Source organism: Kitasatospora sp. NPDC127067 (assembly GCF_042724755.1).
In the GTDB taxonomy this organism is placed as follows: Bacteria; Actinomycetota; Actinomycetes; order Streptomycetales; family Streptomycetaceae; genus Kitasatospora; species Kitasatospora lactacystinica.
The window spans coordinates 1-47908 of sequence record NZ_JBHXEM010000064.1 but is presented as its reverse complement, the minus strand read 5'-3'; the positions used below and the strand labels follow the sequence as shown (position 1 = coordinate 47908).

At 72.8% G+C, this 47908-nt stretch carries 47 protein-coding genes and 1 rRNA gene; 32 read left to right on the top strand and 16 right to left on the bottom strand.

Translation table 11 applies throughout. The features are described 5' to 3' along the window. The 9 genes from rrf to pstB all read left to right on the top strand — a co-directional run. Window positions 1-76, top strand: a 5S ribosomal RNA gene (gene rrf, locus ACFWJ4_RS24450); the annotation flags it as partial. Between the two features lie 72 nt (window positions 77-148). Continuing rightward, window positions 149-1153, top strand: coding sequence for a mycothiol synthase (mshD, locus tag ACFWJ4_RS24445; protein WP_380546957.1), 1005 nt, complete (start codon window positions 149-151; stop codon window positions 1151-1153). 337 nt (window positions 1154-1490) lie between these two features. Next, the gene (locus ACFWJ4_RS24440) at window positions 1491-3692 is read left to right on the top strand and encodes an RNA degradosome polyphosphate kinase (protein WP_380546963.1); all 2202 of its coding nucleotides are present in this window, start codon (window positions 1491-1493) and stop codon (window positions 3690-3692) included. Between the two features lie 104 nt (window positions 3693-3796). Further along, window positions 3797-4885, top strand: a complete 1089-nt coding sequence (locus tag ACFWJ4_RS24435) for a CHAD domain-containing protein (protein ID WP_359914154.1) — start codon at window positions 3797-3799, stop codon at window positions 4883-4885. A gap of 43 nt (window positions 4886-4928) precedes the next feature. After that, window positions 4929-5414 carry an NUDIX hydrolase gene (locus tag ACFWJ4_RS24430; protein ID WP_380546961.1) on the top strand — a complete coding sequence of 162 codons (486 nt, stop codon included), beginning with the start codon at window positions 4929-4931 and terminating at the stop codon, window positions 5412-5414. 229 nt (window positions 5415-5643) lie between these two features. After that, a complete protein-coding gene (gene pstS, locus ACFWJ4_RS24425; protein ID WP_359914160.1) occupies window positions 5644-6780 on the top strand; it encodes a phosphate ABC transporter substrate-binding protein PstS in 1137 nt (378 codons plus the stop codon). A 150-nt stretch (window positions 6781-6930) separates the two neighbouring features. Beyond that, window positions 6931-7908, top strand: coding sequence for a phosphate ABC transporter permease subunit PstC (pstC, locus tag ACFWJ4_RS24420; protein ID WP_360355288.1), 978 nt, complete (start codon window positions 6931-6933; stop codon window positions 7906-7908). Next, window positions 7905-8975: a phosphate ABC transporter permease PstA gene (gene pstA / locus ACFWJ4_RS24415; protein ID WP_380546955.1), complete on the top strand. Its 1071-nt coding sequence runs from the start codon at window positions 7905-7907 to the stop codon at window positions 8973-8975. Before pstC ends, pstA begins: the two co-directional genes overlap by 4 nt. Window positions 8976-9017: 42 nt before the next feature. Further along, on the top strand, window positions 9018-9794 hold the full coding sequence (gene pstB, locus ACFWJ4_RS24410; RefSeq protein ID WP_359914169.1) for a phosphate ABC transporter ATP-binding protein PstB: 777 nt from the start codon (window positions 9018-9020) through the stop codon (window positions 9792-9794). A gap of 159 nt (window positions 9795-9953) precedes the next feature. Here pstB and ACFWJ4_RS24405 read toward each other — a convergent pair whose 3' ends face one another. Both ACFWJ4_RS24405 and ACFWJ4_RS24400 read right to left on the bottom strand, forming a co-directional pair. Next, window positions 9954-10949, bottom strand: coding sequence for an inorganic phosphate transporter (locus ACFWJ4_RS24405; protein ID WP_359914171.1), 996 nt, complete (start codon window positions 10947-10949; stop codon window positions 9954-9956). A gap of 5 nt (window positions 10950-10954) precedes the next feature. Next, window positions 10955-11575, bottom strand: coding sequence for a DUF47 family protein (locus tag ACFWJ4_RS24400; RefSeq protein WP_359914173.1), 621 nt, complete (start codon window positions 11573-11575; stop codon window positions 10955-10957). 359 nt (window positions 11576-11934) lie between these two features. Between ACFWJ4_RS24400 and ACFWJ4_RS24395 the strand changes: the two genes are divergently transcribed. Next, window positions 11935-12303, top strand: a complete 369-nt coding sequence (locus ACFWJ4_RS24395; protein ID WP_380546953.1) for a metal-sensitive transcriptional regulator — start codon at window positions 11935-11937, stop codon at window positions 12301-12303. A 145-nt stretch (window positions 12304-12448) separates the two neighbouring features. On the opposite strand, the gene ACFWJ4_RS24390 is transcribed toward ACFWJ4_RS24395, so the two are convergent. Next, on the bottom strand, window positions 12449-12637 hold the full coding sequence (locus ACFWJ4_RS24390) for a hypothetical protein (RefSeq protein ID WP_380546951.1): 189 nt from the start codon (window positions 12635-12637) through the stop codon (window positions 12449-12451). 217 nt (window positions 12638-12854) lie between these two features. Further along, a complete protein-coding gene (locus ACFWJ4_RS24385; RefSeq protein WP_380546949.1) occupies window positions 12855-13754 on the bottom strand; it encodes a hypothetical protein in 900 nt (299 codons plus the stop codon). Window positions 13755-13887: 133 nt separating this feature from the next. Between ACFWJ4_RS24385 and ACFWJ4_RS24380 the strand changes: the two genes are divergently transcribed. Further along, window positions 13888-14079, top strand: coding sequence for a hypothetical protein (locus tag ACFWJ4_RS24380; RefSeq protein WP_380546947.1), 192 nt, complete (start codon window positions 13888-13890; stop codon window positions 14077-14079). Window positions 14080-14153: 74 nt separating this feature from the next. Here ACFWJ4_RS24380 and ACFWJ4_RS24375 read toward each other — a convergent pair whose 3' ends face one another. Together ACFWJ4_RS24375 and ACFWJ4_RS24370 are read right to left on the bottom strand one after the other, a co-directional pair. Continuing rightward, the gene (locus ACFWJ4_RS24375) at window positions 14154-14876 is read right to left on the bottom strand and encodes a phosphatase PAP2 family protein (protein WP_359914186.1); all 723 of its coding nucleotides are present in this window, start codon (window positions 14874-14876) and stop codon (window positions 14154-14156) included. 193 nt (window positions 14877-15069) lie between these two features. Further along, a complete protein-coding gene (locus ACFWJ4_RS24370; RefSeq protein ID WP_380546946.1) occupies window positions 15070-16281 on the bottom strand; it encodes an NlpC/P60 family protein in 1212 nt (403 codons plus the stop codon). A 248-nt stretch (window positions 16282-16529) separates the two neighbouring features. Here ACFWJ4_RS24370 and ACFWJ4_RS24365 point away from each other — a divergent pair, with 248 nt between their 5' ends. From ACFWJ4_RS24365 to ACFWJ4_RS24340, 6 genes are all read left to right on the top strand, one after another. Continuing rightward, complete coding sequence (locus tag ACFWJ4_RS24365; RefSeq protein ID WP_380546944.1) at window positions 16530-16880, top strand: hypothetical protein; 351 nt, start codon at window positions 16530-16532, stop codon at window positions 16878-16880. A 177-nt stretch (window positions 16881-17057) separates the two neighbouring features. Further along, entirely contained in the window at window positions 17058-17873 is an 816-nt protein-coding gene (locus tag ACFWJ4_RS24360) for a hypothetical protein (RefSeq protein WP_380546942.1), read from the top strand. 52 nt (window positions 17874-17925) lie between these two features. Then, window positions 17926-19158, top strand: coding sequence for a hypothetical protein (locus ACFWJ4_RS24355; RefSeq protein ID WP_380546940.1), 1233 nt, complete (start codon window positions 17926-17928; stop codon window positions 19156-19158). A gap of 7 nt (window positions 19159-19165) precedes the next feature. Then, on the top strand, window positions 19166-20740 hold the full coding sequence (locus ACFWJ4_RS24350) for an SCO6880 family protein (protein ID WP_380546938.1): 1575 nt from the start codon (window positions 19166-19168) through the stop codon (window positions 20738-20740). A 70-nt stretch (window positions 20741-20810) separates the two neighbouring features. Then, complete coding sequence (locus tag ACFWJ4_RS24345) at window positions 20811-22160, top strand: ATP-binding protein (RefSeq protein WP_359915075.1); 1350 nt, start codon at window positions 20811-20813, stop codon at window positions 22158-22160. Window positions 22161-22356: 196 nt separating this feature from the next. Continuing rightward, window positions 22357-24156 (top strand): bifunctional metallophosphatase/5'-nucleotidase, encoded by a 1800-nt coding sequence (locus tag ACFWJ4_RS24340; protein WP_380546936.1) that lies wholly within the window; start codon window positions 22357-22359, stop codon window positions 24154-24156. 62 nt (window positions 24157-24218) lie between these two features. Here the strand turns inward: ACFWJ4_RS24340 and ACFWJ4_RS24335 are convergent, their stop codons facing one another. The 5 genes from ACFWJ4_RS24335 to ACFWJ4_RS24315 form a co-directional block, all read right to left on the bottom strand. Beyond that, window positions 24219-25706, bottom strand: a complete 1488-nt coding sequence (locus tag ACFWJ4_RS24335; RefSeq protein ID WP_380546934.1) for an ATP-binding protein — start codon at window positions 25704-25706, stop codon at window positions 24219-24221. Next, a complete protein-coding gene (locus ACFWJ4_RS24330; RefSeq protein WP_380546932.1) occupies window positions 25703-26473 on the bottom strand; it encodes a response regulator transcription factor in 771 nt (256 codons plus the stop codon). The genes ACFWJ4_RS24335 and ACFWJ4_RS24330 overlap by 4 nt, the downstream gene beginning before the upstream one ends. Window positions 26474-26541: 68 nt before the next feature. Continuing rightward, window positions 26542-27810 carry a S1C family serine protease gene (locus ACFWJ4_RS24325; protein ID WP_380546930.1) on the bottom strand — a complete coding sequence of 423 codons (1269 nt, stop codon included), beginning with the start codon at window positions 27808-27810 and terminating at the stop codon, window positions 26542-26544. Between the two features lie 115 nt (window positions 27811-27925). Beyond that, the gene (locus ACFWJ4_RS24320) at window positions 27926-28984 is read right to left on the bottom strand and encodes a LacI family DNA-binding transcriptional regulator (protein ID WP_380546928.1); all 1059 of its coding nucleotides are present in this window, start codon (window positions 28982-28984) and stop codon (window positions 27926-27928) included. Between the two features lie 148 nt (window positions 28985-29132). Continuing rightward, window positions 29133-29864 carry a response regulator transcription factor gene (locus tag ACFWJ4_RS24315; protein WP_380546926.1) on the bottom strand — a complete coding sequence of 244 codons (732 nt, stop codon included), beginning with the start codon at window positions 29862-29864 and terminating at the stop codon, window positions 29133-29135. A 718-nt stretch (window positions 29865-30582) separates the two neighbouring features. On the opposite strand from ACFWJ4_RS24315, the gene ACFWJ4_RS24310 reads away from it, so the two are divergent. The 7 genes from ACFWJ4_RS24310 to ACFWJ4_RS24280 all read left to right on the top strand — a co-directional run bounded on the left by ACFWJ4_RS24310 (window position 30583) and on the right by ACFWJ4_RS24280 (window position 35413). Next, window positions 30583-30876: a MoaD/ThiS family protein gene (locus tag ACFWJ4_RS24310; RefSeq protein ID WP_380546924.1), complete on the top strand. Its 294-nt coding sequence runs from the start codon at window positions 30583-30585 to the stop codon at window positions 30874-30876. A gap of 5 nt (window positions 30877-30881) precedes the next feature. Further along, entirely contained in the window at window positions 30882-32390 is a 1509-nt protein-coding gene (locus ACFWJ4_RS24305) for a hypothetical protein (RefSeq protein ID WP_380546922.1), read from the top strand. Window positions 32391-32583: 193 nt separating this feature from the next. After that, a complete protein-coding gene (locus ACFWJ4_RS24300; RefSeq protein ID WP_359909419.1) occupies window positions 32584-33315 on the top strand; it encodes a DUF2993 domain-containing protein in 732 nt (243 codons plus the stop codon). A gap of 260 nt (window positions 33316-33575) precedes the next feature. Beyond that, window positions 33576-33656 (top strand): Ms5788A family Cys-rich leader peptide, encoded by an 81-nt coding sequence (locus tag ACFWJ4_RS24295; protein WP_353652343.1) that lies wholly within the window; start codon window positions 33576-33578, stop codon window positions 33654-33656. 233 nt (window positions 33657-33889) lie between these two features. Next, a complete protein-coding gene (locus ACFWJ4_RS24290; RefSeq protein WP_380354414.1) occupies window positions 33890-34723 on the top strand; it encodes a sulfurtransferase in 834 nt (277 codons plus the stop codon). A gap of 53 nt (window positions 34724-34776) precedes the next feature. Beyond that, window positions 34777-35067: a DUF1416 domain-containing protein gene (locus ACFWJ4_RS24285; protein ID WP_030059605.1), complete on the top strand. Its 291-nt coding sequence runs from the start codon at window positions 34777-34779 to the stop codon at window positions 35065-35067. Window positions 35068-35140: 73 nt separating this feature from the next. Beyond that, on the top strand, window positions 35141-35413 hold the full coding sequence (locus tag ACFWJ4_RS24280; RefSeq protein ID WP_359909413.1) for a DUF3099 domain-containing protein: 273 nt from the start codon (window positions 35141-35143) through the stop codon (window positions 35411-35413). 15 nt (window positions 35414-35428) lie between these two features. Here the strand turns inward: ACFWJ4_RS24280 and ACFWJ4_RS24275 are convergent, their stop codons facing one another. Next, a complete protein-coding gene (locus ACFWJ4_RS24275) occupies window positions 35429-35791 on the bottom strand; it encodes a DsrE family protein (protein WP_359909410.1) in 363 nt (120 codons plus the stop codon). Window positions 35792-36139: 348 nt separating this feature from the next. On the opposite strand from ACFWJ4_RS24275, the gene ACFWJ4_RS24270 reads away from it, so the two are divergent. From ACFWJ4_RS24270 to ACFWJ4_RS24260, 3 genes are all read left to right on the top strand, one after another. After that, a complete protein-coding gene (locus ACFWJ4_RS24270) occupies window positions 36140-36742 on the top strand; it encodes an FABP family protein (protein ID WP_359909407.1) in 603 nt (200 codons plus the stop codon). Between the two features lie 116 nt (window positions 36743-36858). Next, complete coding sequence (locus ACFWJ4_RS24265) at window positions 36859-37323, top strand: Fur family transcriptional regulator (protein ID WP_359909404.1); 465 nt, start codon at window positions 36859-36861, stop codon at window positions 37321-37323. Between the two features lie 19 nt (window positions 37324-37342). Then, window positions 37343-38305, top strand: coding sequence for a folate-binding protein (locus tag ACFWJ4_RS24260; RefSeq protein ID WP_359909431.1), 963 nt, complete (start codon window positions 37343-37345; stop codon window positions 38303-38305). A gap of 7 nt (window positions 38306-38312) precedes the next feature. Here ACFWJ4_RS24260 and dtd read toward each other — a convergent pair whose 3' ends face one another. Next, window positions 38313-38753, bottom strand: a complete 441-nt coding sequence (gene dtd, locus ACFWJ4_RS24255) for a D-aminoacyl-tRNA deacylase (RefSeq protein ID WP_224283110.1) — start codon at window positions 38751-38753, stop codon at window positions 38313-38315. A 624-nt stretch (window positions 38754-39377) separates the two neighbouring features. Between dtd and ACFWJ4_RS24250 the strand changes: the two genes are divergently transcribed. The 3 genes from ACFWJ4_RS24250 (at window position 39378) to ACFWJ4_RS24240 (ending at window position 41387) form a co-directional block, all read left to right on the top strand. Beyond that, window positions 39378-39998 carry an ABC transporter substrate-binding protein gene (locus ACFWJ4_RS24250; RefSeq protein ID WP_380546920.1) on the top strand — a complete coding sequence of 207 codons (621 nt, stop codon included), beginning with the start codon at window positions 39378-39380 and terminating at the stop codon, window positions 39996-39998. Between the two features lie 72 nt (window positions 39999-40070). After that, entirely contained in the window at window positions 40071-41030 is a 960-nt protein-coding gene (locus tag ACFWJ4_RS24245) for an asparaginase (protein WP_380546918.1), read from the top strand. Between the two features lie 147 nt (window positions 41031-41177). Continuing rightward, the gene (locus ACFWJ4_RS24240; RefSeq protein ID WP_359909395.1) at window positions 41178-41387 is read left to right on the top strand and encodes a dodecin; all 210 of its coding nucleotides are present in this window, start codon (window positions 41178-41180) and stop codon (window positions 41385-41387) included. Between the two features lie 43 nt (window positions 41388-41430). On the opposite strand, the gene ACFWJ4_RS24235 is transcribed toward ACFWJ4_RS24240, so the two are convergent. Genes ACFWJ4_RS24235 through ACFWJ4_RS24225 form a run of 3 tightly spaced genes read right to left on the bottom strand, consistent with a single transcriptional unit; the run spans window position 41431 to window position 44320 of the window. Further along, the gene (locus tag ACFWJ4_RS24235; RefSeq protein WP_380546959.1) at window positions 41431-42255 is read right to left on the bottom strand and encodes a heme ABC transporter ATP-binding protein; all 825 of its coding nucleotides are present in this window, start codon (window positions 42253-42255) and stop codon (window positions 41431-41433) included. Continuing rightward, window positions 42246-43307 (bottom strand): FecCD family ABC transporter permease, encoded by a 1062-nt coding sequence (locus ACFWJ4_RS24230; RefSeq protein WP_380546916.1) that lies wholly within the window; start codon window positions 43305-43307, stop codon window positions 42246-42248. The genes ACFWJ4_RS24235 and ACFWJ4_RS24230 overlap by 10 nt, the downstream gene beginning before the upstream one ends. Beyond that, window positions 43304-44320, bottom strand: coding sequence for a hemin ABC transporter substrate-binding protein (locus ACFWJ4_RS24225; protein WP_380546915.1), 1017 nt, complete (start codon window positions 44318-44320; stop codon window positions 43304-43306). Before ACFWJ4_RS24225 ends, ACFWJ4_RS24230 begins: the two co-directional genes overlap by 4 nt. A 197-nt stretch (window positions 44321-44517) precedes the next feature. Here ACFWJ4_RS24225 and ACFWJ4_RS24220 point away from each other — a divergent pair, with 197 nt between their 5' ends. Both ACFWJ4_RS24220 and ACFWJ4_RS24215 read left to right on the top strand, forming a co-directional pair. Beyond that, complete coding sequence (locus ACFWJ4_RS24220; protein ID WP_380546913.1) at window positions 44518-46071, top strand: HtaA domain-containing protein; 1554 nt, start codon at window positions 44518-44520, stop codon at window positions 46069-46071. Window positions 46072-46126: 55 nt separating this feature from the next. Then, window positions 46127-47776, top strand: coding sequence for an HtaA domain-containing protein (locus ACFWJ4_RS24215; RefSeq protein WP_380546911.1), 1650 nt, complete (start codon window positions 46127-46129; stop codon window positions 47774-47776). Window positions 47777-47908 lie beyond the last annotated feature (132 nt).

Below are 47908 nucleotides of genomic sequence, written 5' to 3'. Positions count from 1 at the left end.
GAACCCGGAAGCTAAGCCTTACAGCGCCGATGGTACTGCAGGGGGGACCCTGTGGGAGAGTAGGACGCCGCCGAACAATTATTCAGAAGAACCCCTGATCCACTCGGATCAGGGGTTTTTCGCGTTTCCGGTGACGTATCGTCTGGGCATGGACGATCAGACAGCGGTCATTGCGGACGATGTGCTCCGGCCCGAGCAGCGCGACGGTTCCCTGCGTGTTCTGGCGGCGGCCCAGGCGGTGGACGGCCGTGCTGCCGTGTCCGAGCAGGGCCGGCTTCGGTTGCGGAACGCGGAGATCCCGCGGCCGGGTGTGATCCACCTCGTCGAGACCGGGACCGACACGGACACGGACACCAAGATCGAATCCGGGACCGGGCGCGACGCCGTCCTCGGCTACGGCCAGCTCGAGGTGCCGGAGAACCCGACGGCCAACCCCGCCGCCGAGCTGGTGGTCGACCCGGCCGCCCGCGGTCGCGGCCTGGCCCGCCCGCTGGTGGACGCGGTCCTGGAGCAGGCCCACCGGGCGGGGCGCGACGCGGTGGACTTCTGGGTGCACGGCGGCCACCCGGCGGCCCGCCACCTGGCCGGGGCGTACGGCGCCGAGCTGGTCCGCGAGCTGCGGCAGATGCGCCGCACCGGCCGGCAGACCGAGGAGGTGGCCGTTCCCGAGGGCATCGAGCTCCGGACCTTCCGCCCGGGGGAGGACGACGCCGAGTGGCTGCGGCTGAACGCCCTGGCCTTCGCCCACCACCCCGAGCAGGGCGCCTGGACCGGGCAGGACCTGGCCGAGCGGATCGCCGAGCCGTGGTTCGACCCGGCCGGTTTCTTCCTCGCGACCCGCGACGGCAGGGTGGTCGGCTTCCACTGGACCAAGGTGCACCCGGCCACCGCCACCGAGCCCGAGCTCGGCGAGGTGTACGTGGTCGGGGTGGACCCGGCCGAGCAGGGCAGCGGTCTCGGCCGTGCGCTGACCGCGGCGGGCCTGCGCCACCTGACCGGCACCGGCACCGGGGAGCGCGGACTGGACACCGTGCTTCTCTACGTCGACGCCGACAATCCGGCCGCCGTGCGGGTATATGAACGATTGGGATTCGCCGTTCACGAGGTGGACCTCATGTACCGAGCCCAGTACCGGACGAACCGGTCGGCCTAGCCGGTCCCGGGCATCCGCGCACCGGACTCCCCGGTCCCCCGGCGGCGTCGAACGCGGCCGGGACGGCCCCGCGAGCGGTCGCGGGCGAGGGACGGGACGGCGACGCCCCTTGCTCCGACCGACTCAGCTTTCCTCCTGGCCATGCGGTGTTTACCGTGGATTCAATTGCTGCCGCGAAGATCACAGGATGAAGTCCGTAGTGTCTCGCTCGTGCAGAGTCGACCGCCACGCACCGGCCGGTCCTGTACGGACCGCACCGGGAGGGTGGGTGCTGTCCCCGGGTCCGGCCCGGGGCGAGGGCGACGGCCCGCAGAGCCATTCGCGTCCGGACGCCGTCCTGCTGCTGGAGGAGCTGGAGCCCATGAGCATCCCCCGCCCCGTCTCTGCCCCGCTGTCACCTACGGCCCGGATGTCCGGCGCGCTGGGTATTCCGCCGGAGCTGCCGGCCACGGACGAGGAGGAGTTCGAAGCACTGCCGCAGGGCCGCTTCCTGGACCGCGAGCGCAGTTGGCTGGCGTTCAACGAACGGGTCCTGGAACTGGCCGAGGACCCGGGCATCCCGTTGCTGGAGCGGGCGAAGTTCCTGGCGATCTTCGCGAGCAACCTGGACGAGTTCTTCATGGTCCGGGTGGCCGGCCTCAAGCGCCGGATCGCCACCGGAGTCGCCCAGCGCAGTGCGTCCGGCCTCCAGCCGCGCGAGGTGCTGGACCTGATCTGGACCCGCTCGCGCGAGCTGATGGCGCGCCACGCCGCCGCCTTCCAGCAGGAGGTGCTGCCGGACCTCGCCGGCGAGGGCATCGAGGTGGTCCGCTGGTCGGAGCTGGCGGAGAAGGAACAGGCCCGGCTGCACACGCTGTTCCGGCAGAAGATCTTTCCCGTCCTGACCCCGCTGGCCGTCGACCCGGCGCACCCCTTCCCGTACATATCGGGACTCTCGCTCAACCTGGCCGTCGTGGTGCGCAACCCGGTGTCCGGCCACAAGCACTTCGCGCGCGTCAAGGTGCCGCAGTCGCTGGCGCGCTTCCTGGAGGCCTCGCCCCAGCGGTACGTCCCGCTGGAGGACGTCATGGGCGCCCACCTGGAGGAGCTCTTCCCGGGGATGGAGGTGCTGGCCCACCACGCCTTCCGCGTCACCCGCAACGAGGACCTGGAGGTGGAGGAGGACGACACCGAGAACATCCTCAAGGCCCTGGAGAAGGAGCTGATGCGGCGGCGCTTCGGCCCGCCGGTCCGGCTGGAGGTCGAGGAGTCGATCGACCCGTACATCCTGGACCTGCTGGTGCGGGAGCTGAACATCACCGAGGCGGAGGTCTTCCCGCTGCCCGGACCGCTGGACCTGACCGGGCTGTTCGGGATCGCCGAACTGGACCGCCCGGAGCTCAAGTACCCGAAGTTCGTGGCCGGCACGGCCCGGGGGCTGACCGACGTCGAGTCGGCCTCCCAGCCGGACATCTTCGCCGCGATGCGCGAGCGCGACGTCCTGCTGCACCACCCCTACGACAGCTTCTCCACCTCGGTGCAGGCCTTCCTGGAGCAGGCCGCCGGGGACCCGGACGTGCTGGCGATCAAGCAGACCCTGTACCGCACCTCCGGCGACTCGCCGATCGTCGACGCGCTGATCGACGCGGCCGAGTCCGGCAAGCAGGTGCTGGTGCTGGTGGAGATCAAGGCGCGCTTCGACGAGCAGGCCAACATCAAGTGGGCCCGCAAGCTGGAGGAGGCCGGCTGTCACGTGGTGTACGGCCTGGTCGGGCTGAAGACGCACTGCAAGCTCTCGCTGGTGGTCCGGCAGGAGGGCGACACCCTGCGCCGCTACTCGCACGTCGGCACCGGCAACTACCACCCGAAGACGGCCCGGCTGTACGAGGACCTCGGCCTGCTCACCTCCGACCCGCAGGTCGGCGCGGACCTCTCGGACCTGTTCAACCGGCTCTCCGGCTACTCGCGCCGCGAGTCCTACCGCCGCCTGCTGACCGCCCCGCGCGGCCTGCGCGACGGGCTGGTCTCACGGATCCACAACGAGATCGCCCACCACCGGGCGGGCCGCCCGGCCTACGTGAAGCTCAAGGTCAACTCGATCGTCGACGAGGCCCTGATCGACGCGCTGTACCGGGCCTCCCAGGCCGGTGTGCCGGTGGACGTCTGGGTGCGCGGGATCTGCGCGATCCGCCCGGGCGTGCCGGGGCTGAGCGAGAACATCCGGGTCCGCAGCATCCTGGGCCGCTTCCTGGAGCACTCCCGGATCTTCGTGTTCGGCAACAACGGCGATCCGGAGGTCTGGATCGGCAGCGCCGACATGATGCACCGCAACCTGGACCGCCGGATCGAGGCGCTGATGCGGATCACCGATCCGGCACACCGCGCCGAGCTGTCCGGGCTGATCGACCTCGGGGTGTCGGACGAGACCGAGTCCTGGCACCTGGGGCCGGACGGCGCGTGGACCCGCCACTCGCAGGACGTCGAGGGCCGTCCGCTGCGACACGTCCAGGACCTGCTGATCGACTCGCGCCAGCGCCGCCGGGCCGCGACCTCGCGCTGACGCGTCCACTGATGCGAAGCCGCCGGGACGGCAAGGGGACCTGTCCCGGCGGTCGGCCACCAGCTCCGGGGGAGCACCTCGGAGGAACGGGGATCTACCACGCCATGACCGAAGCGCCGATGACGGCCCAGGCGGCCTCCACAGCGACCGCCGGGGACATCCTTTCCCACCACCTCACCGCCCAGGCCGGCGCCTTCCTGCGCGCGCTGCCGCTGGCGGTGGGCGAGGTCGGCGCCAGACCCGGGACGGCCTCGGTCGTCCCGTCGGCCGGCACCTCGGACCTGCTGCGGGCCGTCCGGCGGGTCGGCGGGCTGCTGCACACCTTCGGCTCGGTCTTCGAGCAGACCTGGGCGCAGGAGTCGCGCACCGAGCTGCGCTGGCTGCTCAACCTGCTGGCGCTGGAGCCCGGCTACGTCCGCCGCTCGGCCCGGCTGCTGGGCGCGCTGGACTCGCTGAGCGGCACCGACCCGGACGGGACGGGCATGCTGGCCGGCCACGTGGGCGCCCCCAAGGCGCGGGCGCTGCTGGACCGGCAGCTGACCCTGGCCCGGACCAGGGCGCACTCCACGGTGCTCCAGGAGCTCCGCTCCGCCCGGCTGCACGCGCTGGCGGACCGGATGACCCTGCTGGTCGGCGACGCCCCGCTGCTGGAGTCGGCGGGCGGCCGGGCCCCCGCGGTGCTGCTGCCGCAGGCCGCCGCCGCCTTCGCCGCGCTCACCGCGGGCGCCCAGCAACTGCCGCTGCGGCGGGCCGCGACGCCGTACGGCGGGGACGGGCTGCGCCGGCTGGGCACGGTGCCGGCGTCCCGCGGGGCGACCGACGCGGACACCGCGCTGGCGGCCGACGACGCGCCCTGGGCCCGGATGCGGATCCTGGTGAAGCGGGCCCGGTACGCGCTGGAGGTGTGCGGCCGCGCCTCCTCCGAGCTGGACGGGCTGGACCTGGTGCTGGCCCGGCAGCAGGAGGCGGCGGACGCCGCCGTCACCGCCGCCACCGCGGCACGCACCCCGCGGATCACCCCGGCGACCGCGTACGTGCTGGGGGTGGTGCACGCCGACCAGCGGCTGGAGGTGGAGTCCGCGCGGTACGCCGTCGGCCTCCGCTGGCCCGACCTGCCACCCGGCCCGGACGGCTGGCTGGAGCTCGTCCCGACCGACGCCTGGGGGCACTCCGCCGCGGCCGGGACGGTCTGAGGTGGGCGAGCGCCCGCCCGCCGGCCGGGCGGTGGCGGGGGCCGTGACCGGGGCGGGACACTCCCCGGTGGTGCTGGCGGCGGGCGCGGTGCTGTGGCTGCCGGGCCGGCCGAAGAAGAGCGGCCGGCTGGGACGGCCGCGGATCGCGGTGATCCACCGGCCCAAGTACGACGACTGGAGCCTGCCGAAGGGCAAGCTCGAAGCCGGTGAGGGCGTGGTCGACGCGGCGCTGCGCGAGGTCCGGGAGGAGACCGGGTTCCGCTGCCTGCTGGGCCCGGAGCTGCCCACCCAGCACTACCGGGTGCAGGGCCGTCCCAAGGAGGTCCGCTACTGGGCGGCGGTGCCCTCCAGCGGTTCCTTCCGGCCCAACCGGGAGGTGGACCGGCTGGAGTGGCTGCCGGCCGGGAAGGCGCGGGCCCGGCTCACCCACGATCACGACCGGTCGCTGATCGACGCGCTGCTGGCACTCCTGGGGGCGAAGCCGGTGCGGGCGGCCGGGGCGGCACCGGTGAAGGAACGGTGGAAGTGATCTTCCCGCGCCCTTGCCGTGACGCAACCGTTACTACCTGACGTAGTTTCCTGTCATCCGTTCGAGGTTCACTCCCCGTTCACTTGCGACCGGCTGTCGTGTCACTTACCCGGCCTAACTTCGGGACCACCGGAGGGCCGAACGGGCCCCGGACCACAGCAAAACCCGTGCTGGGCCGCCGTAGCCGTACGGCCCGCGCAAGGGCAATGCCACAGAAAGGGACACCCCTGTGAAGCTCCAGCGGAACGGCCGCTCCAAGGCCCTCGCGATCGGTGCCATGGCGCTCGTCAGCTCGCTGTCGCTCGCCGCCTGCGGGTCGGACAACAACAACAACACGACCGCGTCCGGCGGCTCCGGCGGTTCCGCCGCGCCCGCCGCCGCGATCAACTGTGGCAAGGCCGGTTCGCTGATCGCCGCCGGTTCGACCGCGCAGGGCGCGGCGATGGACGTCTGGAAGACCAGCTTCGCCGCCGCCTGCTCCGGCAGCACCATCAACTACCAGGGTGGCGGCTCCGGTGCCGGCATCCAGCAGTTCAACCAGGGCAAGATCCAGTTCGCCGGCTCCGACTCGGCCCTGAAGCCGGCCGAGGTCGACGCCTCCAAGGCGGTCTGCACCGGCGGCCAGGGCATCGACCTGCCGATGGTCGGCGGTCTGATCTCGCTGGTCTACAACGTCGACGGTGTCGACAACCTGGTCCTGGACGGCCCGACCTCCGCCAAGATCTTCGACTCGCAGATCACCAAGTGGAACGACCCGGCGATCGCGGCCCTGAACCCGGGCGCCAAGCTGCCGGACACCGAGATCCAGACCTTCCACCGCTCGGACGACGCCGGCACCACCGAGAACCTGACCAAGTACTTCGCCGCCGCCGGCGGCGGCGCCTGGTCCTACCCGGCCGGCAAGGCCTGGGCGGGCAAGGGCGGCCAGTCGGCCAACGGCAGCGCCGGTGTCTCGGCCCAGGTGAAGCAGGTCAAGAACTCGATCAGCTACGTCGAGCTGGCCTACGCCCAGACCAACAGCCTGAAGAGCGCCGCGATCAACACGGGCGCCGCCAAGCCGGTCGAGGCCACCGCCGAGAACGCCGCCTCCACGATCGCCAAGGCGCAGGCCGCCGGCACCGGCAGCGACCTCGCGCTGAAGCTCGACTACGCGACCAAGGAAGAGGGTTCCTACCCGCTGGTCCTGGTCACCTACGAGATCGTCTGCGACAAGGGCAACAAGGCCGAGACCCTCGACACCCTGAAGTCCTTCCTGACCTACACCGCCAGCGACGCGGGTCAGAAGGCCATCGGCGAGAAGGGCTACGTCCCGCTGCCGAAGGCCGTGACCGACAAGGTCAACGGCGTCATCGCCACCCTGGCCTGACCCGACAGGACCCCCGGTGGAGCGGCCCCGTGAGCGAGGGGGGCCGGGGCCGCCCCACCGGAACGGACCACACCCAGCACCACGTCCGGGGCACCGCCGCCATGGTGCCGTCCCCCTTCCGGGGCGGCACCACCAGACCGGAGTAGACCAATGACTTCATCCTCCCCTGCCGCCCCGCGAGGCAGGGAACGCCGGCCGCGCGACAGCCGGGTCGGCGACAAGATCTTCATGAACCTCGCCCGGGGCTCGGGCATCCTCCTGCTGGTCGTCATGGCCGCCATCGCCGCGTTCCTGACCTGGCGGTCGGTCCTGGCCCTGACCACCAACGAGGGCAACTTCCTCACCAGCTTCGAGTGGACGCCGGACGCCCCGAAGCCCGTCTTCGGCATCGCCGTCCTGGCCTTCGGCACCATCGTCAGTGCCGTCATCGCGATGGCGATCGCCGTCCCGGTGGCCATCGGGATCGCGCTGTTCATCTCGCACTACGCGCCGCGCAGGATCGCCCAGCCGTTCGCCTACCTGGTCGACCTGCTCGCCGCCGTCCCCAGCATCGTCTACGGCCTCTGGGGCGCGCTCTTCCTGGTCCCGCACATGGACGGCCTGACCAGCTGGCTCAACGAGTACCTGGGTTGGACGTACATCTTCGACCAGACCAGGACCGGCACCCCGCGCAACCTGTTCACCGTCGGCATCCTGCTGGCGATCATGGTCCTGCCGATCATCACCGCGGTCTCCCGCGAGGTGTTCCGCCAGGTGCCGCGGATGCACGAGGAGGCGGCGCTCGCGCTCGGCGCGACCCGCTGGGAGATGATCCGCACCGCGGTGCTGCCGTTCGGCCGCCCCGGCATCATCTCGGCCTCGATGCTCGGCCTCGGCCGCGCGCTCGGCGAGACCATCGCGGTCGCGGTGGTGCTCTCCGCCAGCAACGTCCTGTCGCTGCACATCCTCGACGCGGGCGGCGGCACCTTCGCGCAGAACATCGCGCTGAAGTTCGCCGAGGCCGGTGACAACGGCCGCAACGCGCTGATGGCCTCCGGCCTCGTCCTGTTCGTCATCACCCTGCTGGTGAACGGTGCCGCGCGACTGATCATCGCCCGCCGCAAGGAGTACTCGGGGGCCAACGCATGACCGTCACCGCCGTCATCGAGGACGCCCGGCCGGTCGGCCGTCCGCTGACCGCCAACCGACTGCCCAAGTGGGCCCCGGCCGCCGTGGCCGTCGGCTCGATCGCCCTCGGCTGCGGGATCGGCGCGGCCGGCGGGCTGGCCAGCCACCTCCAGTGGGGCCTGATCTCGGCCCTGCTCTTCGTCCTGATCAGCTACGTCCTCTCGGCCCGGGTCGAGGGCCGCCGGCAGGCCAAGGACCGCTTCGCCACCTCGGTGGTCTGGGTCGCCTTCATCCTGGCCGTCGTCCCCCTGGTCGCCCTGACCTTCTACACCGTCCAGCAGGGCATCGGGGTGGTCGACGGGAACTTCCTGAGCCACTCCATGAAGGGCGTGATCCAGTCCGGGCCCGGCGGTGGCATCTACCACGCGCTGATCGGCACCCTGGAGCAGGTCGCCCTGGCCACCGCGATCGCGGCCCCGATCGGGCTGCTGACCGCCGTCTACCTGGTCGAGTACGGCCGCGGCACGCTCGCCAAGGCGGTCACCTTCTTCGTCGACGTCATGACGGGCATCCCGTCGATCGTCGCCGGTCTGTTCATCCTCTCGCTCTGGAACCTCGCCCTGGGCTTCAGCTACTCCGGCTTCTCGGGCAGCCTCGCGCTGGCGATCCTGATGATGCCGGTCGTGGTCCGGTCCACCGAGGAGATGCTGAAGCTCGTCCCGAACGAGCTGCGCGAAGCCTCGTACGCGCTCGGCGTGCCGAAGTGGAAGACCATCCTGCGGATCGTCCTCCCTACCGCGATCGGCGGCATCACCACCGGTGTGATGCTCGCGGTCGCCCGCATCACGGGCGAGACCGCCCCGGTGATGATGCTGGTGTTCGGCGCCGACTACATCAACAACAACCCGTTCGACGGACCGCAGCAGTCCCTGCCGATGTACATCTGGACCCAGTACTCGCAGGTCAACAACGACTTCGGCTACGCCCGTGCCTGGGGCGCGGCGCTGGTGCTGATCGCCTTCGTGATGGGGCTCAACCTCGTCGCCCGGGGCATCGCACGCTGGCGCTCGCCCAAGGGCGGGCACTGAGCGACCGACTGACGTACGAGACAGACGAGAGAAGCAACGATCATGGCCAAGCGCATCGACGTCAGCGGACTGTCGGCCTACTACGGCACCACCAAGGCCATCGAGGACATCTCGATGAGCATCGAGCCCCGCTCGGTGACCGCCTTCATCGGCCCGTCCGGCTGCGGCAAGTCCACCTTCCTCCGGACCCTGAACCGGATGCACGAGGTGATCCCGGGCGCCCGGGTCGAGGGCAAGGTCCTCCTGGACGACGAGAACCTCTACGCCTCCAACGTCGACCCGGTCGCCGTGCGCCGCTCGGTCGGCATGGTCTTCCAGCGCCCGAACCCCTTCCCGACCATGTCGATCTACGACAACGTGATCGCGGGTCTGCGGCTCTCCGGCGTGAAGAAGAAGTCCGTCCTGGACGAGGTGGTGGAGCGTTCGCTGAAGGGCGCCAACCTCTGGAAGGAGGTCCACAACCGGCTGAACAAGCCGGGGGCCGGCCTCTCCGGCGGTCAGCAGCAGCGCCTGTGCATCGCCCGCGCCATCGCGGTCGAGCCCCAGGTCCTGCTGATGGACGAGCCCTGCTCCGCGCTCGACCCGATCTCCACCCTCGCCATCGAGGACCTGATCGGCGAGCTCAAGGAGCAGTTCACCATCGTCATCGTGACCCACAACATGCAGCAGGCGGCCCGCGTCAGCGACCGCACCGCCTTCTTCAACCTGGCCGGCGTCGGCCAGCCGGGCAAGCTGGTCGAGCTGGACGACACCCAGCGGATCTTCTCCAACCCGCAGGTCCAGGCCACCGAGGACTACATCTCCGGCCGCTTCGGCTAGACCGGAGCCCGTCACGGGCGGCGCCGAGGCGCCGGGACGCGTGACGGATCGCGAGCTGTCCCGCGGTGCTGCATGGCGGTGCCGCCGCGGGACATGGAAAAGGGCCCGCCCCCGAGATGTGGGGGCGGGCCCTGTCCGTTCGTGCGTCCTGCGGGGCCGTCAGCCCCAGAACAGGTGGACGAACCAGTACATCAGCGCTGCGACGACGGCGGCCGCCGGCATCGTGATGAACCAGCCGAGCACGATGTTCTTCGCGACGCCCCAGCGCACCGCGCGGATCCGCTTGGTGGCCCCCGCGCCCATGATCGCCGCGGTGATCACGTGGGTGGTGGAGATCGGCGCCTTGAAGACGAACGACGAGATGTACATGACCGTCGCGGAGGTGGCCTCGGCGGCGAAGCCCTGCGGCGGGTCCAGCTCGATGATCTTTCGGCCGAGCGTCCGCATGATCCGCCAGCCGCCCGCGTAGGTGCCCAGCGAGAGCATCGTCGCGCAGGAGATCTTCACCCAGACCGGAATGCCGTTGCCGGACTGGTGGCCGGAGATGGTCAGTGCCATGACCACGATGCCCATGGTCTTCTGGGCGTCCTGGAGGCCGTGCGCCAGGGCCATCGCGGCGGCCGAGGCGGTCTGGGCGACCCGGAAGTTGCGCTTGGCCCGGTGCGGGTTGGCCCGGCGGAAGATCCACAGGATCGCCAGCATCACCAGGAAGCCGCCGACCAGGCCGACCACCGGCGAGACGAACATCGGGATGACGATCTTGTCGAGGACCCCGCTCCAGATCACCTCGGTGCCGCCGGCCAGCGCCGCGCCCACCATGCCGCCGAACAGCGCGTGCGAGGAGGAGGACGGGAGGCCGAAGTACCAGGTGACCAGGTTCCAGGCGATCGCCCCGACCAGGGCCGCGAACAGGATCGCCATCCCCTGGTTGCCGGTGGGGGTCTCGATGATCCCCTGGGAGACGGTGTGCGCCACGCCGCTGCCGAGGAACGCGCCCGCCAGGTTCATCACCGCGGCCATCGCCAGCGCCGCCCGGGGGGTGAGCGCCCGGGTGGAGACCGACGTGGCGATCGCGTTCGCCGAGTCGTGGAAGCCGTTGGTGTACGTGAAGAAGAACGCAACGCCGATGACGGCGATGAGTGCTGCCATGTCCACGGGGGTCAGGACTCCTTGACGGCGATGGTCTCCACCGTGTTGGCGACGTGCTCGAACGCGTCCGCCGCCTCCTCAAGGACGTCCACGACCTGCTTGAGCTTGAGGACCTCGATGGCGTCGTACTGACCGGAGAACAGGTGGGCGAGCAGCTTGCGGTGGATCTGGTCGGCCTGGTTCTCCAGACGGTTGACCTCGATCCAGTACTCGGTGAGGTTGGACATGCTGCGCAGGTTCGGCATCGCCTCGGCGGTGAGCTCCGCGGCGCGCGCCAGTACCTCGATCTGCTGCTCGACGCCCTTCGGCAGGGTCTGGATGTCGTAGAGGACGACCAGGTCGACGGCTTCCTCCATGAAGTCCATGATGTCGTCCAGCGACGAGGCGAGGCTGTAGATGTCCTCGCGGTCGAAGGGCGTGATGAAGGACGAGTTCAGTTGGTGGAAGACGGCATGGGTGGTGTCGTCCCCGGCGTGCTCGGCGGCGCGCATGCGCTCGACGATCTCCGCACGGGCCGACACGTCTGATCCCAGCAGCTCCAAAAGGAGCTTCGATCCGACGACAAGGTTCTCCGCCGCGGCGGCGAACATGTCGTAGAAGCTCGTCTCCTTCGGGGTCAGGCTAAAACGCACGGAAATCTCCGATGTGCGGGGTAGGGACTGAACGATGCTAGGTGCAACCGAACGCAATCACGCAAACGGGGTGTCGGGGAAGGAGCCGGAACCTCCCCTTCCGTTCGGCCGCCGCACCGGCTGATCCGGGCGCACCACCACACGTGGACGCGAGCCCCAGTCTGACGGAACCTCGCCCGGATTGTCCCCGTCGTGCGCACCGGAGAACGGGGCGCCGCTCAGACGGGTGAACCGCCGGGAGCGCCCTCCAGCGCCCCCGTGGCACATGCCGGGACGGCCGTCGGAACACCACGGAGGGCCCCGGTGTTGGACACTTGTGGCCGACGCAGCCACCAGGCACTGAGACGAAGGCGGGGCCGATGACCACGACGCAAGCGCGCAGCGAGCCGGAGCACGCGCAGGGGACCGAGCCGCCCGCCGGCCGGGCCCCGGCCGGGCATCACGGCCCGCACGGCTACAGCGCGCAGAAGGACGCCCACCTCAAGCGGCTGCGCCGGATCGAGGGCCAGATCCGCGGCCTCCAGCGCATGGTCGACGAGGACGTCTACTGCATCGACGTGCTCACCCAGGTCTCGGCCGGCACCAAGGCGCTGCAGTCCTTCGCGCTCTCCCTGCTGGAGGAGCACCTGCGGCACTGCGTCGCCGCGGCCGCCGAGGAGGGCGGCGCCGAACTGGACGCCAAGGTGGCGGAGGCCACCGCCGCGATCAGCCGTCTGCTGCGCAGCTGAGCCGCCGGGCCGACCGCTTCGCTCCGGGGGCGCGTCGCTCCCGGAGCGGGCCCGCCCGCGTCGCGTCCGGGCCCGCGTCGCGTCCGGGCCCGCGTCGCGTCCGGGCCCGCGTCGCACCCGGAGTTCGCGTCGCACCCGGAGCCCGCTAGTCGTCGGCCTCCCGGTCGCACTGCCCGGGTTCGGACCGGTCCAGCAGCACCTCGTCGATCCGCTCGGTCGGCAGCCGGTCGCCGGAGCTGGCCGTCGCGGCGATCATCAGCTCGCCGGCCAGATCGATCTCGTCGAGGGCCGCGTCGTCGTGGCCGCCGCTGCGGCCGCCCGTGGACGACACCACCTGCACCACCCCTTCAGTGCCTCGCCAGCCCGGGCGGCAGCCACCCGGAGTCCAGCCTAGGCACTTCGGGGCCCGTCCACATGGCACGGACGGGCCATCTCGGCGCCGCCGAAACGGGTGGCAGTCGCTCCCCGGACGGCCACCCGCCCCGGCAGCACCCCGTCTCGCCCCGGCGCTGGAGCGCTGCCCCGGCGGCCCGGGGCGTGTCGGACCAGCCCTACTTCGGGCTCTCCGTGGGCTTCATCCGGTAGATGTCCGAGGCCGAGGGCTCGGCCGCCTCCACCGGCTTGCCGAAGTCCGACAGCGAGGTCGTCGACGTCACCTTCACCTGGTCCTTGGGCTCCTTCGACCCGGCCACCCCGGCGAAGGCGAACACCTCGACCACCTTGCGCAGCCGGCCCTGGTCGTCCAGCCAGGCGTCGTACGGGACCTCCTTGACGGTGAAGGTCTGCGCGCCCGTCCGCAGGCCGTCCCCGCCCCTGCCGCCCGTCGCGTCGGCCGCCTTCACCAGGTCCAGGGTGCCCCGGAAGTGGTGCAGCGTCACCCCGTCGACGGTCTCGGTGCCCACCGCCTCCGCCTTCTGCGCCCCGCGCAGCGCCCCCGCCGCCGAGGCCGGGTCGGTGGCCCCGCTGCTGACCAGGTTGCCGTCCGGCAGCTGGCGCACGTCCAGCTTGACCCACTTGCCCGCGGGGACCTTGGCTCCGCTGTTCTGGAGGTAGACGGTGCCCGGCAGGACCACCTCGACGATCTTCCCGGTGGTCGCCGCACCCGGCGGCACCTGGACTTCCAGCCGGCCGATCCGCTTGACGTAGTCGTAGCCGCCGGTGCCGCTGAACGAGGCCTTCTTCTCGGTCGACTCGGTGACCAGCTCGGTCGCGGCGTGCGCGGAGCCGGTACGCCCGGTGATGTCGGGGGCGTTGCGCACCGCCGTCAGCGCGTCCGCGGCGAGCTGGTCGGAGGCACCCGACTGCTGGTCGGAGGAGCCGTCGACGGGGCCGCCGGAGCAGCCGGCGGCCCCCGCCGCCAGGACGGCGGCGAGCAGGGCGGCCCCGGCCGCCGAGCGCAGGTGCGGACCCGGACGGCGTGCCGACCGTCCGGTGCGCTGCTGGTCGGTCATCTTCATCCTCGCGACAACCCCCTCGGGCCCGACTGCCCTGCCGGCCACCACCGGGCGGGCAGAGCTCTTTCCGGGCAAACGAGTTGGGAGGCCAAGGGTTACGGGGGCCGGTGCGGGCGCTACCGTGAACCACGTGCACAGTGAGCTGCCGACGGCACCCGGCACCGCCCGGATGCCCGAACACCGCCTCGCGGTCGGCGAGCGCGGATCCTTCGCCTTCGCGACCTGCAGCTGCGGCTGGTACTCCCCGGCCCGCCGCTCGCGCGAACTGGCCCGCCGCGAGGGGGCCGACCACCTCGCCGAGAACGGCGCCGGACCGGACTGATCCCACCGGGCCCAGGACACCTCCGCGGCGCCGGGCCCTGGACACCTCCGCGGCGCCGGGCCCGGGAGACGGCGTCAGGCCGCGAGGTCGGACTCCGGCGGCTGCTCCCCGGCCCGCACCGCCCCGCGCCCGCGGCGACGGCCGCGCGGACCGGCCCCGACGCGGGCCGCACCGCCGCGCTCGGGCGCCCGGATCAGCGGGGCGACCGCCGTGCGGCTCAGCGCGTGGCAGAACGGCACCAGCACCGCCATCGCGATCGGCGCCAGCAGCAGCACCACGGCGACGGCGAGCGCGAAGCCGCCGATCACGTCGGTCGGGTAGTGGACGCCCATGAACATCCGGCAGAAGCCCTGGAGGAGCGCCAGCCCGCCGGCGATCCAGCCCAGCCTGCGGTTCACCAGGAACAGCGCCACCGCGACACCCATGGTCATGGTCGAGTGGTCGCTGACGAAGGAGTGGGTGCCGGCCTTGCCGTCCACCAGCACCAGCAGCCCGGGATGGTCGACGAAGGGACGCGGGCGGTTCACGATCGCGGCGATCGGCAGGTTGGCCAGCTCGGCGACGGCCACCGAGAGCGGCACCCAGAGCAGCCCGGCCACCGCCACCGGCGCGTCCGGCCGCCGTCTGGCCTGGAGCCAGGCCACCAGGCCGAGCATCGCCAGGCCGATCAGGATGCCGTACTCGCCGATCCACGAGACCAGGTGGTCCAGCCACTGCGGGGAGCGCTTGGCCAGACCGTTGACGGCGTAGAGCAGGTCGAGGTCGGGGTTGGTCGTGTCGGCAAGCGGCGTCGACACGCCGCACCTCCTTCTGGTCCGCTGCACCTGTACGTTCCCGCCGGGGCCCGCCCGGCGCCGAAAGCTGACGAGGGACCACCGGACCCAACGTCATCACCGGGACACAGCGTTCCACGGAAACGCGCGGTTATGGAAACTTGACTCAGCGTCCACAGCGCGCACACAGCTCCCCGCCGTCCCGGCCCCACCGCGCCTACCGACCCGCCCCGGCGGGAGCCGGCCCGGCCGGTGCGGGCGGGGCGGCGACGGCCGACCGGGCGGGGGTCGCCGGGGCGCTTCCCGGCGCGCCGCCCTGGGGGAGGCCCTGGGTGCCGCCCTGGGTGCCGCCCTGGTTCCCCGCGGGGGCGGTGGGCTCCGTCCCGCCCGGGCGGGACGGAGCGTTGACCGCGCCGTCGTTGTTGCGGGTCGGCAGCGCCTGGGCCCCGTCCGAGGTGACCCGGGTCGCGCCGATGTACTCCCGGGTGTCGATCTTGTCGTAGCGGATCACCGCGCCGGTGTGCGGGGCGTTGATCATGTACCCGCCGCCCACGTAGATCCCGACGTGGTGGATGCTCCGCGGATCGCTCAGGTCCGTCGCCCAGAACACCAGGTCGCCCGGCCGCAGCTGATCGCGCGACGGGTGCGGCCCGGCGTACCACTGGTCGTTGGCCACCCGGGGCAGGGTGATGCCCACACTGGCGAACGCGGCCTGGGTCAGGCCCGAACAGTCGAACCGCCCGCTCTGCGAGGGCAGGCCCTCACCGCCCCACAGGTACGGGGTGCCGAGCTTGGTCTGCGCGAAGTAGATCGCGGCCGACGACTGCGGGGACACCTCCAGCGGCGCGGTCGGCGAGGCAGGCGCCGTGAAGCTGCGGGCCATCGCCTGGATGTTCCGCACGTAGCCCTGGGTCTCCCTGTACGGCGGCACCCCGTTGTACTTCTCCACCGCGCCCTCGCCGGCGTTGTACGCCGCCAGCAGGTTGGCCTGGGGGTCGCCCGGGACCTTCGCGACCCGCTTGGCGATCGCGCAGTCGTAGGTCGCCGCCGAGGCGATCGCGTCCAGCGGGTCCCAGACGTCCGCCCTGCCGTCCCCGCTGCCGTCGGTGGCGTACTCGGACCAGGTGCCCGGCATGAACTGCGCCATGCCCTGCGCCCCGACCCCGGAGCGCGCCCTGGGGTCGAAACCGCTCTCCTGGTACAGCTGCGCCGCGAGCATCGGCGGGGAGATCTCCGCGCAGAGCGCGCCCCACTTCTGGATCGGGTCCTGGTAGGCCGCGGGGACCGTTCCGGGGGAGAGGGCGGAACGATTCGCCGCCTGCTGCGGCGTCCCACTTGCCGCATAAGTCCCCATCGTCACCAGCCCGATGAACCCGAACGCAACAACTCCCGCAGCGGCGGCGGCCGTACCGGCCTTCCGGAGTACCATCAGCACCATCCCGACGAATCGTCAGTCGAAGTGTCCCGGAAGGCGTTGCTCACCGCAATCATCAGAGATACGAACAGTGAGCGCTATCCTTCGTACGGTGTACATCCTCGCGTACGTGTCCGATGCCTCACGACCGATTCGCGAGAAGTAGCCAAGTCGACATCAGATCTGGCCAAGAATAGGTACCGACCCTTCGCGCGGGCCGGGTCCGGGCCCTTGAATTTGCCTGATCGGGCGGTGAGATGGAAATGAACCTGAGCAGCGTGCACACCAATGCGGTCGGCCACCTGGCCGAGGACCCCCCCAAGAAGCCGAACATCGACACCATCATCGGCGGAATCGCCCCGGACTGGGGGCCGTTCGCGACCCTCGGGTCGGAGGCACGGGTGATGGTCGAGGTCATCATGGCCATCGCCATCCTCCTCTGCCTCGGCATCGCGGTCTGGGGCGCGGCCAAGCAGCGGATCGGTGCGACCGCGATGCGCGACAGCTTCGGCGCCGAACAGGGCAAGGGACTGATCGTCGCCGGACTGACCGGCGTGTTCATCATCGGATCACTGGGCACCCTGTTCACCATTGTCTACGGCATGGCGATCTGACGATCGGACAGCAGTAGTCCGGCCTGCCTGAGACCGGGCCCCCGCCCGGACCCCTCCGACAGCCGACCCGCCAGGAATCCACCCCGTTCCCACCCCCGTTCCCACCCCCCGTCCGCGCCCGCCCCCGGACGGAGGGCCCCCGGAGCCGCCCCGGCTCCCCGCACCAGGAGGGCCGCCGTGCCGTTGTCCGACGACCAGCCGCGCACCCGTACGCGCCTGCCGGTCGGCGAACAGTCCTCCCCCCCGTCGAACCACCGTCAGACCCGCCCGCTGCGCGCCCTGCTGGCCGTCCTGGCCGTCGTCACCCTGCTCGTGGTGGCCATCGCCGTCGCCAACCGCGTCGCACCCGGCACCGGTACCGGCAGCGACGGCTCCTCCGCCGACCGCGCCGGCTCCGGCACCGGCGCCGGCCCCGCCCCCAGCGGCGACCAGCCTGCCGGCACCACCGTCAACGGGATCCCGACCGGCTACCCGCACACCGAACCGGGCGCCCAGTCGGCCGCCACCAACTACGCGGTGGCGATCGGCTCCGCGGACATGTTCCGCACCGACAGCCGGCACGGCATCGTCGCCACCATCACCGATCCGGACGCCCTGGCCGGGCTCCAGAGCCGGCTGGACCAGGGCTTCGGCGGCGACACCGCCACCCGCTACGGCCTCGACGCCCAGGGCCACGCGCCCAAGGGCCTCACCTTCGTCAGCCGCACCGTCCCGGTCGGCACCAAATCGACGGGCTACAGCGAGGGCGACGCCAAGGTCGAGGTGTGGTGCACCGGCCTCACCGGCCTCGCCGGCGAACGCTCCGTCCAGCCGGTGACCACCAACTGGTTCACCCTCACGCTCTCGCTGCACTGGACGGGCAGCGACTGGAAGCTCACCGACTACACCAGCAGGCAGGGCCCCGCGCCGGTGCCCGCAGACCAGCAGGCCGCCACCGCCGATGAGATCACCGGCGCCGTCCAGCAGTTCGGGGGGTTCCGTTTTGCGCGTTGACCAGACCTCACGCCGTTCCGGCACACGGCGCCGTGTGGGCACCCTCGCCGGTGTGCTGGCCACCTTGCAGGTGGCGGCGCTGTCGGCGGCCCAGCGGGTGTTCGCAGAGCCTTCGCCGACAGCCACTCCGACGCCCAGCGCCAACGCCAATTGCCCTGACCTGCCGATCTCAGGGAACGGCATTCTCTGCGTGGACAAGCCCGGGGGGAGCTCCCTCCCCGGGAGCGGCACCGTCGGGGCCGTGACCGACCCCCTCGGGTCGTTGGCCAAGAGCTGTGCGCAGGCCGCGGCGTGGGTGGTGCGGAAGTTGTCGGGGGCGATCGACGGGACGACGCAGGTGGACTTCACCAATGTGTCGTTCCTGCAGCAGTACGCCGTGGTGTTCGCCGTGTCGACGGTGATCACGCTGGTGCTGTGGCTGCTGGCGGTGGCGAAGCGGGCGGTGCGGGGGGCGCCGTTGACGACGGCGTTCTCGGAGGCGATCGGCTTCCTGTGGCTGACGGTGGTGGCGTCCGCGTTCACGCCGTTGATCCTGTTCACCGTGGTGAGCGTGACGGACGGGCTGACCAAGGCGATAGCGGTCGGGACGAAGACGGACACCGGGTCGTACCTGGGCGGGTTCGCCGACACGCTGGAGAAGGGTGACGTGGGCGGCGGTCCGCTGATCCTGGTGATCGTGTCGCTGGTCGCGGTGCTGGCGGCGGCGGTGCTCTGGATCGAGCTGCTGATCCGGGCGGCGATGCTGTACGTCGGCGCGCTGCTGGGGACGGCGGTGTACGCGGGGCTGGTGGACCGGCAGCTGTGGAAGCATGTGCGGCGCTGGGCGGGCGTGATGCTGGCGGTGGATCTGGCGAAGCCGATCATCGTGGTCATCCTGGGCCTGGCAGGGGCGGTGGCGACCGGGTCCGGGGCCGACGACGATTTCGCCCGGGTGCTGTCCGGGTTGGCGATCCTGTTCCTGTCGATCTTCGCGAGTGCCGCGGTGTACCGCTTCGTGCCGGGTTTCGGCGACGAGCTGCTGAACATGCGCGGGGCCCGGGCCAATGCCGTGCAGGCCGGTTCGGCGATGATCAACGGCACCGCGAACCTGATGAAGCAGGGCATCACCACCCACGGCGACCGCGGTCCGCAGGGGGCCGGCACGGGTGGCGGGGGTGCGGGCGGCGGTTCGGTCGCGCCGGGCATCGCCGCCCACGCGGGCCGGACGCCGGCCCCGCCGCCGCAGGGCGGGCCGCCGCAGGCCCCGGTTCCGATCCGCGACAGCAATCCAGCGAAGGGAGGGTGACGGGTAAGTGAGCAGTGAACCGCTCGGCCAGTACGGTGCCCAGTACGCCCAGCCGTACGTGCACCAGCGCCGCACCTACCTGATCGGCAAGGCCCGCCCGAACGCGCCGATCGGCCGGAACCGGGAGTCCGGCGAGATCGTGCTGATCATCTTCGGGGCCTTCCTCGGCATGCTCTGGGGCCTGCTGATGCCGGTCCTGCCGCTGCGGATCGGTGGTCTGGTCGGTCTGCCGGCGCTCGCCATCGCGGCGGTGTACGTGCCGTACCGCAGGCGGACGTTCTACAAGTGGGTGGAGATCAACCGCACCTACCGTCGGACGGTCCGCAGCGGGCGGGCGGTGTGGCGTTCGGACGTGATGGACGCCGGCACCCGGCTGGACGGCCGGGAGGTGGAGGTGGGCCCGCCGCCCGGGGTGGGGCGGCTGCGCTGGCTGGCGGCGCCGTTCGGGCCGGACGAGGTCGGGGTGCTGATGCACCTGGAGCGGCGTACGGTGACGGCCGCGATCGAGATCGAGGGCCCGGGCGTCGGTCTGCGCGACTCGGAGGACCAGGAGGCCCTGGTCGACCGGTTCGGGACGCTGCTGAAGCACGTCGCCAACGGGGACGGTTTCGTGACCCGGCTGCAGATCCTGGCCCGGACCCTGCCGGCGGACCCGGACGCGCACGCCAAGGACGTCGAGCGGCGCGGTGACCCGTCCTCGCCGCGCTGGCTGCAGGACTCGTACGACCAGCTCCAGTCGATGGTGTCGACCTCCTCGGAGCAGCACCGGGCGTACCTGGTGGCCTGCATGCACTACACCCGTGACCTGGCGGCCGAGGCGCACGCGATGGGCCGGACGGCCACCGGGCGGCGGGCGCGGGACGACGAGGGGCTGGCGGCCGTGATGGCGCGCGAGCTGACGGACATCTGCGCCCGGCTGGCCGAGGCGGACATCCGGGTGCGCCAGCCGCTGGGCCAGGCCCGGCTGTCCTCGCTGCTGCACTCGATGTACGACCCGGACCACCCGATCGACCACATCCAGGCGATGTCCCGGCGCAACGCCTGGCCGGCCGAGCTGGACGCGACCCAGCCGCAGTACCTGCAGGCGAAGACCCGCGAATCGGCGACCCGGGAGCCGTGGTGCCACGCCACCGCGTGGATCAAGGAGTGGCCGCTCACCCCGGTGGGGGTCAACTTCCTGGCGCCGCTGCTGGTGCACACCCCGGACGTGATCCGGACGGTGGCGGTGACGATGGACCTGGAGCCCACCGACGTCGCGATCGAGCGGATGCTGACCGAGAAGACCAACGACGAGGCCGAGGCCAGCCGTGCGGCCAAGATGAACCGCACGGTGGACCCGCGCGACCTGGCCCACACCGGCCGGGTGGACCAGCGCGGCGACGACCTGGCCTCCGGCGCGGCCGGGGTGAACCTGGTCGGCTACATCACGGTCTCCTCGCGCAACCCCGACGCGCTGGCCCGCGACAAGCGGACCATCCGGGCCTCGGCCGGCAAGAGCTACCTCAAGCTGGAGTGGTGCGACCGCGAGCACCACCGGGCCTTCGTCAACACCCTTCCGTTCGCCACCGGCATCCGCCGCTGAGCGCACCGGCCGACCCGCGCACCCGCACACACGCACGTCCGTCCACCGCTGACCCGTCAGGAGACCGCCCATGGCGCTCGGCAACCTCACCGATGCGTTCACCAGCCTGATGTTCGGCAAGGTGGAGACCACCCGCCTGCCGGTGCGCACCTCCACCGGCCAGGCGCAGGCCGTCTACCTGCCCACCGCCGCCCCGGGGCTGGGGGACTCGGGTGTGATCATCGGCCGCGAGGTGTACAGCGGCAAGGGGTACGTGTACGACCCCTTCCAGCTGTACGGGCAGCAGCTGCCCGCCCCGCACTGGCTGGTGCTCGGGGAGTCCGGCAACGGCAAGTCGGCGCTGGAGAAGACGTACGTGCTGCGGCAGCTGAGGTTCCGTGACCGCCAGGTCGTGGTGCTGGACGCGCAGGGCGAGGACGGCGTGGGCGAGTGGAACCTGATCGCCAACGCGCTGGGCATAAAGCCGGTCCGGCTGGACCCGATGGCGGCCCGGGACGGCGGGGTGAAGCTCAACCCGCTGGACCCGGCGATCACCCAGACCGGCCAGCTGTCGCTGCTGCGCACCATCGTCGAGGTGGCGATGGGGCGCGGGCTGGAGGAGCGGGCCGGCTTCGCGCTGAAGGCCGCGCACGCCCATGTGGTGGCCTCGGTGCAGGACCGCCAGCCGGTGCTGAACGACATCATCGACACCCTGCGCAGCCCCGAGCTGTCCTCGGTGGAGTCGCTGGGCGTGGCGGTGGACGAGGTGCAGTCCTGGGGCCTGGACGTGGCGCTGGTGCTGGACCGGCTGGTCGACGGTGACCTGCGCGGCATGTTCGACGGGTCGACCACCGACGGCATCGACCTGGACGCGCCGCTGATCGTCTTCGACCTCTCGCACATCGACCGCAACTCGATCGCGATGCCGATCCTGATGGCGATCGTCGGGGTGTGGCTGGAGCACACCTGGATCCGGCCGGACCGGAAGAAGCGCATCTTCCTGGTCGAGGAGGCCTGGCACATCATCAACAGCCCGTTCGTGGCCCAGCTGTTCCAGCGGCTGCTGAAGTTCGGCCGCCGGCTCGGCCTGTCCTTCGTGGCGGTGGTGCACCATCTGTCCGACGTGGTGGACGGCGCGGCCGCGAAGGAGGCCTCGGCGATCCTGAAGATGGCCTCCACCCGGACGATCTACATGCAGAAGGCCGAGGAGGCGCGGGCCACCGGCCGGGTGCTGGGCCTGCCGCGCTGGGCGGTGGAGATCATTCCCACCCTGTCGCCGGGCATCGCGGTCTGGGACGTCAACGGCAACGTCCAGGTGGTCAAGCACATCATCACCGAGGCCGAGCGTCCGCTGGTCTACACCGACCGCGCGATGACCGAGGACGCGGTGGCCGAACGGGTGCGTGCGGAACGGCAGTTGGCTTCCGAGCCGGGCGTCTGAGCGGGGTCGTCGGGGCTCTTCCGCACGGTCTCCGCATCCGGCGGACGGCGATGGTTCGTCAGTAGGTAATCCTCTCGTTACGTTCGACGTCCTGACAGCTACGCGCGTTGACCCTAGGCTTCGCAGTCGCAACACATGTTCGAACGCCGATGCTGTCCACAGCCGGTGCTCCTTCCAAGGTGCAGGGGAACCCTTCATGCTCACCGTCAGATCCCGACGGACGGCGCTCGCCGTCGTCGCCGCCGCAGGTCTGTTCGGCACGGTGGTCGTGCCGACGGCCGCCCAGGCCGCCGACGCCAACGCCAAGCGCCACAAGACCGTCAACCTCCAGCTGCTGGCGATCAACGACTTCCACGGCAACCTGGAGCCCCCGGCCGGTTCGTCCGGCACGATCAAGGAGATCGACCCGGCCACCGGCAAGGAGGTCGCCACCCCGGCCGGCGGCATCGAGTACCTGGCCACCGAGCTGCGCAAGGCGCGCATCCCGGCCGACGACTCGATCACCGTCGCGGCCGGCGACATCATCGGCGCCAGCCCGCTCACCTCGGCGCTCTTCCACGACGAGCCGACCATCGAGGCGATGGACAAGCTCGGCCTGGACGTCACCTCCGTGGGCAACCACGAGTTCGACGAGGGCGCGCAGGAGCTGCGCCGCATGCAGGACGGCGGCTGCCACCCGACCGACGGTTGCTACGAGCCCGGCCGCACCTTCAAGGGCGCCAACTTCAACTACCTGTCGGCCAACGTCACCGACGAGAAGACCGGCAAGCCGCTGCTGGCCCCGTACTGGATCACCAAGTCCCAGGGCGTGAAGGTCGGCTTCATCGGCGTCACCCTGGAGGGCACGCCGAACATCGTGACCGCCGAGGGCGTCAAGGGCCTGAAGTTCGCCAACGAGGTCACCACGATCAACAAGTACGCCGCCGAGCTCAAGGCCAAGGGCGTCAACTCGATCGTCACGCTGATCCACGAGGGCGGGTACCCGGCCAGCAGCGTCTACAACTACGACTGCGGCGCGGCCGGCCAGGGCATCTCCGGCCCGATCGTCGACATCGCCAAGAAGATCGACCCGGCGGTCGGCGCCATCGTCACCGGCCACACCCACAACGCGTACGCCTGCAGCATCCCCGACCCCAACGGCGTCCCGCGCTCGGTGACCAGTGCCGCCTCCTTCGGCCGGCTCTTCACCGAGATCGACATGAAGCTGGACAAGACCACCGGCGAGATCGTGCGCCCCTCGGTCAAGGCCGAGAACCACGTGGTGCGCCGCACGGTCGAGAAGGCGCCCGACATGACGGCGCTGGTCGACCGCTACTCCAAGCTGGCCGCCCCGATCGCCAACCGTCCGATCGGCTACATCGCCTCGGACATCAACGGCCGCGGCAACAGCGACCTGGAGAAGCCGCTCGGTGACGTGATCGCCGACGCGCAGCTCGCCGGGCTCGCCCCGGCCGACAAGGGCGGCGCGCAGGTCGCCTTCATGAACCCCGGCGGCATCCGCTCCGACCTGGTCCACAAGGCCTCCGGCGGCGAGGGCGACGGCGTGGTGACCTACGGCGAGGCGTTCACCGTCCAGCCGTTCACCAACATGATGCAGGTCAAGACGCTGACCGGCGCCCAGCTGATCCAGCTGCTCCAGCAGCAGGTGAGCGGCTCCAACACCGCTGCGCCGAAGGTCCTCCAGGTGTCCTCGAACCTGCACTACACCCTGGACATGCGCAAGACCGGCGCGGACCGGGTGGTCCTGGACTCGGTCCGGCTGAACGGTGCCCCGGTCGACCCGGCCGCCACCTACCGGGTCGCGGCCAACGAGTTCCTGGCCGGCGGCGGCGACGGCTTCCCGGCCTTCGCGGCCGGCACCGACAAGCTGGTCGGGGCCTCGGACCTGGACGTCTTCGCGACCTACCTGAGCGCCCACAGCTCGGCGGCCTCGCCGCTCCAGGCCCCGGCGCAGGACCGGATCAAGATCATCGGCCCGGGCAGCGACATCGACTGACCGTGAGCCGGCCCGGGAGGGGCGGGTGGGGCGCTGTCGGGGCGCCCCACCTGCCCCTCCCGTCATTCCGGGGCGGGGCCGCCGGGCAGCCGGACGGTGGCCAGCGCGCCCGGGCCGCCGTCGGCCGCCGGACCGAGGGTGACCTCGCCGCCCGCCTCCCGGACGCTCTGCGCGACGATCGACAGCCCGAGGCCGGAGCCGGGCAGCTGGCGCGAGGAGGGCGAGCGCCAGAACCGGTCGAAGACGTACTGGAGCTCGTCCGGAGGGATCCCGGGGCCGTGGTCGCGGACGGTCAGCACGCCCTGGTGCAGCCGGACCTCGATGGTGCCGCCGGGCGGGCTGTACTTGACCGCGTTGTCCAGCAGGTTGATCACCGCGCGTTCCAGCCCGGCCGCGTCGCCGTGCACGTACCAGGGCTCGGTGTCGGTCTCGAACACCAGCCCCGGGCCGCGCAGCTCGGCCCGCTCGACGGCCCGTCCGGCGATCTCGTGCAGGGCGACCACGGTGAGGGCCGGGCCGCTCTTCGGCGTGTCCGGGCGGGAGAGCTGGAGCAGGTCGCCGATCAGCAGGGTGAGCTCCTGCATCTGCGCCTTCATGTTGCCGAGCAGCTTGGTCCTGGTCGCGGCGGGCAGCGGGCGGCCGGTGTCGTTGCTGCGGATCAGCAGGTCGACGTTGGTGCGCAGAGAGGTCAGCGGGGTGCGGAGCTCGTGCCCGGCGTCGGCTATCAGCCGGGTCTGCCGCTCGCGGGAGTTGGCGAGGGCGGTGCTCATCGAGTTGAAGGAGGTGGAGAGCCGGGCGATCTCGTCGTCCCCGTGGACCGGGATGGTGGTGCCGACCTCCTCGGTCCGGGCGATGTGCTCGACGGCGTCGGTGAGCTGGTCGACGGGCTTCAGGGCGGAGCGGGCGACCAGGCGGCCGGCCACGGCGGCGAGCAGGATGCCGCCGACGGAGACCGAGCCGAGGAGGATGGCGAGGCCCTGGAGGGAGTCCTCGACGGGTTGGGTGGGGGTGGCCACCATCACGACGACGGGGACGGGGAAGTTGTGGTTGGAGGTCAGCCGGACGATCGCGGGGTCGCCGTTGGTGAACTTCCCGTCCCGGGTGATCGACTGTCCGGGCTTGAGTTGGAACGCGGCGGCATCCTGCGGTGTGGTCACGATCGCCTTGTTCGCCCCCGGGGGCAGGCAGACTCCGGCCGACACGAGGAACTGGGTGTCCCGGGGGACGGCCGCACTGATCTCCGGCATGCTGCCGCCGCGCTGGTGATCCAGGGCGGCCTCCGGAGTGGGGTAGCAAATGAGTCTTCCGGGAATGGCTGGGGGCGCGCTCGCCAGGTCGGCCCGTACCTGCCCGTACAGCTGCTTCTCCACGATGAACCAGCACGCCAGTGCCGACAGCGCGATCGCCACCGCCACCGCCGCCGCGCTCAGGAAGATGAGGCGGCTGCGCAGGGAGCGGGAGCGGAACCAGTGGAGGAGGCGCTGTCGGCGGTCGGACGTGTGGGGCCGGGCCTGCGGAGGGGTCAGCGGAGGGGGCGGAACGTTGTTCACGCGCTCGTGCCGGCGGCCTGGCGCAGGGCGTAGCCGACGCCGCGCACGGTCTGGATCAGGCGGGGCATGCCGCCCTGCTCGGTCTTGCGGCGCAGGTACATCACGTACACGTCCAGGGAGTTGGAGGAGGGCTCGAAGTCGAAGCCCCAGACCGCCTTGAGGATCTGTTCGCGGGTGAGGACCTGGCGGGGGTGGGCGAGGAACATCTCCAGCAGCATGAACTCGGTGCGGGTGAGCTCGATCGGCTTGCCGGCCCGGGTGACCTCGCGGGTGGCGGTGTTCATCCGCAGGTCGGCGAAGGAGAGGAGCTCGCTCTCGTCCTCGACGGCGGCGCGGGCGGCGGCCTCGGCGGCGAGGGCGTTGCGGCGCAGCAGGGCGCGGACGCGGGCGAGCAGTTCGTCGAGCTCGAAGGGCTTGGCGAGGTAGTCGTCGGCGCCGACGTCGAGGCCGGTGACGCGGTCGCCGACGGCGTCGCGGGCGGTCAGCATCAGGACCGGGACGGTGTCGCCGCGCGAGCGCATCCGGCGGACGGCGGTGAGGCCGTCCATCCGGGGCATCATGATGTCCAGCAGGACGAGGTCGGGCCGGTCGCGTTCGACGGATTCCAGGGCCTCGTAGCCGTCGGTGGCGGTGGCGACCTCGTACCCCTCGAAGGCGAGGCTGCTCTCCAGGGCGTCCCGGAGGGCGGGTTCGTCGTCGACCACGAGGAGCCGGGCGGAGGGGTGGCCGGCCTCGGTGGTGGTGCGGTCGTCGGCGGACGGGGTCATGGGCGGGTGCCCTTTCTCGTCGGGTGGAGGGCCTGCTGGGAGCAATTGTCCGTCTCAGCGAGTGTGGCTCACAGGTTCTGGCCGGCTTCGAGTTTCGGCAGGACCTGCTTGATGTCGTTGATCGGGATGGCGAAGCCGAGGCCGACGCTGCCGGCCGAGCCGCCGCCGGAGGAGCCGGAGCCGCCGGGCGCGTACATCGCCGAGTTGACGGCGATGACCTGGCCGTTGGCGTTGATCAGCGGGCCGCCGGAGTTTCCGGGGTTGAGCGCGGCGTCGGTCTGGAAGGCCTTGTAGGTGGTGCTGCTGCCGCCGGTGGGCTGCGGGGTGGTGCCGCGCAGGCCGGGGACGCCGGGGAGGAAGGGGAGGCCGAAGCCGCCGTTGTTGCTGGTGCTGCCCTCGTCGAGCTGGACGGTGACGTCGCGGTTCTCGGCGCTGATGATGCCGGAGGTGACGGTGCCGGTGAGTCCGTCGGGGTTGCCGATGGCGACGACCGGGTCGCCGACGGCCACGGCGGAGGAGTCGCCGAGGACGGCGGGGGTGAGGTTCTTGGCGCCGGTCGCGGTGATCACGGCGACGTCGAGGGCCTTGTCGGTGCCGGTGACGGTGGCCTGGGCGGTGGAGCCGTCCTTGAAGGTGACGGTGATCCGGCCGCCGGCGGTCGCGGTGTCGATCACGTGGTAGTTGGTGAGAATCCGGCCGTCGGTGTCGAGGACGACGCCGGTGCCGGTGGCGGTGCCGTTGCCGTTCTTGACGGTGATCTGGACGGTGCTGGGCGAGACGGCGGCGGCGATGGCGGCCACGTCGGCGCTGCCGTCGGAGCGGGCGGAGACCGGGCTGGCGATGGTGCCGACGCGGTTGTCGGCGCCCTGCCGGTCACCGGCGACCAGGCCGCCGGTGACCCCGCCGAGGACGGCGGCGATCGCGGCGACGGCGGTGACCAGGGCGAGCCGCCCGCGCAGCAGTCCGCGCCGGGCCCGGTTGCCGTGGTCGCCGGGGCCCTCGGGGGAGCCCGGCCCGAGGATCGTGGGCGGCTCGGGCGGGGTCGGCGGGGGCGGCGGCGGGCCGTCGAAGACGCCGCCGGAGTGGTCCTCGCGGTAGCCGTACCCGGCCGGGCCGGTGGTGCTGTGGGCCTCGGAGGCGACCAAGCCGCCGCCGAGCACGGTGCCCTCGATCACCCGGGGTTCCGGGGCCCGGTCCGGGCCCTGCTGCTCGTACTGGCCGTACGGGCCGTACTGCTCGTACTGGCCGTACTGCTCGTGCTGCTCGTGCTGCGGGTGGGACGCGTGGGGCTCGTACGGGCCGTACTGCTCGCCGGGGTGCCGCTGCTGTTCGCTCATGCCGACCAAGCTCGTCCCGCTGCATGAGGAGTGCATGAGAACCGGCTCAGAACGGGGAGAGAAGCCCGTTGGGTTCTCATAAAGCCTGGTCAGGCGGCCTGCCGAGCGGAATCGGCTACTCCGGTACGGATCGGTCCGGGGCGGAGCCGCCGCAGCCGCAGGAGCGGCGGATGACCAGCCGGGACGGGAAGGTGCGGACCCGCTCGGTGTCCGAGCCGGGCACCATCAGCGAGTCGTCCAGCACCAGGTCCACGGCGGCCCGGGCCATCGCGTCGCGGTCGGAGGCGACGGTGGTCAGCGGCGGGTCGGCGAGCGCGGCCTCCGGCACGTCGTCGAAGCCGGCCACCGCGAGGTCCTCCGGGACCCGCAGGCCGACCTCGCGGGCGGCCCGCAGCACGCCGATCGCCTGGTCGTCGGTGGAGCAGAAGATCGCCCGCGGCCGGTCCGGCGAGCGGAGCAGGCCGAGCGCGACGTCGTAGGCGCCGTAGCGGTGGAAGGGCGCGTCGATCAGGTGCGGCTCGGTGGGGACGCCGTGCGCGTCCATGGCGCGCTGCCAGCCCTCGACGTGGTCGATGACCGGGTCGCCGGGGGCGGGGGACTCGACCGGGCCGCCGAAGCAGGCCACGTACGGGTGCCCGTGCACCTCCAGCAGGTGGCGCACCACGGCCTCGGCGCCCGCCACGTCGTCGGTGACCACCGCGACGTCGTCGATCGCCTCGGGCCGGCGGTGCAGCAGCACCACCTTGGCGCCCTCCATCGCGGCGAACTCCTCGGCGGCGCGCTGCGAGGGGCCCTGGCTGACCAGGATCAGGCCGGAGACGCGCATCCCGAGGAACGCGCGGACGTAGTGCACCTCGCGGTCGTCCACGTAGTCGGAGTTGCCGATCAGCACGAGCTTGCCGCGGTCGGAGGCGGCCCGTTCCACGGCGTGCGCCATCTCGGCGAAGAAGGGCTGGCGGGCGTCCGGGACGACCATGCCGATCAGGTTGGTGCGGCGGGAGGCCATCGCCTGGGCGACGCTGTTCGGCCGGTAGCCGAGCTGCTCGATCGCCGCGAGGACCTTCTCCCGGGTCGCGGGCGCGACCGGTCGCGGCCCGTTGTTGATGACGTAGCTGACGACCGCGGTCGAGGTACCAGCCAGCCGGGCTACATCGTCGCGCGTCACTTTGGCCACGGGGGGAGTCTACGCGTGTGGCCTCCGGGGCGGCAGTGGGGTCCGGGGCCTTGTTCGGCAGGCCGACGGGCCCCTCCGGGAGGAACCGGACAAGCCGGGCGGGGCGCGGCCCGCCCGGCTCCGGAGCGGTGTCCGGGCGGGCCCCGGCTCAGGCGTCCAGGGGGGTGGCGGGGCGCTGGGCGAGCTCCGGCCGCTCGCCCTTCTCGGGTTTCTCCGGGACGACGAAGCGGTAGCCGACGTTGCGCACGGTGCCGATCAGCTGCTCGTGCTCCACGCCGAGCTTGGCGCGCAGTCGCCGGACGTGCACGTCCACGGTCCGGGTGCCGCCGAAGTAGTCGTAGCCCCAGACCTCCTGGAGCAGCTGCGCCCGGGTGAAGACCCGGCCGGGGTGCTGCGCGAGGTACTTGATCAGCTCGAACTCCTTGAAGGTGAGGTCGAGCGCCCGGCCCTTGAGCTTGGCGGAGTAGGTGGCCTCGTCGACCGAGAGGTCGCCGTTGCGGATCTCCATCGGGCTGTCGTCGGTGACGACCTGGAGGCGGCCGAGGGCGAGCCGCAGCCGGGCCTCGACCTCGGCCGGGCCGGCGGTGTCCAGCAGGACGTCGTCGATGCCCCACTCGGCGGTGACGGCGGCCAGGCCGCCCTCGGTCACCACCAGGATCAGCGGGCAGCCGATGCCGGTGGAGCGCAGCAGCTGGCAGAGGCTGCGGATCTGCGGCAGGTCACGCCGGCCGTCGACCAGGATGACGTCCGCGCTGGGGGTGTCCACCAGGGCCGCGCCCTCGGCGGGCGCCACCCGGACGTTGTGGAGCAGCAGTCCGAGGGCGGGCAGCACCTCGGCGGAGGGTTGCAGCGCATTGGTCAGGAGGAGGAGAGAACTCATGCCCGGTGGTCCCCTTTCCGGGTCGTCGCGGTCGCGTTACGGCTGCCGCCACAGCCGGATGGCGCACGTGCTGAGGGGGAGGGGAGGACGACGGTCGGCCGCGGCGAACCGGGGGAGCGGACGGCGAGCAGGGCGCGGCGGCGGGTCGGCCGGGGGTCCCGCAACCCCTGGCGCACCGTTTCTGCCCTGTTCATCACCGCGAACCCTCCGGTCTGGTCCGGTGCCGGGTGGCGGCCCGGTGCCGGTGGCGGTGCCCCGGCCGGCCGGGGCACGTCGTTGTGCCGCGTCAGGCGGGGCGGTTCCTGCTGCGCGCCGGGGGTGGGCCGACGAATCGCAAGAACGTCCGTACTGGCGTCCTGAAAGCACAAAAGGACCCGGGGGCGACTCTGCCCGGATCCCTCTTGGTGGTCGAGGATAGCCGACCGCCCCCTCCACCGGGAGTGCGAGAATCCGGCGGTTCGCCCAATTCGGGCGTGCGCCGGGTGAGGCTGGACACAGCTTCGAGCGCCGGTCCGGCGCGCCTCGGTGGCGCTCCGGTGCGTTTCTCCGTGTCGGCCCGGCCAGGGCGATTGCCGCTCGTGGCGGCGGACACGCCATCATGGGACGCACATCGAAGGCGCTGTTCGGGTCCATCGTTCGGGTGGTCGGGCGGCCGTTGAGGTGTCGAGCCGGACCGGGACACCGGCACCGGGCGAGGACGACGAGAAGGGGTGGCCCGATGGGCGTGACCACCGAGCCCGCGAGCGGCGCCCGGGCGCGCGGGACGATCCGCTACTGGGCGGCGGCGAAGTCCGAGGCCGGGCTGGCCGAGGAGCCGTACGAGGCGGCGACCCTGGCGGAGGCGCTGGCGGCGGCCAGGGAACGGCACGCCGACCGGCCGAAGCTCGTCCGGCTGCTCGGGCACTGCTCGTACCTGGTCGACGGGGCCCAGGTGGGCGGCCGCGACCACGCGACCGTCGCCCTGACCGAGGGCGGGACGGTGGAGGTCCTCCCCCCGTTCGCGGGAGGCTGAGCGGCGTGACGGACATGAACAACCCGAACGACCCGAATCGTGGCGGCTACGGCGGATGGCCGCAGCAGCCCCACCAGCCGCAGCAGCCGTACCCGCCCCGGGCGCAGCAGCAGCACCCGCAGCAGCACCCGCACCCGCAGCAGTCGCACGTCCCGCCGCAGCAGCCGGGCCACCCGTCGCCGTACGGTTTCCCGGTGGACGACGCGGCGGCGACCACGGTGATGCCGCCGGTGCCCGCGTTCGACGACGCGGCCGCGACCACCCTGATGCCGCCGGTGCCGGCCGTGGACGACGCCGAGGTGACGGCGCTGCTTCCGCCGGTGGTGGTGTCCGGTTCGGTGCCGGTCGCGCCGCCCCGGTCGCACCAGCCCCACCAGCAGCAGTTCCAGCCGCAGCCCCGGCCCCACCAGCCGCAACAGCCGCGGCCTTACCAGCAGCCGCCGCAGCAGCCCCACCAGTTCCAGCAGCCCCAGCCGCCGCAGCAGCAGCCCCACCAGTCGAGGCAGCAGCGGCGCCGGCAGTCGGAGCAGCCGGAGCAGTCGGTGCAGCCCCAGCCGGACCCGACGATCCAGCTCCAGCTCCAGCAGCCGTCGAGGCCGCGGGCCCGGCACGCGGCCCCCGCGGCGCAGCCGGCTCCCGCGCCGCAGCCGGCGGAGGCCTTCGATCCGCCGACCATGACGCTCAAGCGCCCGACCGCCCCCGGCGTGCCGGGTCCGGCCGGGGCCTCCGGCCCGCTGGGCGTCCCCGCCGCGGCGCCGTTCCCGGCCGTCCCGCCGCACTCCGCGTCGTCCGCGGGCCCGCGCGGCCGGACCGGCTCGCCGATCATCGACCCGGGCCTGCAGCCGGCCCTGATCACCGCCGGTGCGGCCGCGCTGCTGGCCGGCGGTGCCGCGCTCGGGCAGGTCGCGCTGGCCCTGGTGGTCGCGCTGCTCCAGCTGCTGACGGCGGCCGGCTGGTTCCGGCTGAACGGCATGTGGCCGGCCCGGCAGGGCATCCTGCTCGCCGCGCTGGCCGGTTTCACGGCGGACGTGGCGGTGCTGCTGGCGGACTCCGACGGCGGCGTGGCGGCGGTGGTGGGCACCCTGGGCGGGTTCTTCCTGCTCGTCCTGGTGCTGCAGACGTTCCGTCCGTCGGACCCGAAGGAGCGGTTCTACGCGCTGACCGTGCTCGGCTCGGCCACCGTGGTGACCGCGCTGTGCACCATGCTGCTGCTGGCCGACTGGGTGCCGGCCGCGGTGGGCGCGGTGGCGCTGGCCACCCTGCTGGCCGCGGCGCCGCTGCCCGGACCGAAGCAGCTGGGCCCGGTGCTGGGTCTGGCCGCGGCGGTGGTGCTGGGCCTGCTGGTCGGGGCGCCGGTGGCGCTGGGTGCGCTGGCCGGGCTGGGTGCGCTGGTCGGCCGTCGGGTCGCGGCGTACGACTTCCCGTCCCGCTTCGTGCACATGACGGCGGGGGTGGCGCTGCCGCTGGCGGTGGCCGCGCCGCTGATCTGGATCGCCACCGAGCTGCTGGCCTGATCCTCCCGTCCGCTGCGCGCAGGGTCGGATTCCGGCTCCGGAACCATGTTCCGGAGCCGGACGTCGTACGGTCGTGCGAGGGCGGACGTGTCCCGCGTCCGCCGCGGAACGACGAACGACCCACTGCGAACGACCCACTGCGAACGATTTCAGCGACGAACGACCACAGCGAGCGGCGACGACGGGGGACACGATGCGCGGATGGCTGAAGGCCACGATCGGCCTGGCGGTGCTCTCCGGCCTGCTGCTGGGGGCCGACCGGATCGCGGTGGGGGTGGCCGAGGACGAGGCCGCCGACCGGATCGTGAAGAGCGGCCGGATGAGCCAGCGCCCGGACGTCTCGATCGAGGGCTTCCCGTTCCTCACCCAGGTGGTGTCGATGAAGTTGGACGACGTCCGGATCTCCTCCGACGGCCTGACCGTCGGGGACGGCAGTCACCAGGTGGCGCTGCACTCGTTCAAGGCGCAGCTCTCCGGCGTCAAGGTCAGCGACAGCATGAGCAGTGCCACGGTGGACAGCGGCACCGGCAGCGGGGTGATCTCGTACCCGGACCTCGCGCAGTTGCTGCCGCCGGCCTCCCAGCTGCTGCACGGGGCCAAGCTGCCGGTGGGCGGCAACTCGCGGCTGACGCTGTCCTACGCCGGTCCGGGCAAGGTCAAGGCCTCGCTGGGGCCGATCGCGATCGGCGAGGGCACCGTGCACAACAAGGGGAACACCGTCACGGTGGACGGCTTCCGGCTGAGCTCGCTGGCGGGGTTGGTGGCCGGTGCCACCAACCAGCAGCTGGAGCCGATGAGCTTCACCCTGGACTCGCTGCCGGCCGGGCTGAAGCTGGCCGACAAGGACGGTGGCAGCGGGGTGACGCCGTTGCCGGAGGGCCTCCAGCTGACCTTCGACGGCAAGGGCGTCAAGCTGCTGGGCTGATCCCCGGCCCGGTCCTGGTTTCCATCCCGGTCCTGGTCCCGGTCCCGTTCCCGGGCCGGCGGATCGTTCCGCTCCGCGAGACGCGCTGTCCAGCGCGGACCGTGGAGCGGTGCCGTTTCCGCCCCGCGCATGCGTTCGGACGGCTTCGGTACGGGCTCCCGCGGGCCCGCAGGGGGCTAAATCCCATCATGCGGTCGTTTCGATCCCACTATTCGATACGCTGATGACAGCGGGCCTCCGGTGTCCCTAGCATCGTCGGCATGAAGCGACAGACGGACCTCACGAAGCGGCGGGCGGTAGACCTGTGCCGCGTGTCCGCCTGTCTGTGTCGAATGCGCTGATTCGGCGCTCCGGCTGGGCAGTTGAAGCCCGCCGCCGATCTTTCCGGTGACCGTGTCCGGCTCTGTGAGCGGGCGGTCGCCGAGGTACTCCGCAGTTCACTGCCCGGCCGCGCCGGTCCGCCCCCTCGTCCCGGTATTCGGACAGGATTTCGGACCGCACCCACTCGGGCACCCTGCAGCACCCTCCTGAGCAGCACCTTCCGTACAACCGCCCTCGGATGGAGAACCCCACCATGAGCCGCAGCGACGTCCTGGTCGACGCCGACTGGGTCCAGGCCCGCCTGGACGACCCGAAGGTCGTGATCGTCGAGGTCGACGAGGACACCTCCGCGTACGACAAGAACCACATCCGCAACGCCGTCCGGATCGACTGGAAGCAGGACCTCCAGGACCCGGTCCGCCGCGACTTCATCGACCAGGCCGGCTTCGAGGCGCTGCTCAGCGCCAAGGGCATCGCCAACGACGACACCGTCGTCCTGTACGGCGGCAACAACAACTGGTTCGCCTCGTACGCCTACTGGTACTTCAAGCTGTACGGCCACGGCGATGTCCGCCTGCTGGACGGCGGCCGCAAGAAGTGGGAGCTGGACTCCCGCGACCTGGTCGCCGAGGTGCCGGCCCGCCCCGCCACCGAGTACACGGCGCAGGCCGTCGACTCCTCGATCCGCGCCTTCCGCGACGACGTGCTCGCCGCCATCGGCACCCTGAACCTGGTCGACGTCCGCTCGCCCGACGAGTTCTCCGGCAAGCTGCTGGCCCCGGCCCACCTCCCGCAGGAGCAGTCGCAGCGCCCCGGCCACGTGCCGAGCGCCCGCAACATCCCGTGGGCCAAGAACGCCAACGACGACGGCACCTTCAAGAGCGACGACGAGCTCAAGGCGCTGTACGAGGCCGAGGGCATCGACCTGGCCAAGGACACCATCGCCTACTGCCGCATCGGCGAGCGCTCCGCGCTCACCTGGTTCGTGCTGCACGAGCTGCTCGGCCAGGAGAACGTCAAGAACTACGACGGCTCGTGGACCGAGTACGGCAGCCTGGTCGGCGTGCCGATCGAGCTCGGCAACTGAGCCCAGGCCCGACCCGTAAGTCAGAAGGCCAGTAAGTCAGAAGGTAGGCAGACATGTGCGGTGCGAAGGCCGGCGGCCCGGACCTGGCAGGAGTTGACGTGGCGAACGAGACGATCATCCAGGGTTCGGTGACCCGCGACGGTGAGCCGGTCAACGGCTACGTCCGGCTGCTGGACGAGGGCGGTGAGTTCACGGCCGAGGTGCCCACCTCGGCGACCGGCCAGTTCCGGTTCTTCGCCCGCCCGGGCAAGTGGACCCTGCGCGCGCTGGTGCCGGGCCAGACCGTGGACCGCCAGGTGGTGGCCTCCCAGGGCACCGCCGTCGAGGTCGCGATCGCGGTCTGACCGGAGCCGCGACGTTCCCGGATCACCCCGAGGGCCCCTGCCGTGCAGGGGCCCTCGGTCGTACCGTGGAGGGGTGCAGGCAAGGCGGCGGCGTCGCTACTACTTCGCCATGATGGGCGTGTGCCTGGGTTTGTTCGTCATGGCCTGGGGCGTGGTGCGGTTCTTCTCGGTCGGCGCGGCGATCGGCATGTGCGTGGTCGCGATGGTCATCCCGCCCGCCGCCGCGGTGTTCGCCAACAAGCGGGACCCGGACGACGACTGGTGGGACGACCCGCGCTGGGACGACCCGAAGTGGGACGAGCCCGGCCACGACCGGGACCGCCCCGACCACGAGGAGCACCCGTAGGGCCCGGGGGAGGCGTCAGTACACGAGCGCCTGGACGCCGTCCGCCATGATCTCGCTGACGAAGACCTGGGCGCCCGCGATGCGGACACCCTCGACGGTGTCCTTCTGCTCGATCCCGCGCCGGGCCGCGCACTGGGTGCACAGCGTCACCGAGCCGGCCGCCAGGATCGACTCCAGCAGGTCCGGCAGCGGTGCCGCGTGCGGCAGTTCGAATTCCGCCGCCCGGTCCGGCAGCGCGAACCAGGAGGACTCCCCGGTCAGCCAGAGCGAGACGTCGATCCCGCTGGCGACGGCCACCGCCGCCACCGTGAACGCCTGCGAGCACCGCTCCGGCGCGTCCGCCCCTGCGGTGACCTTGATGACCAGTTTCTTCGACATGGCGCCACCATAGAGGTCGGGCCGCCCCCGCCGTCCGGCATCCCCGGAACCCTTGGGCAAAGCTTGGGCAGCCGCGGGAAGGCGGCGCGAACCGCGACGTGGTGGGGCTCACCGCGACCGGCCGGAACCCGGCGGATAGAGTGAGCCGAGCACAATCCACCACACTGTCGCCGCCTGGGAGCCACCCGTGTCCGGTCTGGAAATCTTCTTCGACGGTCTGCTGGCCCTCATGGCCGTGCTGATCACCTGGTTCGCCATCTTCTCGGTGATGAAGCTGTACCAGGGCCAGCGCTGAGCCTGCCGTACGGTTGAGGCAGGCCCACACCGACGAGAACAGCGACCAGGAACATGATCGAGATCCCTTCCGACCTCCACAAGGACGTCGTCCCGCTCGCCTTCCTCCTCGGCACCTGGGAGGGCGCGGGCGTCTATGCCCCTCTGCCGGGTGACGGGGGCCCGGGCGCGGAGAAGTGCAACTTCGGCCAGGAGATCGTGATCCGCCACGACGGCCGCCCCTTCCTGGAGTTCCGCTCCCGCACCTGGGTGCTGAACGAGGAGGGCGAGAAGGTCCGTCCGCTGGAGAACGAGCACGCGTTCTGGCGCATCACCAGCAACCACGACGGCACCAGCGGCGCCCGGGGGATCGAGATCTCCTCCGTGCGCGACGACGGCACGGTCGAGATCTGGTACGGCGAGCTGGCCGACGGCAAGCCGCAGGTCGACGTTTCCACCGACGCGGTCGCCCGGATCGAGGGCTCCCCGGAGTACTCGGGCGGCAAGCGGCTGTACGGCTTCGTCAACGGCGAGCTGCTCTGGGTCGGCGAGAAGGCCGCCCCGAACGTGCCGCTGCGCCCGTACATGTCCGCGCAGCTGAAGAAGGTGCTCAGCCCGGCCCAGCTGATCAAGGACATCAACGACCTGCCGGACGACGGCATCGCGTTCTTCAAGTAGGCCGATGGCGCAGGCCGGTCGCACGACCGGCACTTCCGTGCACGAGGTAGGGACCGGCCCGTGGCCGGTCCCTACACTTGCCCCAGGACCCCCGACCATTGGCAGGGACGAGTACCGTGGCGGACACCGGCACCACCGACTGGCAGCTCTCCGGCGACTGGAAGGCCGACCTGCGCGAACGCGGGTACCGGCTCACCCCGCAGCGCCAGCTCGTGCTGGAGGCCGTCGACGAACTCGACCACGCCACCCCCGACGACATCCTCTGCCACGTCCGCCGGACCGCCAGCGGCGTCAACATCTCCACCGTCTACCGGACCCTGGAGCTGCTGGAGGAGCTGGGGCTGGTGTCGCACGCCCACCTCGGCCACGGCGCCCCGACCTACCACCTGGCCGGCCGCCACCACCACCTGCACCTGGTCTGCCGGGACTGCGAGCAGGTCACCGAGACCAGTACCGAGATCGCCCAGCCGCTGATCGACAGCCTGCGCGAGCGGCACGGCTTCGACACCGACCTCAAGCACTTCGCCATCTTCGGCCGCTGCGCCGACTGCACCGCCAAGGTCGCCGGGGAGCAGCCGTAAGCTGGCCGGTATGACCGGTGTGAAGAGCCCGCTGCTTTCCCTGCCCGGAGCCGTCCCCGCCGAGGGGGCCGACGAGGGTGTCGCCGCCCACTACGGCGACATCTTCCGCGAGCAACGCAACCTGTCGCAGGGTGCCGGCTTCGTCGACCTCTCGCACCGCGGCGTGGTCACCGTGACCGGCCCGGACCGGCTCTCCTGGCTGCACCTGCTGCTCACCCAGCACGTCAGCGAGCTGCCGCCGCAGCAGGCCGCCGAGGCACTGGTGCTCTCCCCGAACGGGCACGTCGAGCACGCGCTCTACCTGGTGGACGACGGCACCACCACCTGGGCGCACGTCGAGCCTGGCACCCAGGAGGCGCTGGTCGCCTACCTGGACGGCATGCGGTTCTTCTACCGGGTGGAGGTCGCCGACGCGACCGCCGAGTACGCCGTGGTCCACCTGCCGGCCGGCTCCACCGCCTCCGTGGAGGGCGCCGCCGCCGTCCGCGAACTCCCGTACGGGCGTGACCTGTTCGTGCCGCGCGGCGAGCTGGGGCGGCTCACCGCCGGGTACGGCCCGGCGGCCGGGGTCTGGGCGTACGAGGCGCTGCGGATCGAGGGCCACCGGCCCCGGCTGGGCTTCGAGACCGACCACCGGACCATCCCGCACGAGGTGGACTGGCTGCGTACCGCCGTCCACCTGCAGAAGGGCTGCTACCGCGGCCAGGAGACCGTCGCCCGGGTGCACAACCTGGGCCGGCCGCCGCGCCGGCTGGTCTTCCTGCACCTGGACGGCACCGAGGAGTCGCTGCCCCCGCACGGCACCGAGGTGCGGCTGGCCACCGACCCGGACGGGCGGGCGCTGGGCTTCGTGACCTCCTCGGCCCGGCACCACGAGCTGGGGCCGATCGCGCTGGCGATCGTCAAGCGGAACGTCCCGGTGGACGCCGTGCTGCTGGCCGGGACGGTGCCCGGCACCCAGGACGTGATCGTCCCGCAGTAGGGGCCGCTCAGACCTCGACGAGGACGGTGAACGGGCCGTCGTTCACCAGCGCCACCTGCATGTCGGCGCCGAACCGGCCCGTCTCCACCTTGGCGCCCAGCGCCCGCAGCTGCGCCACCACCTCGTCCACCAGCGGTTCGGCGACCGGGCCGGGGGCGGCGGCGTTCCAGGTGGGGCGGCGGCCCTTGCGGGCGTCGCCGTAGAGCGTGAACTGGCTGATCACCAGCAGCGGGGCGCCGAGGTCCGAGCAGCTCTGCTCGACGCCCTCGTCGTTCGCGGGCAGCAGTCGCAGCGTCCAGAGCTTGCGGGCCAGCTGGGCGGCCTTCGCGGGGGTGTCGTCGTGGGTGACGCCGACCAGGACGCAGAGCCCCGGTCCCTCGATCGCGCCGACGGTCTCACCGGCCACGGTCACCCGGGCCTCGGTCACTCGCTGCACCACTGCTCGCATGCCGCCATTGTGCCGGAGCGCCGTACGGCCCCCCGGAGGGCCCCCGACGGCCGTGGGGGCCTCCCCGCGCATCGGCCCGTGCGCCCGTTGCCGCCGCGTCGGACGCCGTGCGCCCACCGCCCCACCGCCCCGGCGCCCCCGTCGTGCCTCCGGGCCCGCGCCGCACCCTTCCCGTGCGCCCCGGCTGCCTCCCCAGGGCGCACACCAGGGGCGCGTGAAGCGGGTCTGCACGCTCCTGGGTGCGCGCCTGCGCCGAATCGGGCGCTGCTCTTCCTGCGGAAAGGACCGGTCATATCAGCCACCCCTGTTCGCCAGGGGGCCGTTCGGGTGCACGGGCGGTGCGCGTGCGCCGGGCGGGGTGGCACGCTGGTGGACCGTACGAAGGGTCCGGGGCGCCAGGAGGTCCGCCGCGCCGGGCCGGGTTCGGCCTGGCGGTCGAGCCGGTAGGTCAGGCGTCTGGCGGTGCCGCCCCGGTGGGCGGTCGCGGCCGGGGACCGGAGCCTCCGGGAGTTCCCGGGCGTGCCGGTGGACGGGACGTGCGGCCCGTCGGGGGACGGGCCGGACCGGCGGCAGGGACGGGGTGCCGCGAGCGGGCGGGATCGGACGACGTCAGGTGGTTGGGTGATGGACGCGAGCAGCGCGGCGCGGGACCGGTCCGGGCCGGTGGTGCGGCCCCCCGGGGGCCCGTACGGCCCGGCGGCGGGCGCGGGGGACGAACCCGACCTGGAGCGGCTGGGCCTGGAGCAGCTGCGGGTGCTGCGCCGGGAGACCCTGGAGCAGGAGGCCGACCTCTCGTACCTGCGGCGGCTGCTGCACGGGCGGATGGACATCCTGCGCGCCGAGCTCGACCGGAGGCCCGGCGCGGGCCCGGTCCGTACCGCCGGCCCGTCCGGCCCCGAGCCGGCCCCCGGCGACCTGCTGGACCGGCTGCCGGCCATCCTGACCGACGCGCCCTCCACCGTGCGGCGCTCGGCCCGGCACGTCACCCTCGGCCCGCCGCGCACCCGGGAGTCCGGGCTGGAGGCGGACGCCCTGATGGGCGACGTCCAGCTCGCCGACCTGGCCGCGCACCCGGCCGAGGAACTGCTGGCCGCGCTGGAGCGGCTGCGGGCGCACGAGCGGGAGGTGTCCGGACGGCGCCAGCGGCTGCTGCGCACGGCCGACGGTTGCAATGCCGAGATCACCCGCAGGTACCGTGATGGGGAAGCACGGGTCGACGACCTGCTCGCAGGGGGGCCGCTCTGACCGGGTGAGTCGCCGCGGGCGGTGGGCCCGGCTCCCGCCCGGCCCACCCTCGCCCCGGAAGGCTCACCCGCCATGTCCCTGCCCGCCACCACGCCCGTTCTCGCCGAGGTCGTGCGCTCCGGTTTCGTCGAGGGCCGCCACCGCGGCTCCCTGGTGCTGCTCGCGGCCGACGGCTCGGTCGAGTTCGCGCTCGGCGACCCGGACGCCCCGGTCTTCCCGCGGTCGACCGCCAAGCCGTTCCAGGCGGTGGCCACGCTGAGGGCCGGGCTGGCGATCGAGGGTGAGCTGCTGGCGCTGGCGGCCTCCAGCCACTCCGCAGAATCGTTTCACCTCGATGGTGTGCGGAGCATCCTCGGCTCCGCCGGGCTCGACGAGTCGGCCCTGCGCACCCCGGCCGACCTGCCGCTGGACGAGACCGAGGCGGAACTGCTGCTCGCCGCCGGCGGTGAGCGCGCCCCGATCCTGATGGACTGCTCCGGCAAGCACGCCGGCTGGCTGGCCGCCTGCACGGCCAACGGCTGGGACACCGAGAGCTACCTCGACCCGGCCCACCCGATCCAGCGGCTGGCCCGTGAGGCCCTGGAGGAGGCCACCGGCGAGACCGCCGCGCACGCCGGGGTGGACGGCTGCGGCGCGCCGCTGCTGGCCGTGTCGCTGACCGGGCTGGCCCGCGGCTACCGCGGCCTGGTGCTGGCCGACGAGGGCACCGAGCCGCGTCGCGTCGCCGACGCGATGCGCGCCCACCCCGAGTACGTGGCCGGCACCCGCCGGGCCGACACCCGGCTGATGCGGGCGGTGCCGGGAGCGCTGTCCAAGATGGGCGCCGAGGCCGTCCAGGTGGTCGCGCTGCCGGACGGGCGGGCGCTGGCCTTCAAGATCGAGGACGGCGGCGAGCGGGCCCGCGGCCCGGTGCTGGCGGCGGCGCTGCGCCGGCTCGGGGTGACGGGGGCGGACGGGACCGTCGAGCGGATCGGCGCGGCCCCGCTGCTCGGCGGCGGCGTGCCGGTCGGCGAGGTACGGGCGGCGTTCTAGGACGTTTCCGGGCAGTCGGCAGTCGGCAGTCGGCGGTCGGCGGTCGGCGGTCGGCGGTCGGCGGTCGGCGGCCGCTCGTCCGGGTGCGGGCGGACCCGGGCCGGTGCACGGTGGACCGGGGGCCGTCGCACAGCTGAGGAGTCCGCCATGACCGACCATGTGTACCGGGTGACCGAGATCGTCGGGTCCTCGACCGAGAGCGTCGACGCCGCGATCCGCAACGGGGTGGAGCGCGCCTCCCGGACGCTGCGCAACCTCGACTGGTTCGAGGTCTCGCAGGTCCGGGGGCACCTGGAGGAGGGCCGGATCAAGCACTACCAGGTGTGCATCAAGGTCGGCTTCCGGCTGGAGGACTGACCGGGCCCGGAAGCCCGACCGGGCCCGGCAGGACCGGCCCGGTTCAGCCGCGTTCCGGCAGCACCAGCGGCACCCCGGTGCGCGGGTGCGCCAGCACCTCCACGGGGTGCCCGTACACCTCGCTGAGCAGCGGGGCCCGCAGCACCTCGGCGACCGGACCGTCCGCGACCGTCGCCCCGTCCGTCAGCAGGACCACCCGGTCCGCGTAGGCCGCCGCCAGGGACAGGTCGTGCAGCACCACGACCACCCCGTCCCCGGCCGCGGCCCGGGCCCGGGCGACCCGCAGCACCAGCTCCTGGTGGCGCAGGTCGAGGGCGGCGGTCGGTTCGTCCAGCAGCAGCAGCGGGGTGCGCTGGGCCAGTACCCGGGCCAGTGCCACCCGGGCCCGCTCGCCGCCGGACAGGGAGGTGAACGGGCGCCCGGCGAAGGCGGTGGACTCGGTGGCGGCCATCGCCTCGGCCACGGCCGCCGCGTCCTCGGCGGCCGCCGCCGTGCCCGCCCACGGCGCGCGGCCCATCCGGACCACCTCGTCGGCCGGGAACGGGAAGGACAGTGCGGCGGATTGCGGCAGCAGCGCCCGGTGCAGGGCGAGTTCGGCGGCGTCGTAGTCGCTCGGCGGACGGCCGCGCAGGGTGACCCCGCCGCTGTCCGGCCGGATGTCGCCGGCCAGCACGGACAGCAGGGTGGACTTGCCCGCGCCGTTCGGTCCGAGCAGGGCGACCACCTCGCCGGCCGCCACCCGGGCGGCGGCGCCGGCCAGCAGCGGGCGTCCGCCGACCTCCAGCCGGACGGCCTCGGCGGCGAGCAACTCGGTGCCGGGTACGGGTCGTTCGGGGATCTCCCGGTGGCGGCGCAGCTTCACGCCCAGCCTCCCTGCCTGGTCCTGGTCCGGCGCAGCAGCCAGAAGAAGAACGGGCTGCCGATCAGTGCGGTGAGCACCCCGAGCGGCAGTTCGGCCGGCTCGGCGAGGGTGCGGGCGGCGAGGTCGGCGACGACCAGCACCAGCGCGCCGCCGAGCGCGGAGGCGGGCAGCAGGAAGCGGTGGCCGGGGCCGGCGAGCATCCGCAGCAGGTGCGGGACGACCAGGCCGACGAAGCCGATGATCCCGCTGACCGCGACGGCCGCGGCGGTGAGCAGCGCGACGACGGTGATCAGCACCAGCCGCATCCGCTCGACGTCGACCCCGAGGTGGTGGGCCGGGCGCTCGCCGAGGGCCAGCAGGTCGAGCTTGCGGGCGTACAGCGGGGCGACGGCGAGACCGGCCAGCGCGAACGGCAGGACGGCCAGCACCTTGCCCCAGGTGGCCTGGGCGAGCGAGCCGAGCTGCCAGAAGGTGACCTGGCTGATCGCGGCGGAGTCGGCGGTGAACAGCAGGATGCCGATCAGGGCGCCGCAGAAGGCGTTCACGGCGACGCCGGTGAGGATCAGCGTGACCACCTCGGTGCGCCCGCCGGAGCGGGCCATGGCGTACACCGCGAAGACCGTCAGCAGGCCGCTCGCGAAGGCGAAGGCGGTGACCGTCCAGCTGCCCAGGGCGTCCAGGCCGAGCACGATGCAGGCCACCGCGCCGACCGCGCCGCCCGAGGAGACGCCGATCACGGCGGGCTCGGCGAGCGGGTTGCCGAACACGCCCTGCATCAGCGCGCCGGCGCAGCCCAGCGAACCGCCGACCAGCAGGGCGAGCACCACCCGCGGCAGTCGGACGTTCCACAGCACCGACTCCGGTACCCGGTCCAGGGCGTGGCCGCCGAGGCCGAGGCGGTGGGCGGTGGAGGCGAGGATGTCGCCGAGCGGGATGCGGTAGGCGCCGACCCCGGCCGCGAGCAGGGCGCAGAGGAGCAGGGCGGCGGCGAGCCCGGCGGTGAGCAGGGTGGTGCGGCGGACGGTCGGGAGGGCCTTCCGGCTCGCGGCGAGGGTCACTTGGCGTCCGCCGGGTAGAGCTGGGCGGCGATGTCCCGCAGCACCTGCGGGGTGCGCGGGCCGTAGCTGAGCAGCCGGCCGTCCTCGATCGAGACGATCCGGCGGTCGAGCCCGGCCGGGGTCTGGGCGACGCCGGGCAGCTTGAGCAGGTCGTCCACGCCGCCGACCGAGTCCAGGCCCTTGCTCATCACCAGGATCGCGTCGGGTGCGGCCTTGACCAGGGCCTCGCTGGTGAGCGGGGTGAAGTCGCCGGTGAGGCCGGCGGCGGTGCCGGCGTCCTCGCCGCCGACCGCCTCGATCAGCGAGCCGGCGCCGGAGGCGGGGCCGCCGAGCAGGTAGACGGAGGCGCTGCCGCGCAGGTAGAGGAAGGCGACCCTGGGGTGGCGGCCGGCGGCCGGGACGGCGGCCGCGGCCTCGTCGATCCGCTGTGCGGTGCGTTCCTTCAACTGCTGTCCGGCGTCGGGGACTCCGAGGGCGGCGGCGACGGTGTCGATGCGCGGGCCGACGTCGGCCAGCCGCTTGGCGTCGTCCAGGACGATCAGCGGGACGCCGGCCGCCCGGATCTGCGCGATCGCCTCGGCCGGGCCGGTGGAGCGGTCGGCGAGGACGACGGTGGGGTGCAGCGAGAGCACGCCCTCGGCGGAGACGTCGTGGGCCTGGGTGATCACCGGGAGCGCGGCGGCCTGCTGGAAGGTGGTGGAGACGTCCCGGGCGACCACTTTGGGGCCGAGGCCGAGGCTGAACACCAGCTCGGCGAGGCTGCCGTTGAGCGGGATGATCCGTTCGGCGCTGGTGACGGTGACCTGGCGGCCGTCGGCGGAGGCGGTGGTGGCCGGAAGGTGCGGGACGGGTTCGGTGGCGGGCGGCTCGACCGTGTCGGGTGCCCGGGAGGTGGTTGCCGCGACCGTTCCCCCGGCGGTGCCGCAGGCGGTGAGGGCGAGCAGCAGGCCGAGGGCGAGCAGCAGGAGGACGGGCCCGCGGGCCGTCCTGGATCGGATCGTACTGCTGCTCAACCTGGTTCCCTTCACGGGGAGTTGGTGCCGTGTCGCCCGGGGCGGGGGAGCGGGGCGGCGGGGGCTCTTGACTCATATATTAGGTTAGCCTTACCTCAGTTCCACAAGGGGGTGGCAGTTGCCTGCCCCCCTGCGCCATCCCCCCTGCGCCATCCCCCCTGCGCCATCCCCCCGCGCCCCCCGAGGAGTGATCCGCCGTGCCCCTGTCCAGCCGGCTCCGCCGTCTGGCCGCCACCCTGGTGGCCGCCCTCGCCGCCCTGCTGGCGGTGGGCCTGTCACCGGGACCGGCGTCGGCCGCCGAGGGCAGGGTCTCCGGCGGCCGACTGGACTGGGGGATCAAGCAGTCCTTCCTGACCTACGTCACCGGGCCCATCGCCCAGGGGAGTTGGTCGCTGACCGGCGGCGCGTCCACGGTCGGCGGCAGCACCTTCCGGTTCCACTCCGCGAACGGCACCTACGACCCGGCGGCGGGTGCGCTGACCGCCGCCTTCTCCGGCGGCGTCCGGTTCACCGGGCACCGGGAGAACGGCGCCGACGCGCTCGACCTGAGCGTCGGCCGGCTCACCTTCAGGGCCGTCCAGGGCGGCGCGGCCGGGCTGTACGCGGACGTCAGCAGCAAGTCCAGGGAGACCGGCCAGGTGAGCAGCGCGAGCCAGGCCAAGCTGGCCGACCTCTCGCTGGCCGGCGTCGACCTTCGCGGCGCGGCCGGCACCCTGACGCTGAGCGGCGTCCCGGCGACCCTCACCGACGCCGGGGCGAAGGCCTTCGGCGGCTTCTACCAGGCCGGTACGGCCCTCGACCCGCTCACGCTGTCGGTCAACCTGCCCGCCGTCCAGGAGAAGCCCGCGGCGCCCGCGCCGGCCGCCACCCCCGCGCCCACCGCCGCTCCCGCGACCACACCGACGCCGGTTCCGACCGCCGCGCCGGCGTCCGGGCCGACGGGTGAGCCGACCGCCCAGGCCCCGGCCCGCACCGGGTTCGCCGACGGCGCCCTCGACTGGGGGGTGCGCCGCACCTTCCGGGACTACGTCACCGGCGCCGTCGCCCAGGGCCGTTGGGAGCTCGGCGGCGGGGCGGCGGACGGTGGCGCGTTCTTCCGCTGGACCCCGGCCAAGGGCGGGTACGACCCGGCCACCGGCGAGCTGACCGCGGCCTTCACCGGCACCGTCCGCTTCACCGGAATGCGCGCCGGCGACGGCTACGGCCTGGACCTCACCCTCGCCAACCCCGGCGTCACCGTCTCCGGCGGCCGGGGCCGACTGCTCGCCGACGTCTCCGGCCGGACCCCGGACGGCGGCACCCGCCAGCTCCCCGGTGTCGAGCTGGCGACCTTCGATCCGGCCGGCCTCAAGGCCGAGGGCGGCCTGCTGCGGGCCGTCGAACTGCCGCTGGAACTCACCGAGGGCGGCGCCGAGGCCTTCGGCGGCCTGTACCCGGCGGGCACCGTGATGGACCCGCTGAGCTTCGCCGTCGCCCTCGACCCGGCCGCCGCGCTTCCCCCGCTGCCCGACCTCGGCAGCGCTCCGGCCACCCCGCCGAGCGCGGCCGCGAGCCCCGCCGTCCCCCCGGCCGCCGCGCCCGTCGCCGCCTCCTCCTCGGACGGCGTCCCGGTGGCCGCCGTGGCCGGTGGCGCGGTGCTGGTGGCGGCCCTCGCCACCACCGGCGGCCTGCTCGTCCGCCGCCGTCGGGCGGCCGCCGCGGCCGCGGCCGTCTCCCCGGCCGCCGGGCCCGACGCCGACGAAGCGGCCTGATCCCTCCCGGGAGCGTCCCCCCGCTCCCTCCCCCCATCCGAACGGAGTACCCAGCATGTCCCGCAACCGCACCCGGCCGGCCGCCCTCGCGGCCGTCACCGCCGGTCTCGGCCTGACCGCCCTCGGTGCCCCCGCACTGGCCTTCGGCGCGGGCGGCCCGAGCAGCGTCACGTACGACACCGGCGCGCTGGACTGGGGCGTGAAGGCGAGCTTCCGCTCCTACATCGAGGGCCCGGCCTCCCAGGGCGGCGCGATCGAACTGACCGGCGGTGCGACCCGCAACGCCGACGGCACCTTCCACTTCGGCCTGGCGAACGCGGCGTACGACCTCACCACGCACGCGCTCAGCTCCTCCTTCGCCGGCGGCGTGCACTTCACCGCCCACCACGGCGCCCTGGACGTCGCGCTCAGCGATCTGCGGATCACCACCTCCGGCACCACCGGCACGCTGACCGCCGACACCGCCTCCAAGGAGTCGACGGGCGCCACCGAGGTCACCCGCCGGGACGACGTGCCGCTGGTGACGTTCACCGTCGCGCGGGACACCACCAACGGGGTGCCCGCCGCGGCCAAGCTGACCGAGCAGGGGGCCCGGGCCTTCGCCGGCTTCTACCCGGCGGGGGCGGACATGGACCCGCTGTCGCTGCTGCTGAAGCAGGGCCCGGCCACGCCCTCGCCGACCGCGACGGCCACCACCGCGCCGTCCGCCACCTCCTCGCCGAGCCCGAGCACGAGCCCGAGCCCGAGCACGAGCCCGAGCACGGGCCCGACCGGAAGCCCGACCGGCGGTCCGGGCGCGAGCCCCACCGCCACGCCCACCGCCGTGCCGACCTCGACCCCGTCCGGCACGCCCTCGGCCACCTCCTCGCCCTCGGCCGGCCATTCGCCGAGCGCCACCCCGTCCGCGGGCGGCAGCCCCGGCACGGCCCCGTCCGGCCTGCCGGTGCTGAAGGGGGCGCTGGACTGGAAGGTCAAGGAGAGCTTCCGCGCCTACCTGGCGTCCCCGATGGCCGCCGGGAAGGTCGAGTTCGGCGGCGGCGCGGCCGACTACCGCTTCGGCGGCGCCACCGGCGCGTACAACACCGCCGACCACTCGCTGACCGCCGCCTTCGACGGCTCGGTCCGCTTCCTCGGCCACCCCGGCAAGGACGGGTGGGCGCTGGACACCACGCTGTCCAAGCTGGGCCTGACGATCGGCCGGGACGGGGCGTTCCTGACCGCCGACGTCAACGGCAGGGCCCCGGACGGCGCGTCGACCTCGCTGCGCGGTGCCAGGATCGCCAGGCTCGACGTTCCGGCCTCCGCCCTGAAGCCGGTCGGCGGCGTGGTCACGCTGGCGAACGTCCCGGCCACCCTCACGGCCGAGGGCGTGCCGGCGTTCTCCAACTACCCGGCCGGTACGGCCCTGGACCCGGTCAGCGCCACGCTCGCCTTCGACAAGGACGCCGAGCTGCCGACCGCCCCGCCCGCCGGTTCCACCGGCGGCGGCTCGGCGGTCGGCGGGGGCCAGGGCGCCGGCAGCGGTACGTCCGGTGGCGCTTCGCTTACCACGAGCGGCCTGACCGGTACGGGCGGCGGCTCGCTGGCCGCCACCGGTGCGGACACCCCGGTGGTCCCGCTGCTGGCCACCGCGGCCGGGCTGCTGCTGGTCGGCGGCAGCGCCACCGCGCTGGTGCGCAACCGCCGCGGTGCCGCCCGGGCCTGACGGCGGGCGGAGACGGCGACGGCCCCGGCGAGCAACCGGCGGTTTCTAGCGGTCGTTGCAACACGTGGTCGGTTGTTCAGGCCGCGAGCAGTTTATGCAGGCGCTCGGCTGGGGTTTCCCAGCCGAGCGTTT

Bases quoted from the DNA above. Each gene is read 5' to 3' on its own strand.
- mshD (WP_380546957.1), top strand. From the start codon at position 149: ATGGACGATCAGACAGCGGTCATTGCGGACGATGTGCTCCGGCCCGAG.
- ACFWJ4_RS24435 (WP_359914154.1), top strand. From the start codon at position 3,797: ATGACCGAAGCGCCGATGACGGCCCAGGCGGCCTCCACAGCGACCGCC.
- pstC (WP_360355288.1), top strand. From the start codon at position 6,931: ATGACTTCATCCTCCCCTGCCGCCCCGCGAGGCAGGGAACGCCGGCCG.
- pstA (WP_380546955.1), top strand. From the start codon at position 7,905: ATGACCGTCACCGCCGTCATCGAGGACGCCCGGCCGGTCGGCCGTCCG.
- pstB (WP_359914169.1), top strand. From the start codon at position 9,018: ATGGCCAAGCGCATCGACGTCAGCGGACTGTCGGCCTACTACGGCACC.
- ACFWJ4_RS24395 (WP_380546953.1), top strand. From the start codon at position 11,935: ATGACCACGACGCAAGCGCGCAGCGAGCCGGAGCACGCGCAGGGGACC.
- ACFWJ4_RS24385 (WP_380546949.1), bottom strand. From the start codon at position 13,754: ATGACCGACCAGCAGCGCACCGGACGGTCGGCACGCCGTCCGGGTCCG.
- ACFWJ4_RS24370 (WP_380546946.1), bottom strand. From the start codon at position 16,281: ATGGTACTCCGGAAGGCCGGTACGGCCGCCGCCGCTGCGGGAGTTGTT.
- ACFWJ4_RS24365 (WP_380546944.1), top strand. From the start codon at position 16,530: ATGAACCTGAGCAGCGTGCACACCAATGCGGTCGGCCACCTGGCCGAG.
- ACFWJ4_RS24345 (WP_359915075.1), top strand. From the start codon at position 20,811: ATGGCGCTCGGCAACCTCACCGATGCGTTCACCAGCCTGATGTTCGGC.
- ACFWJ4_RS24340 (WP_380546936.1), top strand. From the start codon at position 22,357: ATGCTCACCGTCAGATCCCGACGGACGGCGCTCGCCGTCGTCGCCGCC.
- ACFWJ4_RS24330 (WP_380546932.1), bottom strand. From the start codon at position 26,473: ATGACCCCGTCCGCCGACGACCGCACCACCACCGAGGCCGGCCACCCC.
- ACFWJ4_RS24325 (WP_380546930.1), bottom strand. From the start codon at position 27,810: ATGAGCGAACAGCAGCGGCACCCCGGCGAGCAGTACGGCCCGTACGAG.
- ACFWJ4_RS24315 (WP_380546926.1), bottom strand. From the start codon at position 29,864: ATGAGTTCTCTCCTCCTCCTGACCAATGCGCTGCAACCCTCCGCCGAG.
- ACFWJ4_RS24310 (WP_380546924.1), top strand. From the start codon at position 30,583: ATGGGCGTGACCACCGAGCCCGCGAGCGGCGCCCGGGCGCGCGGGACG.
- ACFWJ4_RS24300 (WP_359909419.1), top strand. From the start codon at position 32,584: ATGCGCGGATGGCTGAAGGCCACGATCGGCCTGGCGGTGCTCTCCGGC.
- ACFWJ4_RS24295 (WP_353652343.1), top strand. From the start codon at position 33,576: ATGAAGCGACAGACGGACCTCACGAAGCGGCGGGCGGTAGACCTGTGC.
- ACFWJ4_RS24290 (WP_380354414.1), top strand. From the start codon at position 33,890: ATGAGCCGCAGCGACGTCCTGGTCGACGCCGACTGGGTCCAGGCCCGC.
- ACFWJ4_RS24285 (WP_030059605.1), top strand. From the start codon at position 34,777: ATGTGCGGTGCGAAGGCCGGCGGCCCGGACCTGGCAGGAGTTGACGTG.
- ACFWJ4_RS24275 (WP_359909410.1), bottom strand. From the start codon at position 35,791: ATGTCGAAGAAACTGGTCATCAAGGTCACCGCAGGGGCGGACGCGCCG.
- ACFWJ4_RS24270 (WP_359909407.1), top strand. From the start codon at position 36,140: ATGATCGAGATCCCTTCCGACCTCCACAAGGACGTCGTCCCGCTCGCC.
- dtd (WP_224283110.1), bottom strand. From the start codon at position 38,753: ATGCGAGCAGTGGTGCAGCGAGTGACCGAGGCCCGGGTGACCGTGGCC.
- ACFWJ4_RS24250 (WP_380546920.1), top strand. From the start codon at position 39,378: ATGGACGCGAGCAGCGCGGCGCGGGACCGGTCCGGGCCGGTGGTGCGG.
- ACFWJ4_RS24245 (WP_380546918.1), top strand. From the start codon at position 40,071: ATGTCCCTGCCCGCCACCACGCCCGTTCTCGCCGAGGTCGTGCGCTCC.
- ACFWJ4_RS24240 (WP_359909395.1), top strand. From the start codon at position 41,178: ATGACCGACCATGTGTACCGGGTGACCGAGATCGTCGGGTCCTCGACC.
- ACFWJ4_RS24215 (WP_380546911.1), top strand. From the start codon at position 46,127: ATGTCCCGCAACCGCACCCGGCCGGCCGCCCTCGCGGCCGTCACCGCC.